Origin of the sequence: Granulicatella seriolae (assembly GCF_024543085.1) — a bacterium.
Taxonomy (GTDB): Bacteria; Bacillota; Bacilli; order Lactobacillales; family Aerococcaceae; genus Granulicatella; species Granulicatella seriolae.
In genome coordinates this window covers 115,343-173,013 of the sequence record NZ_JANHNZ010000002.1, presented here as the reverse complement: position 1 = coordinate 173,013, position 57,671 = coordinate 115,343, and the positions used below count along the sequence as shown (strand labels likewise).

The window sequence follows — 57,671 nt, the reverse complement described above, 5'->3', positions numbered from 1 at the left end:
CCAGATCCATCTCCAATTTCACAATCTGGAATTGTCTTCTTTAACACACTATTTGACGAAAATGCTTCAAACCACCTTGCGATTGGTTCTGCTTATGCTACCAGCGTTAAAGGTGGAGAGAAGTTTGAAACTGAAGAAGAACTAGCTGAAGCTGGACTAAACCGTTCCGATGTTCACGTTGACTTCATGATTGGGTCAAAAGAAATGGATATCGATGGCATTAGAGCTGACGGTAGCCGTGTAGCTATCTTTAGAGGCGGAAATTGGGCAATTTAGTCATTTCTAGCAAAGGAGAAGACCATGTCACAAAACCAAGATAGAAAACCAGAGAATAAGCAGGTAGAAAACAAGTTGGATATTCAGGATTTTGGGGATTCCCTAGGAAGATATATGATTAAACACAGTAGCTGGGTGTATATGTTTATTATCGTGGTTTTGTTGTTTGGCTCCATTTATTTGCTAGGCATTCTAAACCAAGAACCGGCTGTTGATTCTCCAACCAATATGTCTTCTTATATTGAAGAAATAAAAGAACTTCGTAAAGAAGTAAATAGTCAAGACCAACGAATCAAAAATTTAGAAGAACAAATCAAATTACTACAAACAAACCCATAAACCAAAACAACCCTTCCAAGTTCCTGATAAATGGAGCTTAGAAGGGTTGTTTTTTAACATCTAGAGTGTATAGAATTATTTATAGGTATCTTCTAGCTTACTCATCCAGCTACCTAATGCAATTCCTGAGAAGAGCAAGGCAGCACAACTTAGATAACCAACTAGTGTAAAGCCTGAATAATTGGTTGGAACAATCATGATGGTTGAAGCTAAGACAATTCCAAAGATAAAATGGAAGAGTTGAGGGTAGGCTACATTAAAAATGTGTTGGATAACTTTTGATAGGGTTAGGACAGTTAATAGTCCACCTATCGCAATAGGAATGAGAACGCTAAGGTCAAGGCTCTTGAAACCATCAGCCATAGCCTTGTACATGCCCATGTATACAATAAAGTTGGATGGGCTAAGCCCAGGAACGATAACTCCAAGAGCAATCAAAGCTCCAGCGATCATCCAAGTGAAGAAGTTTTGTGGTACGCTCCCGTTAACCGCACTTGAGCCGAGCGACAAGAGAATAATTCCGAAAACAAATGAAGCAACTAGGATGATAATATCACGTGTGTTACGTCCTTTCTTTCCAGCTTCACGCCAAAGTGCTGGTCCAGTACCAACAATACAGCCTACAAAGAACCAAAGAATAATCGTTTCATAATTGCCTAATAAAAAACTAACTCCGAATGATAGAATGACGATACCCGAAATGGCACCTAAGCCGACAGGTAAGAAAAATAGCACATTCTTTTTAAAATCCTTGGTAATATTAGCTAAAAAATTAATAATTCGTTCATAAATGCCGAATATGGCTGCTAGTGCACCACCACTGACACCGGGTAGAATAAACCCTGACCCGATAAACATTCCTTTAACAAAGCGTAAAATCCAATCCTTGCTTTCATTGTTTGGCTTAACGATTTGCGTTTTTCCATCTTCTTGATTTGTCATGTGTTCATTGCCTCCTACTAAAAAACTTAGTCTATGTTTTCCATCATACTATTAATGACCATCACTAGTATATAAAAAAGTAAGAAATTTTGCTAATCTTAAGAAGATTTTAGACAATGGCTTTTTAGATAGTTAAGAAATAGTTTTTGTTGCTAGACAAAAGTCCAGATGGTAACCAAATAAAATAGTTCCCCCAAAAATCTATCCGAAATAACGGTGTAAAGCATAACTGACGCACAGTGGATGTTTCGGCTTAAGCCGATTACAACCACGTAGACAGCTAAGCCATGAGACCAAGACTCAGGGCGGTGCCACCGTTCCCATTTCGGATAGATTTCTGGGGAACTCTTTTATGATTTAGAAAATTTTTTATTTTATTACAGACTTTTTGCCCAGTCCAACATAGGAATCCACAAAAGGACAATATTATCGGTATTTGCTAGAATTAAGGGTATGCATTTGATATAATTTTAACTATAAACTAGTGAAAAGGTGAGTGGAGATAATGGCGACAGCTTTAATTATATATGCAAGCTTAACCGGGAACACAGAAGAAATTGCGGATATTTTGGCAGAATCTTTGGAAGATAATGGTGTTGAAGTTGATGTTAAGGAGTGCACATCTGCAACAGCTAGCGATTTTTTAGACTATGACATTTGTGTTGTAGCAACCTATACCTATGGAACAGATGGCGACTTGCCAGATGAAATTGTGGACCTCTATGACGAGTTGGAAGAAGAGGATCTAACCGGAAAAGTTTATGGAGCTTTAGGGTCAGGAGATACTTTTTATGATAAATTCTGTCAGTCCGTCCTAGACTTTGACCAACAATTCGCTAAAACAGGTGCAACAAAAGGTGCAGAGAATGTCTTGGTTGATTTAAACGCAGAAGAAGAGGACGTTAAACATATTGAAGAATTTGCCAAGAGTCTGTCTGAAGCCGTAAAGTAAGATAGGGTAGGAAGGAGCAAGATTATGGATTGGATCATGGCGTATGAGACGGTTCTCTTACAATTGCATTCGCTAGTCAATAAAGAACGAACTGCTAGAGAAAGAGTGGAAAGAAATTACCGTGCCTATCAGTTGGCTAAAAAGCAGTTCGAAAAAGAGAGTGAAGATGTTGAGAAACTTTCTGAGGAATCGATTGCTACCTACCTAACAAAGCTGTTTGGTCAATATGATAACCGTATGAATAAAGAAGTTGCTGAACAGATTGCTTCGAAAATGGATTTGAGCAAAGCTAGGCGTATCTGGAAACAATCAAAAATTGAGCATAGTATTGCACTTGAGAATTTGGAAGAAAAACAAACGGAAGCAGATGATATTAAGCAACAAATCAAGCAATCCAACTGTGATGCCAGCATTAAACAATCAACAAAAACACTGCAATCTAGAGTGCTTTTGAGCCAAGAGTTAACAGAAACGACCGAAGCTATTGTTGCTGGAGAAGAATGTGTTGAACAAGTACAGATTATTATTGAACGGGTAAAAGAAGATATTAAAATAAGTAAAGGCGGCTCTTATCAAGAAGGTAGCGTGGCAATGGACGCAAGCCAGATTCGTAAGATTGAACAGGCAGAGGAAACTTTCAACCGATTGGACACCTTGCTTAGACGATTCGAAAAAGAGTTGTCTGATTTGGATCAAATTTATGATTTGAATTTGGAATCCATAGACTTTACGAGAAAAGCCTTTGACTCCTTCTTTGATAATATTTTTATGACACCAGATATCAAAAGTATTATGCAGCAATGCCTAGATGATCTTTTGAAATTAGAAAAGGAATTGGAAAAGATTATCTTAATGTTAGATATTAAAAGTAGTGATATTGAAAAAGTATTAGAAATGGATTTGTTGGACCATCACTAATCATTTGATAAAAGGAAGTGTGTGACATGGACTACCCAAGTGAAGACATTGCTTATCAGCTATTGAGTGAGTTGGATATCCCTTATGAACGATTGGACCATATCCCCATCACTTCTGTTCAGGGCTTAGACTTTCAACTACCAGGTCAACAGGTAAAAAACTTGGTCTTAAAAACAAAAAAATCTAGAGAAATCTATTTGGTTATTTTACGCGATGAAAAACAGGCGGATTTAAAACGTATGGCTGAGAGGTTGGAAAAGAATCGTTTGTCTTTTGCCAATCCCCAAGAAGTGGAGAACTTACTTCACGCCAAACCGGGTTTTATTACGCCGTTTGGTTTGCTTTTTGATAAGGAAAACAAGGTTCAAGTGGTGATTGATACAGAGGTTGACCGAACTTTGACGGTAGGGTTTCATCCATTTGTCAATACCACGACTCTAAATATTGCTTTCACAGATTTTTTACGTGTGTTAGACAAACTAAACCATCCACCAATTTATGTTGATTTGTAGAAATGAGGAAATCTGATGTACTTATCTGTTGAGGCAACTGCCGACTATCTGCAAGTGGACCAAGCAACCATATTAAGATTGATTCGTGAAAAGCAAATTCGTACAGTTCGTATTGATGATGAGCTTTTAATTAATGACCAGCAGTTTAAGCTTTTTCTTGAGCAGAGGGAAAAGGAGTTAGAAGCTTATCAGCGCTACTTAGAAGAGCCTATTCCTGAAGATATTGATATTAAGGATGAGGATTAGTTTGAGGAGCTGGGCAAAAAGTCCATAATGATTAATAGTTATTTTTAATCACAAAAGAGTTTTGCGAAAACCTTATCAGAAATGAGGACGGTGGCACCGCAGTGAGCCTTGGTCTCACTGGATTAGCTGTCTACGTGGCTGTAATTGGCGAAAGCGCCAAACATCCACTGTGCGCCAGCTATGCTTTACACCGTTATTTCTGATAAGGTTTTCGCAAAACTCTTTTGTTTGTATAGCATCCTGGACTTTTTGCCCAGCCCTTTTCGTCATTTAAAAAAGCTCAGAATTTAAAACTAGTCTACTTCAATCCCTACAGCAAGTCCCATTCCGCCGCCGACACATAGGGAGGCTACTCCTTGTTTTTTTCCAAGGCGATGTAGTTGGTGGACTAAGGTAACTAAAATACGAGTCCCCGAAGCGCCGATTGGATGGCCTAATGCGATAGCTCCACCGGTAATATTGACGGTTGCTGGATCCAAATGTAGGTCCTTGATGACCGCTAAACTTTGTGATGCAAATGCTTCGTTGATTTCCCATAAATCGATATCTGATTGGTCTTGTTGGGTTTTGGTAAGCAATGTTTGGATGGCTTTTACTGGTGCTACGCCCATGATGTCAGGTTCGATAGCTACTTCGGAATAGCCTGTGATTCGTGCTAAAACCTTTAAGCCTAGTTCTTCTGCTTTTTCACGGCTCATTAATAAGACTGCAGCTGCACCATCGTTGATAGTTGAGGAATTGCCCGCAGTAACAGAGCCATCTGTTTGAAAAACGGTTCGTAATTTGGCTAAGGATTCCAAGTTCGTATTGGAACGAATGCCTTCATCACTAGCAAAAAAGGTACTAGCTTGCCCACGTTTTCCGGGAATTTCAACGGGGACAATTTCATCTTCAAAATAGCCAGCTTCTTGAGCTTTAGTGGCTTTTGTTTGGGACGAGTTAGCAAACTCATCTTGTTCTTGTCGATTGATATGGTAGGCATTGGCGACATTCTCAGCTGTTACCCCCATTGCTTGGCCAGAAAAGGCATCGGTTAGTCCATCGTGGAAAAGGGAGTCAATCAATGTGATATTTCCTGCCTTATTGCCCCAACGTTGGTAACTGAGGTGAGGTGCTTGCGACATGCTTTCACTTCCACCAGCAACAACAACGTCAGCATCACCTAAAAGAATAGCTTGGCAAGCTAGTTGAATAGATTTCATACCTGAACCACAAACTTCATTGACGGTCATGGCAGGGCTTGTAACAGGAATTCCAGCACCTAAAGCAATCTGACGTGCGGGATTTTGGCCATTGCCAGCTTGCAAGACCATACCAAAAATAGTTTGGTTTACTTGGCTAGCATCAAGACCAGTTTTATCTAAAAGTGAACGAGTGACGGTACGCCCAAGTTCCACCGCTGAAATATCGTTTAAACTTCCTCCAAATTTTCCAATTGCTGTACGTGCTGCAGCAACAATAACAACTTCATTTTTCATAACAAGACTCCTTTTTTCTACTGGTTATGGTATATCAAAACAACTCATTAAAAATATTTTTCTACTTAGCACATTCTATTGTACTTTAGTTTAGGCTTGCTGGGTATTAATTAATGATTAAAAAGTTGATAAGAATCTTTATAAAAGCCTTAAACTTGGTGGAATTCATTTGAGGAAAGGCTAGTAATTTGCTACTATTAACATGCTAAACAAGATCTTATACGAATTGCTGTAATAGACAACATTGTTAAAAGGAGAAATCAATGATAATTGGGATTGATAAACTTGGATTTTACACACCGCCTTATGCTTTAGATATGGAAACCTTAGCTGAGGCAAGAGGCGTAGAACCAGCAAAATATACAATAGGGATTGGTCAAACGCAAATGGCGCTCGTACCAATCACGCAAGATATCGTTTCGATGGCAGCAAATGCTGCGCAGACCATGCTAACAGAGGAAGACAAGTCAGCTATTGATATGATTCTTTTCGGAACCGAAACAGGGATCGACCACTCAAAATCCGCTGCGGTTTACTTACAAAACCTATTAGGATTATCCAACCGAGTAAGAGCAGCCGAGATTAAGCACGCTTGTTACGGAGCGACAGCAGCCTTGCAGTTAGCCAAAGGACATATCATGCTCAATCCAGACTCAAAAGTTCTAGTGATTGCCAGTGATATTGCCAAATACGGACTCAATAGCGGTGGGGAGCCAACTCAAGGAGCGGGTGCCGTTGCCATTTTAGTTAGTGCAAATCCAAAACTAATCAGTTTGGACAATGCAACCAGCTTTTTCACAGATGATGTCATGGATTTTTGGAGACCGACTTATGCCGCTTACCCATACGTGGATGGCAAATACTCTAATGAGCAGTATATCCGTTTCTTTGAGCAAGTTTGGACGGACTACAAAGAGAAAACGGGATTGGATTTCAAGGACTATGCAGCTTTATGTTTCCATCTACCATACAGCAAGATGGGTTTAAAGGCATTAAAACCTCTCTTGGAAGAGGAAGACGCTGCCGTTCAAGACAGGTTATTGGCACGCTACCAAGAAGGAACAATCTACAACCGGCTTGTGGGAAACATCTATACAGGCTCACTCTTCCTAAGCTTAATCTCCCTCTTAGAAAATAGCCAAAGTCTAAGCGTCGGAGACCGGATTGGTTTCTTTAGCTATGGCTCAGGTGCTGTGGGAGAATTCTTTAGTGGGCAATTAGTGGAAGGGTTCCAGGAGCACTTGAATCAAGAAATGCATAAAGACTTGTTGGAACAACGACAAGCCCTAAGTGTAGAAGAATATGAAACCATGTTTGCAGACACCATTCAAGTTACCGACCAAGAACAAGATTTTACTGACCGACCAGATTCTAGCCACTTCCGTTTAGCCGGTATTAAAGACCATAAGAGGCTATATAGTGCTTCGGGGAATAAACTATTCAAATAAAATGATTTAAGGTAAGAACTATTACTGTTCCAATTAATTAGATGAAAATCAATTTGTTGGAGAAAGAGGAGTTCTTACTTTTTTTGCAACCAAAACAGGAATTAAATTCCAAAATCAACACAATAAATTTGAAACTTTATTCCAGAAAGCGTATACTTATATTAGATTAAGTATCGGAGGTGAAAATGTGCAAAATTTGATAACTGAACAACGACTTAAACGGAGTGCTTTTCTAGACCGTATGACCGTTGAGGAAATTACTGCTTTGATGAATGAAGAGGATGCAACAGTTGCTGAATCTATCAAAAAAGAGCTGCCAGACATCAATCGTTTGATCCATCAAGTGGTCCAACAATTAAAAGAAGAAGGGAGGATTATTTATATTGGTGCTGGAACTAGTGGACGCTTAGGGCTTCTGGATGCCGTTGAAGTTGTCCCAACGTTTGGTGTGTCCGACCAAGTGTTTCAAGGGATTATAGCTGGTGGTCGAGGAGCATTTGTTAAGGCACGTGAAGGAGCAGAGGACTCCTTTGAGTTGGCTGTGGAAGATTTGAAAGCTATTGAACTGACGGACAAAGACATGGTCATCGGCATTGCGGCAAGTGGTCGCACGCCATATGTCATCGGGGGATTGCGCTATGCCCAATCGATTGGTGCTAAAACAGGCTCCTTGTCCTGCAACAAGAACAGTTTAATCTCAAAAGAAGCCATGTATCCGATCGAGCTATCCCTAGGTCCAGAAGTGTTGAGCGGGTCTACCCGACTAAAAGCTGGAACAGGTCAGAAAATGGTGCTCAATATGATTTCCACAGCAAGCATGGTTCGAATGGGGAAAGCTTACGAAAACTTGATGGTTGATGTTACGGCGACCAATGAAAAATTATTGGCACGCGCTATTGGTATCATTCAAGCTGCCACCAACTGTAGTCAAGCTGTTGCACAAGAATATTTTGAGTCTTCAGGAAGAGAAACAAAGGTTGCTATTATACGAATTTTAACAGGCATGAGCTTAGAAGAGGCACGAGCACAATTACAAAAAAATCAAGGATTTATTAGACCAATAATAGAAGAAAATATGGAGGCGAAACAATGAAAGCATTAATGGTTTGTTCAGGTGGCATGTCATCCACCATTGTTGTTAAAGCACTTAGACAGGAAGCTGAAAAACAAGGATTTGACTTAGAGATTGATGCAGTTGGGACTGGTGAGGTTGAAGATGAATTAAGCAATGTTGACTATGATGTCTTATTGGTAGCCCCTCAAGTAAAACACCTAATCAAGCGTTTCGAAGAATATGCAAAGAACACTAATACCAAATTAATGTTGATTGAACCAACAGGCTACACACCTTTTGGCGCTGCAAAAACATTTGAAACTTTAAAGACTTACCAATAATTCAATAGAGGAGGGTAATAGAATGAAACGATTTTTAGATTGGATTGAAAATACGCTCATGCCACCCATGGCAAGTTTGGCGGAGCAAAAGCATTTAAAAGCGATTCGTGAAGGGGTAATCTCGACACTTTCCCTAATCTTGATTGGGAGCTTATTTTTAATTATCGCTCAACTGCCTATTCCGGGCTATGCTGAGTGGGTAGCTCCTTTAGTACCAAAATTAATGCTGCCATACCGTGTCACTATGGGGCTGATGACCATTTATGCTACCTATGGTATGGGTTATAGTTTGGCTAGATCTTATAAGTTAGATGGCATTACCGGTGGGGTACTTTCTCTTGCGGCTTTTCTTACCTTAACCATACCGATTAATGTAACACCTATGTTAGTGGAAGGGTCAACACCTTTAGGTTGGGTACTTCCAATGGGCTATCTCGGTGGACAAGGGATGTTCTCAGGGATTCTTTCCATGATCTTTGCAGTAGAAGTTCTTCGTCTGTTTAAATCCAAGAATTGGACCATTCGGATGCCAGAACAGGTGCCAGAATCTGTAGCTCGTAGTTTTGAAGCTTTAATTCCGGGAACCATTATTCTATCAGCTTTTTGGTTTATTCGTGTTATTTTAGAATTTGATATTAATCTGCTCTTGGTTTCCATCTTTACACCAATCACTAACCTACTGGGGAACAATGTTTTTGGAGCCATGATACCAGTTCTCTTTATCCATTTGTTATGGGCTGCCGGTGTTCACGGTATGAGCGTTATTGGTTCGATTGTTCGTCCAATGTGGCTCTTGATGCTGGATGAAAACGTTGCGGCACTAGCTTCTGGAACGCCAGCTACGCAACTACCTTATGTCACTCCAGAACAGTTTTATCAATGGTTTGTCTATATCGGTGGATCTGGTGCAACCTTGTCCCTTTGTTTACTTTTATTAATGTCAAAATCTTCCTACCTCAAACAAGTGGGACGCTTCTCCATTGTACCAGGTATCTTCAATATCAATGAGCCACTAATCTTCGGGATTCCATTGATCATGAACCCTGTTTTGGCTATTCCATTTATTTTGGTACCTCTTATTACAACTGCAACAGCCTACTTTGCGGTATCTCTTGGTTTGGTCAACGGACTGGTCGTCAATGCCACCTGGACCTTGCCTGCTCCAATTGGTGCATTTTTGGCAACTGGTAACGATTGGCGTGCCATTGTATTGGTCTTGGTCAATGTTCTGATTGGTGGATTAATCTACTATCCATTTATTAAGGTATATGACAAGAAGATGCTTGAGGAAGAGACCACAGCTAGCCAAACGGCCTAAGCTTTTTCAAATTAACAGCATCTATCAGCTGGTTCATTAAAATGATATATAAATTGCTTGATAGGTGCTGTTTTTCTTAAGTTAAACTATAAAAGGAGGTCTTACCATGAGTATGGATTATATTGTAGGAATTGTGATATGTATAGTTGCCTTGGTATTAGGTCTACTTGCTAATAACTGGATGAATAAAAGGCAAATACAGATTTCAAGATGGATCTTTGGTTTCGCAGCCTTTTTAATTATTTTTATTCCAGTAGCTCTTTTTGATGAGATTAGTTTACCAATTTTGTATAGCCTATTCATCATTGGGGGCGCTAGTGCAGTAGTTTTCTTTGACAAATCCAGACAGTTATTAGAAAAGAATCAGTATCCCGGTATGGTGAGCCTGAAACATAAGAAGAGTGATAAAAAATGAACTACTTATTAGGAATTGATGCAGGAGGAACCAAAACTATAGTGAGCCTTTATAAGGTGGATGGGCATCTTTTAGAGCAGATAATTGTAGGGCCTGCCAATGTCTATGTTGATTATGAAAATGGTATGCAAACTATTAAAGCAGCCTTGGCTACTATCTTTCAAAAGTATCCAGCAGAGAATTGTAGTCTGATCCTGATAGGAATTGCGGGCTTAAGAGCTAGTCAAAAACGTCAAGAAATTGAAGACTATTTATCGCAGTTTGCTATTCCGTTTGACTTGGTTAGTGATATTGAACTGGCTTATTACGCTATTTTAGACGGTGTTAGTGAGGGTGTTTTGACTCTGGCTGGGACGGGGTCAGTAACTTTGCTTAAAACAGAGAGAGCTTTTTCTTATTTTGGAGGTTGGGGACAGATTCTTTGCGATGATGGTTCTGCCTACCACATTGGTTTAGAAGCTCTTAAAACATTGGCAAAGCATGAGGAATGTAGCAATGTGAAGGATGTCATGTTAGAAACATTAAGCAAGCATCTGAAGAGTCATTCTGTAGCGGATATCATAAAACAGGTACAGATGATGAACAAAAGGCAAATTGCCAGTTTGGCCCAATTGGTTGATAGTTATGCAGATCAATCGTTATTAGCACAAGAAATTCTAGTGAAAGCAGGCCGTGCTCTAGCAAAACAAACTAGTCGAGCCATTGATTTTGCGGCAAAATCACAGGACACAGAAATCAGTCTTGTTGGCTTAACCGGTTCGGTTTTGATTCACTCACAAACAGTAAGAGAAACACTTAAGCAAGACTTACTTCATACATATCCACAGCTAAGGTTTAAGCTTTCGGATATTTCTGACCACACAAAAGCTGTTGTCAATCTCTACCAAGAAAGGACAAAATAAATGAGAAAATTAGGTATTTCAGTTTATCCCAATCATAGTGATGTGGATGACATAAAAAACTACATTAAAACTGCTGCAACATATGGATTCTCAAGAATCTTCACCTGCTTGTTATCGGTTGAAGGGGACAAAGAAAAGATTCTGGATGAATTTACTCAAGTCATTGAAATGGCCAAGGAACACAAGATGGAGGTTATTGCAGATGTAAGCCCTAAGGTATTTGGAGAGCTAGGTGTTAGTTACCAAGACTTGTCTTTCTTTAAAGAGCTTGGGGCAGATGGTATTCGTTTGGATATGGGTTTCACTGGAAGCGAAGAGTCTATCATGACTTTTAATCCTCAAGGTCTTTTAATTGAACTTAATATTAGTTCGGGGACTAGGTATTTAGACAATATTCTTTCTTACCAAGCCAATAAGGATCTTTTAATTGGTTGCCATAATTTTTACCCACATCGTTATAGTGGGTTAAGTGAGAAACATTTTGTAGAAACTTCAAAGAATTTTAAGGACAAGGGTATCCGAACCGCAGCTTTTATCAATTCGCCATCTGCTTCTATTGGCCCTTGGAAAGTCGAAGAAGGGCTTTGTACCTTAGAAATCCATCGTCAGTGGGATATCGTAACACAAGCTAAAGATTTATGGGCTAGTGAGCTCATCGATGATGTTATCATTGCCAACTCATTTGCCAGTGAAGAAGAATTGAAAGCGTTAAGTCAAATTGACCCTTACTGTTTAAGTTTGGAATGTTCATTAGTAGATGGCATTCCTGATTTGGAGAAGAAGATTGTTCTAGAAGAATTTCATTTTAACCGTGGGGATGTTTCCGACTATATGATTCGTTCGACACAAAGTCGGGTTAAATACAGGGGAGAGGACTTTAACCCTTTCAATACTCCTGCTATTAAACGGGGAGATATCTTGATTGAAACCTCTCTCTATGAACATTACGCTGGTGAATTACAAATCGCTCTAAAGGACATGGAAAATTCTGGTAGAACCAATGTCGTTGGTCATATTAGACCGGAAGAATTGGTCTTGCTAGATAAGATTAAACCTTGGCAAAAATTCAAATTTATTGAAGGGAATGAGAAGTAGGATGAACCTTGAACAATTAATCTTTGAAATCATTAGTTACGGTGGCGAGGCACGTGCTAAGGCCTATCAAGCTCTTGAATCCGTGAGAGCCCAAGCGCCTAAAGAGGAAGTGACTGCCTTGTTGCAAGAGAGTCATGACTCAATGACCAAAGCTCATAACATCCAGACAAAATTGGTTCAAGCTGAGCTTCAAGGAGAAGAAGGTATCCAACCAACACTCTTATTGATTCATGCGCAAGACCAATTGATGACTGCCATGGCGGAAAAGGCCTTAATCGAGCAGTTGATTGATATGCAAAATGAAATTAATGAATTAAAGAAAATACAAAACAAGTAGTGTTTAGGAGGAGTTGAGATGGTCTTAGCTGCAGGAATCATGTCGGGGACATCTCTTGATGGCATTGATGTCGCCATCCTTGATATTGTGGGGAGTGGCTTGGAGACAGAAATAAAGCTTTTACGTTTTTTGTCTCAACTCATGCCAATTGACATGAAAGCAAAGATTATGAAGCAATGCGATCCAAGAAGTTCTAGAGTGGATGAAATTTGTAGTTTATCGGTTGAGCTAGCTGAATTGTTTGCCCAAGTGGTGCAAGATGCGTGTCAATTGGAAGAGATAAAAAGCCAAGACTTAACCTTTGTAGCTTCACACGGGCAAACTATTTACCACCAGCCATTTGCCTCCGATCATCTGGTGGCTTCTACCTTGCAGATAGGCAATCCAGCTGTGCTAGCGGAACGTTTGGGCACAATTATTGTTTCTGATTTTCGTTCCAGAGATATGGCAGTAGGTGGTCAAGGGGCTCCAATTGTTCCCTACAGTGAGTACTTGCTCTATCGACAAGCGAATCGCATGGTATGTTTGCAAAACATCGGTGGCATTGGCAATGTGACTATTTTGCCAGCTGGCGGGGAAATGGATGCTATTCAAGCTTTTGATACCGGTCCAGGAAATATGATGATAGATAGTTTGTGCCAGCATTTTTATCAGGAAGCTTATGACAAAGGTGGTGCTTACGCCGCTAAGGGAACTATCAATCAAGAATTGCTAGAGCGATTGAAGGCCCATCCTTATCTGAAAAAAGCTTTACCCAAAACGACAGGTCGAGAAGAGTTTGGGCAGGCTTATGTTGAAGAGCTGTTGTTCGAATTTCCTTTTCTTAAGGCAAATGACTTTATTGCAACGGTCACTTATTTTACGGCTTATTGTATTGGCTACCATTTACAAGGAATAGTTGAGGAGGGAGCTAGTCTGGTAGTGGGTGGTGGTGGTTCTTATAATGAAACTTTGTTAAATTATCTACAACAAGAGCTTCCTAATGTGGTAGTATGTAAACAAGAGGATATTGGTTATTCATCCGATGCGAAAGAAGCGATTGCCATGGCTGTTTTGGGCAATCAAACCTTGCAGGGGCTTGCTGGTAATGTGCCGAGTGCAACAGGAGCCAACAAGTTTGTTCCTCTAGGCAGTATTACCTATTAGTAAAGGTGAGGGATCAGATGTATGAATAGTGATATGTTAAGAAGAATTAGAAGTCTATTGGATGAATTACCCAATTCTCAGCGAGTGATTGCCCAATATATTTTGGATAATCCAGTTGAAGTAACAGGTATGACCGTTCAAGAACTAGCAAAAAGTGCCAATTCTAGCTCGACATCCGTCATGCGGTTTTTGCAGTCTTTACAAGTTTCAAGTTTCCCACAACTGAAAGTGCAGTTGGCATCTTCTTTGTCAAAAGAGGAGTTAGCCACTACCGATATTCTTCCAAATGAGTCTCTAGGCAGTATCAAAGAAAAGCTTTTGCTCAGTGCTAGTCAATTGATGAATGATACCATTAATTTTTTGTCAGACCAAATTATTGAAGAAGTAGTCAACTTAATTGAGAGGGCTTCAATTATTTATGTGTTTGGTGTGGGAGCGTCTTATTTAGTAGCTGAGAATATTGCTCAAAAATGGAACCGGGTTGGGAAGATTACCATTTGCCTACAGGATACGCATGTTTTAGCTACAACTTTGGCTAGCAAATCAGACCAAGCTATCTTTATTGGTATTTCTAATTCGGGCAATACCAAAGAAGTTGTTCAAGTGTTGAAGTTAGCTAAGAGCAGGGGGCTCAAAACGGTTGCCATTACGCAGTTTGGGCATAATGCCTTGTCCAATGAGGCAGACTATAGTCTACAAACGGTCAAGTCCAACGAGAGTGTCATCCGAAGTGCGGCAACCAGTTCACTGCACTCGCAATTTATTACCATTGATGTGCTTTTTTATTACTATATGTCCAAGCACTATAAGGAATCCGTTGCTTATGTTAAGGATACGCATCGGGTGATTAGGGAGTTGGAGAATGGGTAGGACTTTCTAAAAAATTTCAAAATGATAGAGAAGTTAAAAAGAGTTTCTAGCCCTTCTGTCGGAAATGAGGACGGTGGTGCCGGGGCTGAGCAGAAAGTCCATAATGATTAATATCTATTTTTTTAAATCACAAAAGAGTTTGGCGAAAAAGGTTATCAGAAATGAGAACGGTGGCACCGCCGTGAGCCAAGGTCTCACTGGCTTAGCTGTCTACGTGGCTGTAATCGGCTGAAGCCGAAACATCCACTGTGCGTCAGCTATGCTTTGCACCGTTATTTCTGATAACCTTTTTCGCCAAACTCTTTTGTTTAAATGGCAGCTGGGACTTTTTGCTCAGCTCTTGAGTTAGTCCTTTTAATCATAAAATTTATCTTGTGATTATTAGATAAAAACAAAAAATATACTCAATCACGTTATGTCATTTATTTAAATAGGAAGTCTTAACCAAATTAGATTTTGAACTTTTTAAAAAGAGAGTATCTAAAACCTTGAATTCTTTTGTTTTTTCCATATCGATACAGGACACACCAATATTGTCTTCATAAATGCCAGAATGACTATGATAAAATTCTTGTTTAAATATTGGGAGGCTACGGAGATACTCTAGAAGATTGGTACCATCAATGTATGTAAAGGATCTTGGAACAGTAAATGGTATCCCGTGATGTTTTAAATCTTCAGCTCTTATGGTTTCTTTAAATAAGCTAAAACTATGGATGGGGATAATAGATCTTTCATTATTGTCAATAGCTGTGTCCATTCTTTTACAGATTTCTTCATCGTTATCGTAAAGGGATTTAACCATTTCTGGAGAAATACGTTTGCCAAGTTCTAGAACACCAATAAACTGACTAATTGGTTTTGTTAGATATAAATAAGCTGTAACGGGTTCGTCGCAAAATAGTCGTCGATACTCGTATTTTTTTATTCCATAAAGTATAGGCCTAAAGTAATCTGGGCGAAAAGACAAGATAATATTTTTTTCATAGTTTCCTCCATATGTTTCGTGTGACAATGACTTGCAATTAGTATTAAAGCAATATCTACTATACTAATAATACAGGATAAGTAAACGTAGGGCAAAAATTAGTCTGGCTATGCCCCTCATAGCCGCTTATGCTATACTAAACATGAAGATTAGTGCATAGAAGTTTGTGGTAAAGGAGGGAGAGTATGAATAACTTGGGGTCTGTTTTATTGATTATCCTAGGTAGTTATCTTCTAGGGTGTTTGCAATGGTCTTACTTATTAGTCAGGTATATCAAAAAACAAGACATTCGGAAACTAGGCCATGGTAATGCTGGTGCTAGCAATACGGTTATTAATTTTGGCTGGAAGTTTGGTGCTTTAGTGGCATTGTTGGATGTGGCTAAGGCAGTATGTGCAGTTATTTTGGCTAGGGCTGTTATGACTATAGTTGGGCTTGAGGCTCTGGACACAACCTTAATTCTGGCATCGGCAGGTGTAGCGGTTGTGCTCGGTCATGTATTTCCATTTTTTATGAATTTCAAGGGCGGTAAGGGAACGGCATCGGCTGTGGGGATGATGCTCGCTATTGATTGGCGTATTGGTCTATTGGGGATTGCTGCTCTGCTTATCTTAACGCTTATCTCCAACTACATAGCCATTGGTGCTATTGGTATGTGGGCAACCTACATTGCAGGAGCCATTTTCTGGTTAGAGTCTGACCTTACTGTCGCCTTGCTGACTATCATTCTTGTCTTAAGTATCTGGTTGCACCGTGAAAATATATCTCGTATCCTTCAAGGAACAGAGACTGGCTTGCGTAAAACAATGAAGAAACACCATTAATTCTACCATAATAGTTAAGGAGCAAACGATGACGAAATTACTCGTTTTAAATACCGGGGGAACTATAGCCATGAATGAGAACCATTCGACGGGTACTGTCTCTCCGACTAACACCAATCCCTTGAAAGAAGTTGTAGGATTGTTTGATTATATCGGGCAGGTTGCTATTGAGGATGTCTTTTCTTTACCATCACCCCATATAACCGAAGTGCATATGCTTCGTTTGCAAGAGAGGGTTATAGAAGCTTGTGATCAAGGTTATGACGGTGTGGTTATCACGCATGGGACGGATACCTTAGAAGAAACAGCCTATTTTCTTGATTTGACTTTGGATTTACCTATCCCACTAGTTATCACAGGCGCCATGCGTTCTAGTAATGAGATTGGTTCGGATGGTTTGGCTAATTTACGGGCAGCGTTAATTGTGGCAGCTAGTCCCAACTCTATTGGCAAAGGTGTACTGGTCGTGATGAATGATGAGGTTCATACTGCAGCCTATGTTACGAAAACGCACACGACTAATGTCGCAACTTTTCAAACCCCAACCTTTGGACCAATTGGCTTGGTTTCCAAAAGTCAGGTTCTTTATTTTCAAAACCATTTGCACCAAGAGCATTACAAGCTTGACCATGTGGGCAAATCGGTTTGTTTACTCAAGTCTTATGCGGGAATGGATGGTCGTTTGATTGATGCAGTGCGTATGAGCGGAGCAGATGGACTGGTTATAGAGGCTTTGGGTGCTGGGAACTTACCTCCTCAAACGGTCGAGGCAATCAATCGTTGTTTGGCAGACAAACTACCAGTTGTCTTTGTTTCCCGTGCTTTTAATGGAGTTACGCAAGATGTATATGACTATGATGGAGGTGGCAAACGATTCAGGCAAGCCGGAGTTATTTTTACAACAGGCCTCAGCGGTCAAAAGGCTCGAATGAAGCTATCCGTTTTGCTCAATGCTGGGGTTGAAGCTGAGAACCTGTCCTCTTATTTTGAACTATAAGCAATAACAATATAAAACTTAAAAACAACTAAAAAAGGAGCATACTTATGAAAAAATTTGAAGTTAGTGAAGAATTCTGGACACTATTCCCACAGGGCGAGATTTTTCTGCTTGTTGCCAAGGGGATAAACAATCATGTTGCCCCTGACAAAGAGAAATACTTTGCCGATTTGTTAAAACAGGCGGCGGTATCAGCTCAAAAGCATATTGAGGAAATTACCTTTACAGAGAATATCGTCATTAAGGAATGGCGCCAAGCGTTTACCCTATTTAAAACAAAAAAAGGAGCACGGTCTTCTATTGAAGCGCTACTCAAACGTGTAAGTCAGGACCGTGAGTTTTCTCCAATTAGTCCTTTAGTTGACATTTATAATTGTATTTCTTTACGTTATGGGGTTCCTTGTGGTGGAGAAGATTTAGACCAAATTCAAGGGGACTTGCGTTTAGGCCTAGCTAAGGGGGGAGAAAGTTTCCGTCCTTTAGGAGCTGAGGAAGATGCACCTGCTTTACCAGGTGAAGTGGTTTATTTTGATGACCAAGGAGCCATTTGTCGTTGTTTCAACTGGCGTGAGGCGCAACGAACCATGTTGCGTGAAGATACTAAAAATGCCGTTTTGGTGATTGAAGCTGTTAATGCCAGACAAGCATTAGTGGCTAAAGAAGCAGCAGAAGAATTGAAAAAACTCATTGAAAAAGAATTTGATGTGAAAGTAGAAAGCTTACATGCTAATAAAGAGCAATCAAGTGTAGTGGTTGGGTAGCAGGAATGTCAAGAATTGAAAGGGTGAACTCTTTGCATAAACAGTTATACTATAGCCTAATGAACATTGATGATAAAGATATAGTCTTAGCATATACAAACCAAGGACTTAGTTTTATTGGTTCTTTTGATGCTGGGTTGCAAGAATTACAAGAATTCTATCCACAGGTGCAATTAGAAGAAGTTTTAGAAGTTGATAACCCTTATGCTCAACAAGTAAGAGAATATTTTGAAGGTAGTCGGCAAGTTTTTCAAGTCGAAAAAGATGTGGTTGGAACTGACTTTCAGCGTCAAGTATGGCAAGCCTTGGAAACCATACCATTTGGGCAAACATCTACCTATGGAGAAATCGCTCAATTGATTGGGCGTCCAAAAGCTGTAAGGGCAGTCGGAGCTGCTATAGGAAAAAATCCTATCTCCATCATCGTACCTTGCCACCGCGTTCTGGGGAAAAATGGTGCCTTGACTGGTTTTCGTGGGGGAATACCCATGAAAGTCTGGTTACTAGACCATGAAGCTAAGTATAGAAAAGAGTAAGCTTAAGTAAAGGGAAAAGAGGGATATGTTGAAAACTGCAAAAGAGTGGATTCAATCGTTGGGATTATTAGCACATGCGGAAGGTGGGTATTACAAGGAAGTTCTTAAAGCTCAGACCAATATTATCAATGATTCTGGGGATTCAAGACCTTTATATACCAGTATTTATTTTTTATTAGAACATAATAATCCTTCTCATTTTCACAGATTGCAATCTGATGAGGTGTGGTATTTTCATGATGGGGCGCCATTGACCGTGCACATGATTGATGCAGAGGGAACTTACCATAGCATTCATCTAGGCCTCGATAGTGATCAGGGGCAAGTATTACAAGCAGTAGTCCCTAAAGGTGTCATTTTTGGTTCTAGCGTAGAAGATAAGGATACGTATTCTTTGGTTAGTTGCATGGTAGCACCTGGGTTTGATTACCGAGATTTCGAACTCTTTGATCGAGAAACTCTCATTCAGCAGTATCCTCAGCATCAAGAGATTATTATGCAATTGGCTTTTGAAACTCTAGATTAATGACAGATACAATAAATTTTTAAATCCATAGGGGGAAAATATGACAAGTTTCGGTAGTGATTATTTAGAAGGGTGTCATCCAGCTATTATGGAGGCACTCATTGAAACGAACTTTGAACAGACGGCTGGTTATGGAATGGATCCATATTCTAAACGAGCTAGTCAACGAATAATGGCAGCTGTTGGACAAGAAAAGGCTCAGGTTCATTTTTTTGTTGGCGGTACTCAGGTGAATAAAACGGTGATTGCTTCAGTTTTGCGCCCTTATCAGGGAGTTGTCTCTGCTAAGACAGGCCATATCGCTGAACACGAGACAGGTGCAATCGAGGCAAGTGGACATAAAGTATTGGAATTACCAAGTTTAGATGGGAAAATCACAGCCAATCAACTAGAAACGGTCTATCAAAACTATAAAAATAGTCCGGTTCAGGAACATATTGTGCAACCTGGGATGGTATATCTTTCACACCCAACGGAATTGGGCACGGTCTATCAAAAAAAAGAGCTAGAAGAAATCGCTCAAGTTTGCCAAAAGGCTGGTTGGCCACTGTTTTTAGATGGGGCACGTTTGGCGTATGCTTTAGATGATGGGGTATCAGATTTAACCTTATCAGACATCGCTCAATTGTGTGACCTCTTTTATATTGGCGGTACCAAATGTGGTGCCTTATTTGGTGAGGCGCTTGTCATTGTCAATCCAAGCCTACAAGGTCATTTCCGGGCAATGATGAAGCAGGGAGGTGGTTTACTGGCTAAAGGAAGACTTTTAGGTATCCAGTTTGACCAACTCTTTAAAGACGACTTGTATTACCAAGTTGGGAAAAAAGCACTATTTTATTCACGAGACATTCGTAGAGCCTTTGAAAATAGAGGCATTGAATTCTACGGTGAATCTACTACCAATCAACAATTTCCTATTTTGAATGCTAACCAAGCTGACTATTTTATCAATGAATTTGGATTCGCTCTATGGGAGGTGCTGGAGGATGGACGAGTAGTGACGCGCTATTGTACCAGCTGGGCCACCAAGCCTCATGATGTGAAAGCATTGATTGAGAGTATTGAGGGAATGGATTTTTTGCCAACTTCTACCATATCATAAGGAAAAGGAATAACTTAAAAGACTACACTCAAGGTTCATCAATTGAACCTTAAGTGTAGTCTTCTTTGGAGTCTTTGGTGTTTTGGAAATTTTCAAAATTATTTCATATAACCTTATTCTGTATCAGAGTTCTTATTATCAAATGGAGAGACATAATCATCACTAGCATTATCAGCATCTTCTTCTACATAGTTAGTCTCTAAAACTTCTTCCTCTACATAAGCGTCTTCTTGAACGGGCTCTGTTTCTTCAACCTCCTGTGACACAACGAGGGGTTCTGCTGGTGCAGGTTTCTCACCTGAAGCTGGATAACCAATGGCGACTAAAACTTCGTCTGGCAACACAATATTTGGGAAGTGAGTTACAATGTATCTGTAAAAATCAGGCAGAGAGGCTTGGATATCTTTTTTCTTACCTCGAATCGTCATTTCAGTTCTACCATCTGTACCAATGGCATCAATGAAGGATACATAATTATAGCGTCCTCTTCTGACCATTAGTTGATGGCCTAAAGAATGGATTTTATTTAAATCAACACTTTGATATATATCTCCACTAGTTACCATTGTAGAATCTTTGATATAAATGCCAATGGTGCCATTTCGATAATCGGCTTTATCCATAAAATCTTGGATACTGTTAACAGATTGGAATTGGTTGACTAACTCACTTTCTAGCTTTTTATTGGCCCTACGAGTAGTGAAGGCCCCTAATAGCAATAAGAATCCCGTAATTCCTAAAAAGATAATAGGAATCCAATTAGGGGATGTATAACGCTCAAACTCAACTTTTGAAATAAAATAATCTAGCGTATTGTCCCAGATTGGACCATCATCTTCCAATCGGTAGTGAGTAATAGCATCGCTAAGAATATCCGCCATACCTACCTCACTGGAGTTTACAGGCATTCCCACAAAATCTTGTGGGGGGGTTAAGTTGTTGAACTTTTCGGCATCTGCCTTAGAAACTTCTATAATGGCTACGTCATAGTTAGGAACTTGAGCAAAATAATAAACATACTCTTCGCCTTTATCATCTGTACTAGTTGCAATATAATCTGAAATATAGGTGATTTCAACTAATACAGGCTTATCTTTTTTATAATTTGGGAAAACACTTTGTTGTGCTCTCAATGTTGAGGGTGAATATAAAAAATATTTTGGCACAAAATATAAAGATAAACTAAATAAAATAAATATTATTCCAGAAATAAATTGTATTAATGGCGCTCTTTTGGTACGTTTAATCGCTTTAGTTGACATAAGATCCCTCCCGAGGTATTTGTTCTTATCACGACAATCCTTTGTTTAGTATTAATGTACATGGATTGTGAAGAAAAATCAAGAAAAGTGGGTAGAAAAACATAAGAATGTGAACTTAATACGTCTTAGTTTTGAAAATAATTCGACACTTTTTGAGTGCGGTTTTCATCACTAGGCGAAATACTTAAGTTCGCCACGAAAATCATCAATGCTTTCATAACCTTTTTGAACCATAATCTCCCTTAATTCTTGGCTCAATCTTTGAAATGCAGGAATCCCTTCTTTATGGAGCGTGGTGCCGATTTGAACCATACTAGCACCACAAAGGATATGTTCAAAGGCGTCACGACCATTTATAACACCGCCTGTTCCAATAATTTGAATGGAAGGATTGAGTCGTTGATAGAAGGCGTGAACATTTGCTAGGGCGGTTGGTTTAACATACTGGCCACCTAAACCACCAAAGCCATGTTTAGGTCTAATAAGAACAGACTCATCCTCAATCACTAAACCATTCCCAATACTGTTGATGCAGTTGACGAATACAAGGGGATATTGATTGAAGATAGCGGCTGCTTGGTCAAAATGGACGATATCAAAGTAAGGTGGTAATTTAATACCAAGCGGCTTGGTAAAGTAAGTAAACACTTCAGCCAATAAATGATTCGTCGTTTCAAAATCATAGGCAACCTGTGGCTTTCCAGGTACATTTGGGCAAGACAAGTTCAATTCGATAAGACCTTGGAAAGAGGATTGATTGACAATGTTCAGTAATTGATGGGTTTCTTGACTAGATAAGCCAGTTAAGGATAAAAAAGTTGGCTTTGTCGTAGATGATTGTTCAAGTTCTTCTAAGAAAGTCAAATAATAATCTAGGCCAAGATTGGGTAAGCCCATAGAATTAATACTTCCTAAACTTGTATCCGCATAGCGTGGCAAAGGGTTCCCTTCTCTAGGTTCGAGTGTTGCTGTTTTGGTGACAAATGAACCAGCATTTGACTGATAGATGTCCAATAGCTCCTCCTTACTATAGCAATGAACTCCGGCAGCATTCATAAAGCAATTGTCAAAGGTGAAATTTCCGATTGTCGTTGATAAAGAAACAGTCATGATCAGCCTCCTAAAATGGATGTCTAGCGCTTCAATCAAGTGAAGGTGCTAGCAAGAATTAGATTTCTTATAGTATATCATGATTTGACCTGGGATACTCGATAAAGGTGGAGAGCCAGTTTATCTATTTGTAAGGAAAAATTGAGCAGATATAAAGACATCTGCCTATTTTTAAGCTATGATAAAAATATTAGAAAAGCTGATGATGAAGGAGACTAGACATGATGAGAGAGTTTGATGCGATTGCTATTGGTGGCGGAAGTGGTGGGATTGCCAGTATGAACCGTGCCGGAGAACATGGGGCCAAGGCTGCTGTAATTGAAGAAAATCTACTTGGAGGAACCTGTGTCAACGTTGGTTGTGTTCCTAAAAAGATTATGTGGTATGGCGCTCAACTAGCAGATGCTATCTATAAGTATGCACCTTCTTATGGTTACACGGCCGAACAGGTGGCTTTTGATTATAAAACTTTGCGAAAGAGTCGTGAAGCTTATATTGAACGAGCTAGAAATTCTTATCAAGGCTCTTTTGTGCGAAATGGTGTCGAAAATATTAAAGGACATGCTACCTTTGTGGATACCAATACCGTTCAAGTCAATGGAGAATTGATTAAGGCAAAGCATATTGTCATTGCAACTGGTGCTAAACCATTTGTTCCTGAGATTCCAGGAGCTGAATTAGGCTTAACATCAGATGATGTTTTTGCATGGCAAGAGTTGCCAGAATCTGTCTTGGTTGTTGGAGCGGGCTATATTGCTGTCGAATTGGCCGGTGTTCTACATGCCTTAGGAGTTAAAACAGACCTGTTTGTTCGTCAACATGCTCCTCTTCGTAATTTTGACACCTATATCTATGAAAGTTTAGTGGAAGCGATGGCAACAGATGGCCCAACCTTACACACTCATAAAATTCCAAGCAAGTTAGTTAAAGAAGATGATGGTTTGTTGAGCCTCCATTTTGAAGATGGGTCTGTTAACCAAGCGCAAGCAGTCATCTGGGCAGTTGGACGTGTGGCCAATACAGATGGACTAAACCTACAAGCTGCTGGTGTCAAAACCACTTCTCGTGGCTTTATCGAAGTAGATGAGTACCAAAACACAAGTGTCCCTGGAATTTATGCGATTGGGGATGTATCGGGTGAAAAAGAACTGACTCCTGTTGCTATTAAGGCAGGGAGAACGTTATCCGAACGTCTTTTCAACAATAAACCACAAGCAAAAATGGATTATTCCACCATCCCAACAGTTGTCTTTTCACATCCACCAATTGGCACAGTTGGTTTGACAGAGGCTCAAGCTAACGAAAAATACGGAAAAGAAGCTGTAAAAACCTATACCTCCAACTTCACTTCTATGTATACAGCTGTGACAGACCACCGCGAACTCTGCCGCATGAAACTTATCACTGCAGGTCCAGAAGAAAAAGTTGTAGGCTTACATGGTATTGGTTTTGGTGTTGACGAAATGATTCAAGGCTTCGCCGTAGCTATTAAAATGGGGGCTACCAAAGAAGATTTTGACAATACCGTAGCCATCCATCCAACAGGCTCAGAAGAATTCGTGACTATGAGATAGATGGCTTTAAAAAAGAGGAGGCTTTCTTTATGTCAACCTATAAATATCTTTTATTTGATTTAGATGATACCTTACTAGATTTTAAGCGCTCAGAACGTTGGGCTTTGGAACAATTATTTCAACAAAACGGCTTGGAATTTAATCCCCAAACCTTATCTACTTATATGAGCATCAATCATGACTTGTGGAGTCGGTATGAAAAAGGAGAAATTTCTTCTCAAGACATCACCGATACACGCTTTACCAGTTTGTTTGAGCAGTACCAAATCAAAAAAGACGGTCTAAAAGCTGAGCAAGATTTTCGTAATTATCTAGCTGAAGCAAACTTTCTAATGCCACAAGCCAAGGAAGTATTAGAAAATTTGGCCAATGACTACCAACTCTTTGCTTTGACCAATGGTATTGCCCAAACCCAAGCTAATCGCTTAAAAGCAGCTGATATTGATAAATATTTCCAAGAAGTTTATGTCTCTGGAGCAATAGGCTCACGCAAACCGGAAGCAGCCTTTTTCGACTTTGTTTTTGAAGATGCAAAAGAACTTAAAGCGGATCAATCCTTGATGATAGGGGATAATCTAGCTACTGATATTATTGGAGCAGCCAATTATGGTCTAGACACTTGCTGGATGAACCCATATGCCAAAGCCATAAGTGGCAATGTTCAACCAACCTATCAAATCCAACAACTAGACCAACTCTATCCAATTATTGGTAGATAAGGCAATTACTTTTTAAATCATAAAATAGTTCCCCAGAAATCTATCCGACATGGGAACGGTGGCACCGCCGTGAGCCTTGGTCTCACTGGCTTAGCTGTCTACGTGGCTGTAATCGGCTGAAGCCGAAACATCCACTGTGCGTCAGCTATGCTTTACACCGTTCTGTACGGATAGATTTCTGGGGAACTATTTTATTTGGTTACCGTTTGGACTTTTTGACAAGTACCCGGTGTCATCGTTTCTATTAATTAATGTATATTGAAAAAATCAACTTTTTTGCAATAATGCTGAAATTCTCTATATATGGATTTAATGAAGGAAATGAATGTTTGAGTGATTTTAATATGTCATTAAGATTTCCTAGAGTATTTCTGAGGGGAACTATGTTATAATCAAGAAAAATTGATTAGGAGGAGAATGAGAATGGAAAAAAAATCATCAAAAATGTCCGTTTTTCAACTTGTTCTTATTGCTACATTTCTATCTATCATTATATTGCAAAGTTTTATTCCTTTTTTAGGGAATATTCCTTTGTTTGTACTTGATATTACCATAATTCATATAACCGTTATCCTTGGCGCCATCATTTTAGGTCCTAGAGCAGGCTTAATTTTAGGGACAGCATGGGGTATTTGTTCCTTTATCCGCGCCTTTACATCCGGTTCGGCCATTAGCTTACTAGTTTTTACCAATCCAGTCATTGCTATCCTACCTCGAATGGCAGTTGGTTTCTTATCTGGATTAGTCTATCAAGCTCTTGCCAAAACTAAAATCCGTCCTAGCCTTAGCATGGCTCTTGTGGGGGCTTTTGGTAGCTTGTTCAATACCATCACCGTTCTTAGCTTAATCTATTTCATCGTTGGCCCACAATATGCCCAACAAATCGGTTCATCTATTGATATGTTGCCAGGAATTTTGATGACCTTAGTAGGAACCAACGGGGTGCCAGAAGCTATCGCAGCCTTTATCATTGTACCAATTATCGGGAATGTACTTATGCAATTGATGAAGAATCGTACTAGAAAATAGGAGGCAGGCTATATGTCTTTTCAAGATAAAAAGATAGTTATCTATGTAACGGGCGGAATTGCTGTTTATAAGGCGGCAGAATTGGTACGCTTATTTATCAAAGATGGTGCCCAAGTCATTGTTGCCATGACAGAATCAGCTACTAAATTTGTCACGCCACTAACCTTTCAAATTCTAACCAAGCATGATGTTTACTTAGATTCATTTGATGAGAAAGACCCTGAAAAAATCAATCATATTCACCTAGCAGATTGGGCAGACCTTGCCATTGTAGTGCCGGCAACCGCCAATACAATTGGAAAACTGGCAAATGGTATAGCCGATAATCTGGTAACCAGTGCTCTAATCGCCACTAATGTTACCAGAGTTGTAGTACCAGCTATGAATGAAAAGATGCTTTATAATCCGGCAAGCCAGCGTAATTTACAACAACTTGAAAAGGATGGCTATCATATTATTGAGCCAGAAGAAGGCTTCTTAGCAGAAGGGTATAGCGGTAAGGGGCGTCTTCCAGACATCCATTCAATGTTTACCCAAGTCGCCCAAATTTATGCTCAAGCTACCTTGCCCCAAGTGTTAAAAGGCAAATCAATCCTCATCACGGCTGGTGGCACCAGAGAAAAATTAGACCCAGTTCGCTACCTGACCAATGAGTCCTCGGGGAAAATGGGATACGCCCTAGCGAAGATGGCTAGCCATCTAGGGGCACAAGTCCATCTGGTTTCAACCAAAAAAGAACTAGCTGTTCCTATAGGAGTTTCTCCTACTTATGTAGCTGACGCTAAAGAGATGGCGCAGGTCGTTACAGACGCATTTCCAGAGCAGGACGTAGTCATCATGGCGGCAGCAGTTGCTGATTTTCGGTTTAAAGAAGTCCATGATAAGAAAATTAAAAAGAAGGATAATGAAAAAGAAGGCCTGACTTTGGAACTAGAGAGAAATCCAGATATTCTGGCAAGTCTGGGTAAGCAGAAATCAGTCAAGCAATTTTTAGTTGGATTTGCTGCCGAAACCAACGATGTGAAACAATATGCCTTGAAAAAATTAGAAAAGAAAAAAGCGGACCTGATTATTGCTAATGATGTTTCTGATCAGACCATTGGGTTTAATAGTTCAGACAATGAGGTGACTCTTTATTTCAAAGATGGAGCCATTAAACATCTGGAAAAAGCTGATAAAGAGACCATAGCACAAGAAATTTTGCAAGAGATTGCAAAACATCTGGATTAATGTAATAATAAATCGAACACTATATATTGACGATAATATGTCGAAAGACATTTTTAAATCAATATATAGTGTTTTTTCTATTGAAGAAGATTCTTTTTTGAGGTAAAATGATTAGTGAACACGTTAAGGAGGTTTTTCACATGCAAAAAGTAGAAGATATTAAATTGTTCAAAATCAAGCGTCAACCTAAGGAGAGAAAAGGGCAGTTACAGGTCATCAAAAGAGATGGCAGAAGGACTTTTTTTGATGAGGATAAAATTTTTCAAGCCTTAGTGAAAGCAGAAGTAGAGGTCAATGGTGAAATCGATCAAATCCGCCTCACTCAATTGTTACAACTTCTTTTTCAAATCAATGAAGAAATTGATTCTCGGTTTCAAACAGATATTAAAATCTACGAAATTCAAAACATTGTTGAGCATTTCTTGATTGAAAACCAGGAAGATACTTTGGCTCAAGCCTACATTCAATACCGTACACAAAGGGATATCAAACGTTCTAAAGCAACCGATATCAACTATACTATTCAACAACTCCTCCAACGTGAAGCAAGTGTGGTTAACGAAAATGCCAATAAGGATAGCGAAGTTTTTAACACGCAAAGAGATTTGACAGCTGGCATTGTGGCCAAAGCAATGGGCTTAAAGATGATGCCCCAACATGTGGCTAATGCCCATTTAAAAGGGGATATCCATTACCATGACTTGGATTACCATCCGTATTCACCAATGAGTAACTGTAGCTTGATTGATTTTGCAGGTATGTTTAAAGAGGGCTTTAAGATTGGTAATGCTGATGTCGCAAGTCCACGTTCTATTCAAACTGCGACTGCTCAAATGGCACAAATTATTGCCAATGTGGCTTCAAGTCAATACGGTGGTTGTTCTGCTAACCGAGTGGATGAAGTGCTAGCACCATATGCAAAAATTAATTTTGAAAAGCACATGAAAGATGCTCTTGAATGGATTGATGGTACAGAAAAACAAGAGGCATATGCTCGTGCTAAGACAGAAAAAGATATTTATGACGCTATGCAATCCTTAGAATATGAGATTAACACTCTATATTCCTCTCAAGGTCAAACGCCATTTACTACATTAGGGTTTGGTTTGGGGCAAGACTGGTTTGAACGCCAAATTCAAAAGGCCATCCTAAAGGTTCGGATTAAAGGGATTGGTAAAGAGGCTCGTACAGCCATTTTCCCTAAATTAATCTTTACCCTTAAACGTGGTGTTAACCTAGAGCCAAGTGACCCTAATTATGATATTAAAGAATTGGCACTAGAATGCTCTACTAAGAGAATGTATCCTGATATTTTAAACTACGAAAAAATTATTGATATTACTGGCTCCTTTAAAGTTCCAATGGGCTGCCGTTCATTCTTGCAAGGTTGGAAGGATGAAAATGGTCAAGAAGTCAATGATGGTCGTATGAATTTAGGTGTTGTTACGCTGAATTTGCCTAGAATCGCTTTGGAAGCCAACCAAAATCCAGAAAACTTTTGGGCCTTACTGGAAGAACGTCTACAAATCTGTCGAGACGCTCTTGTCTTTAGAATTGAACGCGTCAAACAAGCCCAACCATCCAATGCTCCAGTTCTCTATATGTATGGTGCATTTGGCAAACGATTAAGAAGAGACCAAGCTGTAGACGAGCTTTTCAAAAATAGAAGAGCAACCGTATCCTTAGGCTATATTGGTTTGTATGAAGTGGCTACTGCCTTTTTCGGTGGAGACTGGGAAGGGAATCCTGAAGCCAAAGAATTTACCTTAAATGTTTTAAAAGACTTGAAGCGCCATACTGATCAATGGAGCCAAGAATTTGGCTATCATTTTAGTGTTTATTCTACACCAAGTGAAAGTTTAACTGACCGTTTCTGCCGTCTGGACACAGAAAAATTTGGACTGGTAGAGGACATCACAGATAAGGACTACTATACCAATAGTTTCCACTATGATGTTCGCAAGAATCCAACCCCATTTGAAAAAATAAATTTTGAAAAAGACTATCCAGCCTATACGTCAGGTGGCTTTATCCACTATTGCGAGTACCCAGTAATGCGCCAAAACCCTAAGGCACTGGAAGCTGTTTGGGACTTTGCCTATGATAAAGTTGGCTACTTAGGAACTAATACACCGATTGACCACTGTTACAAATGTGGTTTTGACGGTGATTTCCATCCTACTGAACATGGTTTTGAGTGCCCAAGCTGTGGTAACCGAGACCCTAAAACCTGTGATGTGGTCAAACGTACTTGTGGCTACCTAGGAAACCCTCAAGCACGTCCTATGGTACATGGCAGACATGTTGAAATCTCCTCCAGAGTTAAACACGTGCGCTTGAACGACAAACGTACTATTGAACAAGAAAACTAATATTCCTTGAAAATGGTGCTTTCAGTATGAAGCACCATTTATCATATGTATTCCTTCATTAAGAAAGTGGTGAGACCTTGAGAAATCCCCAACCTAAGGAATGGCTATCACAAGAGTGGAGCCAAGAGAAAATTGCTTCCTATAAGCCCTATAATTTTGTTGATGGGCAAGGGGTTCGTTGCTCTCTTTATGTCAGTGGTTGTCTTTTTGCCTGTAAGGGCTGTTATAATAAAATTGCTCAAAACTTCAATTACGGTAGTCCCTACACCAAAGAATTAGAAGAAACTATCTTGACTGATTTGTCTGCTAACTACTGTCAAGGCTTGACCTTGCTAGGTGGCGAACCATTTTTAAACACCAAAGTTTGCTTGTCCTTGGTTAAGGCTATAAGAGAACGGTTTGGGCATAGTAAAGATATCTGGTCATGGACGGGTTATACTTGGGAAGAGTTGATGCTCGAATCTAATGACAAATTGGAACTGCTATCCCATATTGATATCTTGGTGGACGGACGGTTTGATATTAGTAAAAAAGACCTGACTCTACAATTCAGAGGTAGCTCTAATCAGCGCATCATAGATGTTCAAGAGTCGCTGGCTCAAGGACAAGTGGTCATCTGGAAAGACTTGAAGGACCCAGTTAGTGAATGATATGACTAGGAAAGAAGGTTTTTTCAGACCAATATTCAGTATATCATCCTTGCACCTAGCATCATCTATGATAAAATAGGGCTATTGACACAAAGAGAAGAGGTAGACTACTTGGATAAAAAACAAGAAGAGTTATTAATCAATCTGACATCGGCAAATGGAATTGCTGGTAACGAAGGGCAAGTTCGCCAAGTTTTTAAAGACTATAGTGCTGACTATGTAGATGAATTTGTTGAAGATGGCTTAGGTGGCTTGTTTGGTAAAAAAACTGGTGATGCCAATGGCCCAACCATTATGTTGGCAGGTCATTTGGATGAAGTAGGCTTTATGGTCACTCAGATTACTGAAAAAGGTTTTATTAAGTTCCAACCAATTGGTGGTTGGTGGAGTCAGGTGCTTTTGGCACAAGAAGTGACTATTACAACTGGCCAAGGAACAACCGTTGATGGAGTTATTGGTTCTAAGCCACCACATATTTTGCCAGCAGAGGTTCGGAATAAAACGGTTGATATCAAAGATATGTATATTGACGTTGCCGCAACTAGCAAGGAAGAAGTGGAATCTTGGGGTGTTCGCCCAGGTGACATGATTACACCAAGTATCGAATTCAAACGTATGAACAAGAGCAAATACTTGATGGCAAAAGCTTGGGACAATCGGATTGGTACGGCCGTAGCTGCGCAATTGCTAAAAGAGTTAAAAGGCAAAAAGCATCCTAATATCATTTATTCTGGGGCTAATGTTCAAGAAGAAGTTGGTCTAAGAGGGGCTCGTGTAGCGGCTCATATGTTAAAGCCAGACCTGTCATTTGCCTTGGATACAGGGATTCCTGGGGATACTCCAGGGATCGCGCCTCATGAAGCAGATTCTGTTTTAGGCAAGGGACCGCAAATTCTAGTATATGATGCATCTATGATTCCTCATCGTGGCTTGAGAGATTATGTAATTGACCTAGCTGAGGAATTGGAGATTCCTTTCCAATATGCTACGGTTGCTGGTGGTGGAACGGATGCTGGAGGACAACACATTTCCCTAAATGGCATTCCGTCACTGGCAATCTGTATTCCTGTCCGCTATTTACATTCCCATGCCAGTATTATCCATGAAGATGATTACCACAACACAGTTCGTTTGGTGACAGCATTAGTGGAGCGGCTAGATGCAAAAGCTTTAGAAACAATAAAAGCTAATGTGTAAAAGTTAGGACTGTGGAAAAACTCTACTTTTTAAGTAGAGTTTTTTTCTATGGAAAGGTATACTAGAAGGGACTTGTGTGAAATGGAGGATGAATAAATGATACCTGCAAAAAATCGAATTGTTATTATTGGCGGCGGTATAGCTGGACTAGTGGCGGCAAATGAAATTGAGTCCCGTATCCAAGAAGAAAATCTTCCTTACACCTATGTTGTTCTTGAGACTCATAATAAAGTCGGTGGCCATTTTGAAACCATAAAGATGGACGCCTATTACTTGGACTTGTCGACTTCTTATTTGGATATCAGGGATAGGTCAGTGGTAGACTACATCAAAAAACTGAATTTAGAGCAGGATGTAGAGGGAACAGATTCAAGCAAACCAGATATCTTTCTCTATAATAAATTTTATCCTATTTCATATCCAAGTTTTGCTGGAGTACCAATGAGAGCAATAGATATTTTCAAACAGAAAGTGTTAACGCCAGAGAGACGGCTAGGAAGTTATTTTCGCATGCTCTTTGCCTTTGTGGCCAAGTCAAGTGACGCTGAACGAAGTGCCATTGACTACTTGTATGAAAAATATGGGGAGTATGTGACGGAATATCTGATCAAACCAATTCTTTGGGAAGAGGGGTATGGGGATTTTTCTTATTTGACAGTAAAAGACATCCAACCTGTACTTTTGGAACTTGGCAATCCATTTTTGCCTTGTTATTTAAACAAAGATTTGTTTGAAAAGCTAGATGACAAAGAGAATTTGGTTAGTTTTACTAAGGGAATGCAGTATTTTGTGGAGGCTCTTAGTAAGCCTATTGTTGAAAATATTCGAGTCAATAAGTCTGTTTCTGGTATTTCGGTTTATGAAGATCTCTTGCTGTTAGATTTTCAACAAAAAGAGATGATGAGGGCTGGCGGTGTGATTGTGTCTGTTTCGGCAGACCATCTATCCACTCTTTTTGATGATTCGGTGCCTAACAACCGGCTTCAGTCCGTTCGCTGTGTCGCTTTAGGAACTGCCATTTTTAAGTTTCATAAGGAAGATATCATCAAATACCCATCTTCTTATGGATTTGTCATCCCTCAACGGAGTGAGTATTTCATTAGCAAGGTAACCATCTTGAATCGCATTTGGAAATCTATGAATGATGCGCCATATATTTATTTACAAGTTCAATTTGGTCGTAAGGGGGAAGACCGATTTATAGATTTAAACGAAGATGTTATCTATGACTTTTTACTGGAAGAGTTGAAGGATATTATGGGGATCACTTCTAAGCCACTAGACCAGAAAATGAAACGTTGGACTAGTAGTATTCCACACGATCCAATTCATTACTATAGTGAGGTTGGTAGTTTGGAAAAAGTCTTGTTAGAAAAGATGCCTACAGTTTTGTTAAGCCACAATGGAATAGATGGCTATGGGGTTATGCATTCCATTCAAGAGGGACTTCGTATGGCAGAAGAGATTATTGACCGTATGAAACAAAGAGATAAAAGAGAAGCAAGCAAGACCACAACTACTATTTAAGCAAGGGGAGATAAGGATGTACTATGTAAAAAATCAAAAGAACGGCCAAGAAATCTATGATGCAACAACCAATTTAGCCATAGAGTATTTCTTATTAAATGAAAAAAAATTAGACGAGGCAATCTTGTTATTTTATATTAATGAAAATGCCATTATTATTGGAAAAAACCAAAACACCTATGAAGAGATCAATCAAGATGCTATTGATGAATTGGGTGTACAGGTAGTTAGACGTTTTTCGGGTGGTGGTGCTGTTTATCAAGATATGGGGAATATCTGTTTTTGCTTTATTACTGAGGATGATGGCAATAGTTTCCGTGATTTCGGTAAGTTTACTCAACCAGTGATTGAGGCCCTTCATAAGATGGGAGCAAGCGGTGCGCAACTGCAAGGCCGCAATGACCTCTTGATTGATGGTAAAAAATTCTCTGGAAATGCTATGTATTCCAATAATGGACGCTTAACAGCTCATGGTACGCTTATGTTGGATTTAGATGTTGAAAAAGTACCTTTGTTGTTACGGCCTAAAGAAGAAAAAATTACCTCAAAAGGTATCAAGTCGGTTCGATCTAGAGTTACTAATATCATGCCTTATTTGAATGAGGACTACCAAGGAATGGATATCTTGAGCTTTAGACAAGTTTTATTGATGAATATCTTCCAAGTGGAGGACCTTGAGGATATTAAGGAATATGTCTTAACCGAAGAAGATTGGAACCGAATCGAAGAATTACGAACCAACTACTTTAATAACCCAAACTGGAATTACGGAAAAAATCCAAAATTCCAAATCAAACAATCCAAACGTACAGTTGCTGGACAAATTGAGTTCAGCCTTAACATTGAAAACAATAAAATTTCTGATATCAAAGTTAATGGAGATTTTTTTGGATTAGGTGATATTGCCGATGTTGAAAAAGCATTAACTGGTGTGGCCTATGACCGTCAAAGTCTTGAAGTAGTATTGAATAGTCTTAACTTGAAACGCTATTTCGGAAATGTTGATACAGAAGAGTTAGTTGATTTGTTGCTTAAGTAAATGATTTAGATTAGGTTTTTAGGTAAAAAGTCCAGAAAGAATAAATCTACTTTTAGAGCACAAAAGAGTTTCCGGGAAAAGAATCAGAAATGAGAACGGTGGCACCGCCGAAAGCCTTAGTCTTTCGGCTTAGCTGTCTACGTGGCTGTAATCGGCTAAAGCCGAAACATCCACTGTGCGTCAGCTATGCTTTGCACCGTCATTTCTGATTCTTTTCCCGGAAACTCTTTTGTTTTGTGTTGAAATACGGACTTTTAACGAATTCTCTACTGATTTCTAACTTACAGCCATTTACCGACTAAAATGCGACCAAATGGTATCAATAATAAAGGTCATGCCATAGGTGTACGCAGCTAGGGTAACTGGTTTACACAAGAGAATGATGATAATAAATTTCTTATAGGTCATTTTGGTTAAAGCTGCTAACATACATAGAAAATCATCTGGTGAGACGGGGAAGAGCATCATGAAAATAAAGAAATAATCAAAACGGTTTTCTTTGTCTAACCAACCGATGTACCTATCATAGGTTCGTTTGCTGACGATGGATTTAACAAACAATTGTCCATATTTTCTTGCTAATGCAAAGGCGATAATCGAACCAATAATGATTCCAATATAGTTATAGATATTTCCAACCCATTCTCCATAGATATAAACCCCAGCAATACTGGTTAAAGCACCTGGTATAATCGGCACGACAGTTTGAAGAATTTGTAGGAGAATAAAAAGTGGTGGACCCCAAAAACCGGCTCTTTGCATATATTCAGAAAGCACTTCTTTAGAAGTAAATAATCCTTTTTTATAGGCCCAAATGATGAAAACAACAGTTAAGACAGCTCCAACAATGGAAGCTGCATGAATCAGTTTCTGAGTCCTACTTGATAGAGGTTTTCCTTGGTTTCGTTGTGGGCTAGTCATTGATCCTCTCCAATAATCCATTTTCAATAGCAACTTTATCGTAGAAAGCTTGCCACTGAGATAATACACTCTCTTTCGAGTAATACTCTTCGCCACGTTTAGACATAGCACAGGCTTCCTTGTAATAAGATGAATCGTTTTTTAATTTGGTCAACTCTTGGATGAAATCAGTTTGGTTATTGCCTTTAAGGTAGAAATCAAACAAGATTGGTTTGTACTCTCTTAAATCACGTAATAACAGTGGGATGTTGGCATTCATAGATTCCAAGATGGTCATAGGGAATAATTCCTCGAAAGAGAGCTGTAACATCACATCTCCCATATTAAAGAAATCATTCATTCGTTCACGGTCTACCAGTCCAAGGAAATGAATATTTTTAGGTAGAGATTTCAGGTGCTCTGTAATTTCTTTACGCCCTTCTGAGATACCTTTAAAGGCAAAATCTCCAGCCCAGACAAATTGAATATCAGGTATTTGAGAAGCTAGATCGATGAACTCCAAGACACCTTTGCGCATTTGCAATTGCCCTGCTGAAACAACGGTAAACATATCGGGGTCAATGCCAAATGAATTCCGCAAATCACGTTTGGCAGTATCTGGAATTTTGTAGAAAGTGTCTCTTGACACAAAGTTGGGAATGTAAGTCACCTTACTTGGGTCAACACCATAGCCACTTAAATCTTCAATAAAACGAGGATTAACTGTCACTAAGTAGTCTGCTTGTTTATAGAAGGACAAAACATACTTATAAAAAATTTCTTTAATAGGTTTTGGCAATGAAATACTATTTTCCAAAGTCTCAGGTAAAAAATGAACTGAGGCAATAATGGGATGTTTCTTTCCTGAACTGACGGATTTGAAATAAAATTCAGGATTAATGGTGTGTAAATGAGTTAAATCGTGCATCTTAGAATCGTTGATTACTACTTCATAGCCCTCTAATCCCTCAGTGACTAAGGCAATTTGTTCTTCTGTTGCAGAAAAGACGCCTTGGCCTTTGACTGTATCTGCTTTTGTTAACATATTTATGCTTAACATAGGTACTCCTTTGGGTATGATTTATTGGTACTTAATTTATTGTATCATGTTTTTTCGAAAAATATGCTCAAAAACTATAAATTATATCTTAAGACTAGTCTAATGAAACTTAAGAAGACTGATTTCTGCAGAAATTTTCAGCGTGTAAATCGTCATTATTTGAGGCTAACAGCTAGCTATGATACACTTAAATCAAGAGAAAATATGGTACAAGATTAAACGTAGAAGGGACTAAAGAAATGTCGAAACCATTTGCTGGTTGGATAGAATATAAATCAAAAGAAGAGCGAGAAAAAGAGTTGGACGCCTATCGCCAAAAACTCTTTCCCGATGATGGTCAGGGTCAAGAAACTACTCAGAAACTTCTAGCTGAGCATTTCCCTAAAGAGGATGACAAGGTCAGATTCATGGTATACCTACAAGTAAAAGAAGCACTCATGGAGGATCCAGACCTAAGCCTAGAGCAAATAGGTCGGCGACACCCACTGGTTAAGCTCTTAAAAAAAAGCTCTGACTTAGACCTAATGCGGATGTTGGTTAAGCAATCCTTGGAAACCTCAAAGGAAAATGAGTAAAAACATAAATAAATCTAGGAGTTACACATGGCGAAAAAATTAAAGAAACAAAAGAGAGAACAAGATGCAATGGAATTAGTAGATATTTATTGGGTTCCAGCAGAAATAGCAGGGCACTTTAAGTTACTTAGGGAGCATTGTGCACAAGAGGTAGAAAAATTATTTCTTGAAAACTACACTACTGTAATTAGAACAACCTTAGATGAAGAAGTTGGGCAAGTAGTAGCCGCTTATGATGAACATGGAACTCTTCAAGATAGCATTTCACTTAGTCCTATCTCAATTTCTAAATTGGAAAAGGAGATTTCTGCCGATAGATTGGGAAAATATTTATTTGAAAATAAGGGGAAAATTAGAAATTAAGTTTTCAGGGTGTCATTTTAATATTAGTAAAAAAGACTCATGTTTCTAGGAGGGATTTGAATGAAATTTAAAGGGCAAAGGAAGAGTTCCAATGTAGAAGACCGTCGTTCTACGTCATCTTCCAATCGCACAGGATTGCCAATATCACTTGCTGGGGGCGGTGGGATTGGTGTAGTGATTATTTTTGTACTCTTTATGTTTATGAGCGGTGGCGACCTCGGAAGTGTTTTAGAAGTACTTGGCGGAACAACTGGTGGTATGCCAACAAGTTCGCAAAATACAAGTGTCGGAACCAGTCCAAAAGAAGAGGAGGCTAAAGAGTTTCTGGGGGTTGTGTTGGCACACTCAGAGGATGTTTGGATAGAGAAATTTAAGGAAATTAATCGAACGTATACAGAGCCAACACTAGTGCTTTACCGAAATAGCATTTCTTCTGGCTGTGGTATTTCTGGATCGTCAGTTGGACCATTTTATTGTCCGGGAGATCAAAAAATTTATATTGATCTTTCTTTTTATGATGAGTTAAGCGAAAAATATAAGGCACCAGGAGATTTTGCCATGGCTTATGTCTTAGCTCATGAGGTAGGGCATCATGTACAAGAGCAATTAGGGATTATGAACCAGATGAATCGGATTCGCCAACAAGTTTCTGAAACAGAGTATAAGAAATATCAAGTTCGGCTAGAATTACAGGCTGATTATTTTGCTGGCGTCTTCGCTAAGTACATTCAAGACTTAGGTTATTTAGAAGAAGGAGATTTTGACGAAGCCTTACAAGCTGCTTTTGCTGTAGGGGATGATACCCTACAAAAAGAATATCAAGGGTATGTCGTCCCAGACAGCTTTACACACGGGACTTCCGCTCAGCGGATGGAATGGTTTAAACGCGGCTTTAAATATGGTGATTTTGAACACTCAGATACATTTAATACAGACTTATAAGCAATGAAATGGAGGAAACCGTTTTGGAAATGGGAATCAGAAATTTTACCTTTAGAAATCCAACTAAGATTTTATTTGGAAAGAAACGCATTGAAGACATTGGTGCGGAAATTCCAGAAGATGCAAAGGTGTTGATTATTTTTGGTGGGGGCAGTGTTAAACGCAATGGCGCTTTTGACCGAACTGTTGCCGCTTTGGGGAATCGTCAATGGGACGCTTTTGGAGGAATTGAAGCCAATCCAACCTTTGAAACAGCAATGAAAGCTGTTGAGAAAGTGAAAGACCAAGGATTTACCTTTTTAATGGCAGTCGGTGGTGGTTCAGTGATTGATGCTACTAAATTTATTGCTGCAGCATCTGTTTTTGAAGGAAACCCTATTGATATGTTTACAGGGGGCATTGGTAAAGGCTTGCCTATTACTCATGCTTTGCCATTCGGAACGGTATTGACCTTGCCAGCTACAGCTTCAGAGATGAATAGCGGTGCAGTTATTACTTTTGTCGAGTTACAAGCCAAGATTTCTTTTGGTTCTCCAGTAACCTTCCCACAGTTTTCCGTTCTTGAACCAGAACTAACCTATACCTTGCCTAAACGCCAATTAGTCAATGGGGTTATTGATACCTTTGTTCATACCATGGAAAATTATTTAACCTATCCAGTAGACGCTAAATTACAGGACCACTATGCTGAAAGTATTTTGCAAACTATTATTGAAATTGCACCACAAGTGATTGATGAAGAGCATTTGGACTATGCTGCTAGGGCCAACTTTATGTGGGCGGCAACTAACGCTTTAAATGGTACCATTTCAGCAGGTGTGCCAACTGACTGGGCTACGCACGCTCTAGGACATGAGATCACCTTAAACCATGGCATTGACCATGGCAGAACCCTATCTATCGTGCTTCCAGCCATGATGAAAATACGAAAAAAAGAGAAATGGGATAAGTTGCTGCAATATGGCAAACGTGTGTGGAATCTAAGTGGAGATGATGCAACCATTGTTGACCAAGCCATTGAACAAACAGAAAACTTTTTCCAAAGCCTAGACGCACCAGTTCGTTTTTCTGATGTTGATTTAGACGCTTCGGTGGTTGATGCATTGCTAGCTGGTTTAGAGCGCCACAAAAAAACGCAGCTATCTGAACGTGGGGATTTGACTTTGGAGATTGCTAAAGAAATCTATTTTGAAGCTTTATAAGTGAATAGTCTAGAGCTTTGCCAAGGACTTCATTTTACTATAGCGCTTAACTTTACTATAATGAAGATAAGGGAGTGAGTTCGATTCATGAACTGCTCCCTTGTTTTCATTAGTAGAATTTATTCTTGTTTTTACTAAGGTAAGGAGGTGTAAGATGCCAAAAAAGCTATCAATCTTTCATAGAATTCAAGAAGAACGGGCACAGGATGCTGTACTTCCTTATCGTTTTCAAGATGTCTATAAGGATGGTCAAGAAGAATTTCAATTTCTGGACAGTAGGAGATTGTTGCTGACGCCAATTTTGATAGAAAGTCTAGCAAAGGAGTTTTTGCTTCTTTTGGATCAGCAGGTGTTGTTACAAACTGATAGGAGTTTGCTAGAGGTCACTGCTTATTTGCGAAAGAATTCTTTTTATACGTATTCGCAAGTGTTTATAGATTATTTTTCGGATTATTTAAAGACATTAGAACTCAAGCAGAAAGAAAAATGGAATCATTGGTTAATTGATACCATTACGAAAACAGAGGATTGTCACCTAGTAAATGTTTGTTTGACCATTCTTCCTTTTTTTAAAGATGATCTTAGCCAAAAAATTCATCGCATCTTCACCCTACATAGTCGTTATACGTTTTATGCCTTACAAGGGATGAAAAAAACGATGACTAAAAGTGATTTTCTTACTTTTTTGAAGTGGACGAATCAGTATACAACGGCGTTTGGCCATCTAATTACCTTTGCTTTTTTAGATTTGGATAGTCCAGAAGAGTTAGAATGGTTTCTGACCAAAGGGAGCTTTAACCATACCTATCCCAGCTTGGCTGCTCAAAAATGTTTAACGAAGGAACAGGTCTTAAATTATTTAGATCAGGCTGATGTTGTCCCAAAACTGATGGATAGTTTGTCTTATTTACTAGTCTATGCTTTTGAACAGGAAGAATTTGCTAAAAAATATATTCGACAAGCTTGGTTATTGAACTACATTAAACATAGCGAGAAACTTAACTCCTTTCTTGGTGTGGCAGCTATGGCTATACTTTATGCAGAATTTGGCACTAGATTCATCACATTGCGGATGAACATGGATGACTCATATATTGCACCTAGAGAAAGTCTTCAATTTGGGTCTTGGCAAAATATTAAAGAAGCAATGGATAAACTAGCTAAGCAATTATCGACAAACAAAAAAATCTACCAGCAGTGGCTCTATAAAGAAATGCTAGCTCCTAAATGGAATCTTTTATCAGCCATTGCCATTTGCCGTTATTATCATTTAAGACCTAATTTTATCTATTTTCAGTCTTACTTAATTATGGACCCCTTGGAAATGGTGGCTTGTTCATTCTTAGTTGAAGAACATTTGCCTACTTATCTTGGAGACGTGGTCCAATACGTGATGGCGGTGGTAAGACCAAGTGTTTATAATTACCTAGAAGATGGGCCTAGAAGGCGGGTTCCGCAAAGTTTTTTACTGGTTGACCGTTGGCAGTTATCCATTTTAACGGGTATGACTAAATTCGGGCTATATCATGAAGATTATTTATTGTTGCTTGCTAAGTACCCTAATATCGAGGTTAGAAAACTGGCACTATCCTTATTAAAAGAACATCGAGACCAATGGGGGCCAACAGTTAGAACCGTGTTGCACTATTACCACTCATTTGAACCTAATCGACTGCTTCAACATCGACTGTCAACGCTAATCTGGCAAGGTTTTGAGCAAACAAATGTCCGACAGGTCAGTCTGGACTCAGAAAAAATAATACTGTTCCCTCAAAAAACAGGGAATCAAACAAAGGAATGACATCAGTGGCTAGTTCACTCATTGAAGAAAAATTAAAGGTACTACCCGACTTACCGGGGTGCTATATCATGAAAAATGAAGAAGATCAGATTATTTATATTGGTAAGGCTAAAAACCTTAAGAATCGGGTTCGCTCCTATTTCAGGGGAGCCCATGATACGAAAACAGAAAAGCTAGTTAGTGAGATACACCATTTTGAGACGATTGTTACCAAAACCAATAAAGAGTCACTCTTATTAGAGATTAATCTGATTAAAAAATACCAACCCTATTACAATATCAAGTTGAAACAAGGGACCATGTACCCTTACTTGAAGATTACTAAGGAAAAGGACCCACAATTAATTATTGCCAACCAAGTCAAAAAAGATGGAGGCAAGTACTTTGGGCCTTACCCCAATGTGGGGGCAGCTACCCAAACACAACAGTTTATCCAAAAAATATTCCCCTTAAGGAAGTGCAATAAAAACGAACCAAGAGCCTGCTTTTATTATCATCTAGGGCAATGTATCGGTTGCTGTGACCACGCTATCTCAAAAGAAGAGTATGATCAACAAATAAAGAAAATTCAAAACTTTTTAAATGGAGATGTCAAAGAAGTTAAAGCCACTCTAATTGACAAGATGACTAAGGCTGCTGAAAATTTAGATTTTGAAGCAGCACGTGACTATCGCAACCAAATTCAATATATCGAAACGACAGTTGAAAAACAGCATATTATGTCAACCGATTTTGTTAATCGAGATGTTTTTTCTTATTACATGGATAGAGGCTGGATATCAATACAAGTCTTCTTCTTAAGACAATCGACCATTATCAAAAGAGAGGCAGCTCTATTTCCAATTTTCGCAGATGTTGAAGAAGAAATGGCTTCTTTTATCGTTCAATTCTACCAAGAAAAAAATCATATATTGCCTAAAGAGTTGATTGTACCTCAAGGTGTTGATGCAGCATTACTGGAGGAGGTTTTAGGGATTAAGGTTCATATTCCACAACGGGGCAATATGCGTCGCATGCTTGACTTGGCTCGTCAGAATAGTGAGATTGCCTTGAAAGAAAAATTCCGTATAGAAGAATCTAGTGATAAGAAAACTAAGGGTGCCTTGGAGGAGTTACAGGAAGCATTAGGGTTAGATAGTCTGGAAGTGATTGAGTCGTTTGACCATTCTAATATTCAAGGAACTAATCCAGTATCCGCTATGGTGGTTTATCGCAATGGGAAACCAGATCGCAAGAATTACCGCAAGTTTAAAGTGAAGACAATTGTCGGCAGCAATGAGTTTGCTACTACTCAAGAGGTCATTCGCAGACGCTATTCACGGCTCTTAAAGGAGGGGGCAGCCATGCCTAATCTCATTTTAATGGATGGGGGCAAGGTACAAGTCGGTGCGGCTAAAGAAGTGTTAGAGGATGAGTTAGGTTTAGAAATTCCAATTGCGGGTATGGTGAAAAACAATAAGCACAAAACAGCAGCTTTAATCTTTGGAGACAATCTGGAACAAATTGAGCTAAAACCAACTAGCCAGGCGTTTCATCTCCTGCAACGGATTCAAGAAGAAGTACACCGTTTCGCCATTACCTTCCACAGACAAGTTCGCAGTAAAAATTCTTTTGCCTCTAAGTTAGATGAGATTGAAGGGGTGGGACCAAAAACAAGAACCAAACTCTTGAAAAAATTTAAAACATTAAAGGCTTTGTCTGCAGCTACTATAGATGACTTTAAAGAGTTAGGGATTTCTCAAACGACTGCTCAACGAATTGTCGATACCTTTTCTGACCAAGAAGCAGTTAGCAAAAATGATTAGATAAAAGCCATTAGCAAGTTTTTATGAAGTAGGAGCATTGAAAGGAAGTGATTGATTTTGAAGATTTTGATTGAAAAATTACAAGAGGTATTCCAATCTGTAGCACCAGTATCCCTATTGGTTTTGATATTGCACTTAACGATAGTACCATTGCCAGGACTTATGTTAGGAAGATTCTTTATTGGAGCCATACTTATTATGGTAGGGTTAGCATTGTTTTTATTTGGTGTTGAACTAGGGATTACCCCTGTTGGACACTATTTAGGAAAAACCTTAGCCAGTAAAAATAAACTCATTCTTATTGTCATAGGAGGGTCTGTTCTAGGCTTTTTGATTTCTATAGCCGAACCAGACTTACAAATTTTAGCCAAACAAATTGATGAGGTGACCAGTGGCGTCATTAATAGTGCAACCTTAATTGTGGCAGTCTCAATAGGAATTGGGATTATGATTACAGTTGGTCTACTTCGAATTGTGTTCAATTGGGCTTTGAATCGAATCCTAACCTTTTCTTATGGGCTAATCCTAGTCTTAAGTTTTTTTGCATCAAATGATATGTTTGCCATTTCTTTTGATAGTTCTGGCGCAACAACTGGGGCACTAACGGTACCATTTATTCTGGCACTTGCCGGTGGTGTTGCATCTATGAAGAAAAATGGTAAATCATCTGAAGAAGACAACTTTGGTCTAGTTGGGATTGCCTCGGTTGGTGCTGTTATTGCTGTGTTGCTATTAGGGATAATGACTAAGCCACAAATTGTAGATGCTCAAGAGGAGATTTTACTTGTGGCAGAGGGTCATCTGTTGCAACCATTTCTTTATGAGTTTCCACATATTTTAAAAGAAGTTCTGATTGCTGTATCGCCAATCTTGGTTATTTTCCTAGTTTTTCATTTCTTTATTAAACCAGTCAAAAAAGACCAACTGCAAGATATTTTCAAAGGGCTTGCTTATCTATTGGTCGGTTTAATTCTATTTCTAGTGGGAGTTAACGCTGGGTTTATGGATGTTGGAAAACAGATTGGTTATGATCTTTATAGTGTTGGAAATGATGGCTTAATCATTGCCATCTCTCTTTTACTAGGCGTTCTGGTCATCTTAGCTGAGCCAGCGGTTTATGTCCTGACGCATCAAATCGAAGATGTAACAGGTGGTTCTATCAAACAAACTTGGGTCTTAGTAACCTTATGTGTCGGTGTGGGACTTGCCGTAGCTCTATCTACTCTTAGAATTTTGGTGCCAGACATTCAATTGTGGCATTATTTATTGCCGGGCTTTTTGATTAGTATTTTATTGTCCTATAAGGTTCCTTCCTTATTTGTCGGGATGGCTTTTGATGCTGGGGGCGTGGCTTCCGGTCCGATGACGGCGACCTTTATCTTGGCATTTATTCAAGGTTTGGCACACGGAGTACCAACAGCTAATGTTTTGACAGATGGATTTGGTATGATTGCTATGGTGGCTATGATGCCAATTCTTTCTCTACAGTTACTAGGTTTGGTTTATACAGCTAGGTCTAAACGTTCAATCACAGAAGTTGAAAGGAGATAGTGATGAATAATCGTGATTTAATCCTATTCGTTGTTTCTTATAATCAAGGATCTAAGGTCTTGAAGTATGCTCAAAAGGCCGGTGCAAGAGGTGGGACTATCTTGATGGGGCAAGCAGCTACAAGCAATCCAATCGTAAAAACTATTGGTTACCGAACAGAGAAAAAGGAGTTAGTCTTAATCGTTACACCACATGAAGATTCACAAACCATTTTTGACTATATTACTAAGACCTTTAAATTCCACGAGGCGAAACGCGGAGTGGGCATGATCCTACCTCTGGCGCTCTTATGGGGGACTAGATATTCCAAGGGATTGGTGGAAGATACAAGAGACTTAGAAGAAAAAGTTGAAATGGACTATAGATTGGTCATGGCCATTCTTGAAGAAGGGGCTGGTCAAGGAGCTTTAGAAGCGGTTGAAAAGACCTGTGTAACAGATGGGTTAATCTTAAAAGCACATGGAGCTAGTTCAGCTGAGGCTGTAGAAAAAGTTTTCGGTATGGAAATAGACCGTTCAAGAGAAGCTTTGTTGATATTGACCAAAAAAGACAGGGTCAATGAAGTAACTCAATTAATTAGGAAAGCTTGTCAATTGGATACTCCTGGTTCAGGGATTATCTTGTCCATGCATGTAAGTCAGGTTTCTGGACTCTTATTAACGTAACAACAAAAAAGAAACAGATAAATCTATCTGTTTCTTTTTTGTTGGTGAAAAACTCATCTCAAGTGTATTTTATCTTTTTAAATAAGTTTTTAGTGAGTGTAACAGATTTAAAAAAGTGTTACATAAACTTGTTATTTTTCACAAAGTATGTTAATTTATATTAAGTAAAGATAAAAACTACACTCTAGAGAGGTTGAGATTATAGATGAAGAAAAAGAAATGGTTTAGTATTGGGTTGGCAACAGTGGCGGCAGTATTTTTAATTGCATGTGGAAATAAAGCAAATTCGGCTAATGGACAAGATAAGTGGGATGCCATTGTTGAAAGAGGAACTTTGAAGTTTTCAACGTCAGGTACTTTGTTTCCTCAGTCTTTTCATCAGAAAGATGATAATGAATTGACGGGATACGATGTCGAGATTATTCGAGAAGTTGCTAAACGTTTGGGTTTAACAGTTAACTTTACGGAGATGAATATTGATGGCATGTTTGCAGCTGTAAACAGTGGTCAAATTGATATTGCGGGAATTTCAATCGATCGTAACGGAGAGAATGCTGATAAGTTTCTCTATACAACCCCACACAAGTATTCTTATGGCGCAATGATTGTTCGCCAATCGGATGATTCAGGCATTAAAACCTTAGAAGATTTGAAAGGGAAAAAAGCGGCTGGTGCAGCAACAACATCTTATATGAAAGTTGCAAAGAAATTTGGCGCTGAGCTAGTTGTATATGATAATGTGACCAACGACCAGTATTTAACAGATGTAGCTAACGGACGGACTGATGTTATTTTGAATGATTTTTATCTACAATCTATGGCCACAAAAGCTTTGCCAGAGATTCCTGTAAAAGTGCATAATATTTTTTATAATCCGTCTGAAGCCAACTTTGCTTTGCAATTAGGAAATGATGTTTTGGCCGAGAAAGTCAATCAAACATTAGAAGAAATGCGTAAAGATGGCACTTTGAAGAAGTTGTCAGAGCAATTCTTTAGTGGGCAAGATGTTTCTGTAGAAAAAGACTACGATTTCCAAGTGATTGATATTTCTGACGTAGAGTAGTGGGTTAAGCTCATGAGATTATTTGATAGTCAGTTAGCTATTGAAAATGTTTGGTTTGTGCTTAGCGGGTTGCGATATACTCTAGGGATTGCTTTGGTCAGTTTTATTTTGGGACTTTGTTTAGGCGTTTTGGTTGCACTAATGCGACTTTCTTCTATTCGAATCTTTCAAATGGCTGCCAAATTACATGTTTCCTTTATGCGTGGCACCCCAACCATTGTTTTCTTATTTTTGCTTTATTTTGGTTTGCCTTATTTAGGAATTCAATTATCGGCCATTGTTTGTTCTATTCTCTGTTTTTCCATAGCCAGTAGTGCCTATATTTCAGAAATTGTTCGTTCTTCTTTGTTGGCAGTTGATGGGGGGCAAGCAGAAGCGGCTATTTCTTTAGGTTTACCGTATCATCTCGTCTTAAGCAAAGTCCTACTTCCACAGGCTTTTCGAATTGCGGTCCCACCTTTGAGCAATGTTCTCTTGGATTTGATTAAAGGGACATCCCTAACAGCCATGATTACAGTGCCCGACATTTTTCAAAATGCTAAAATTGTGGGTGGTAGAGAGTTTGATTATATGACGATGTATATTCTAGTGGCTTTAATATATTGGGGTATCTGTATAGTCTTTGAAAAGTTTCAGGCTATTTTGGAAGGAAAGATGGTTTTAAAATAATCGTTTAAGTGAAGGTTGTTTGAAAAATTGATGGACAAATACTTTTGTTGTTATTGATCGATTCGAAGTTCTTGTTTTTTATCAGAAATTAAAGAGGCTGTGCAAAAACTCTGTAATAAGATAAAAATCATGTTAAAACATAAAATAGTTCCCCAGAAACCTATCAAAAATGAGAACGGTGGCACCGCCGTGAGCTGAGGTCTCACTGGCTTAGCTGTCTACGTGGCTGTAATCGGCTGAAGCCGAAACATCCACTGTGCGTCAGCTATGCTTTACACCGTTATTTTTGATAGGTTTCTGGGGAACTATTTTATTTGGTTACCATTTGGACTTTTTGCTCAGCCTCTGAGCTAGGTTCTCACCATGGTGCCACCGTTTCGATTTCTGATAGTAGGATTTGTATTCTCAATATCTGTTGCCTTAAAAAACGTGCTTCTATCTATTCTCAAGCTTTAAAATAAAGTATCAGAAAAAATTAACCAAAAAAGTAATAAATAAGGAGAAATCATTGCAGCCCCAATAATGCTAATAACAGAATGTAGTGGTGATACATATAAGATAAGAGCAGCCACTATAAACAATAGGATGTGTGTAGGACTAAAAATATAAAGATACCAAAAACCTGCGTTGAAGGTTAAAGCTGCCATGACACCTAGAATGAATATACTGATAATGAGCGAAGGAAGGCGTATCCCCTTTGCATACCAAGAAATAAAGGCTAAGATTGGTGAAGCAAGAGTGAAACTATACCAGATGGTCATGTTTTCTTGGGGATTAAAACTGGTAAAAGCTTGGGTGAATAGATGATAGGCGCAGATCATACCAAGAAAAAACAAAAAAACATTTAGGCTAGCACGCAGAGCTGTTCGGCTGTAAATGGAAATAGCTAGAGCGATGACCAGCAAGATAGGAAGGGCAGACAAGATATTTCCCAAATCAATACTGCCCAATACGTTTTGCCACCAAATGCCAGCACTAATTGAAGTTGTGTCTAGCCATTTGGAAAAAACACCTAAAGCAGCACCAAGCAATAAAATAAGGAAGCTATTTCTTACTTGCAGGATTGTAGATGACTTTGCTCCGGGTTTCCTAATTGTATTCAACCATTGTTTCATCTTGTTATCATCCTTTCTCGAATAGGTTCTAAGAGTTGCACTAATGTCAGTCTGTGTTCCAAGAGGGAGAAGTGCTTTTCACAATTGTTATTTTGATTATACGATATCAGTTAAGAACCGTATAGAGCTAAGCAGGTGAACTTTGTTTAAAATAAGAAATTTGGCACGGCTTAAACTGCTGAAATAGTTGCTAAAGCTTGTAAATAAAGGTAATCTTATAGAAAGGAACTCTGCTGATGTTAAGGTGGAGGACTAATCAAGTATTAAACTCTAAGCTAGTAAACTTAAGAGAAAAGCTTATCCATGAAGGGGTGGTTATGTGAATAGCAAGAAATTAGCGAGAAACGTAGTTATAGGGGCAGGTGTCGGTCTTTATCTGTATTTACAAAACACATGGCTTCAAGTTACTAAAGTCAATTTACCAGCAAGTGGATCGTTGGCAGGCTTGAAGGGATTAAGAATAGTCCAATTATCCGACCTACATTTTCCAAATCAGGGGGTCAAGATTAGTAGGTTAATCTCAAAGGTTGCTAAGGAAAAACCAGATTTGATAGTCATTTCAGGAGATATTATTGAGGGAAAAAAACCTTATCAAAGTCGTGACATGCATGAATTTGCCAAGGGGCTTGCTGCTATTGCGCCGACCTATGCAACTTTGGGCAATCATGATATTAAGTCTAACTTAAGGCAGTTTATGGTGGATACTTTGGAGGAAGAGGGTGTAACTTTCTTACAAGGCAAACCACAAGTTTTAAACTTCAAAGGACAAGATTACCTTTTGATGGGTGTGGACAGTGCACCAAGATTGTTCTATAAACAAATGGAAAATCTATCCAGTGTCTCCTTTAAAAATGAATGGTATGAGCTACCAAAATTATTGGTCAGCCATAGACCAGAAACTTTTGAGAATTTTATTGAAGATCCAAATAAAGCACCACAAATTACTTTTGCAGGTCACGCTCATGGTGGTCAGGTTCGTTTACCGTTTTTCGATGGACTATTCGCACCCGATCAAGGAATTCTACCAAGTTTAACGGCGGGAGTTTTTCGTGGCATTGCTAATCCAGAAAGTCTTTTGGTTATTAGTCGAGGCATAGGGGCAAGTTCTTTTCCGTTTAGGATCAATAATCGCCCCGAGTTGATTGTCGTTACTATTCATTAATTAGAATTGATTTGAATAAAAATAGGAGGTATGAACGTGATAAGATTAGGGATTATAGGTACAGGGCAAATTTCTAAGGATTTTGTTGAAGCTGCAAGGCTTTCGAATCGCTATGTTGTCACTGCCGTTTATGGTAGAAGTGCAGAATCGGCAGGAAAATTCGCAGCGGATATGGGGATTATTGGGATTTATACGAATATAGATCAGTTTTGTGAAAGTGATGTCTTTGATGTTGCTTATATTGGTACACCAAACAGTACACATTTTTTACATGCCTTAACCGTTATTCGTCATGGCAAACATGTTATCGTTGAAAAGCCATCATTTTCAACAACCAAAGAATGGGACCGAATTGACCGTGAAGCGGCTTTAAAGGGGTGCTTGGTTTTTGAAGCAGCTCGGCACCTTCATGAAAGGAACTTCCAGCTAGTGGAAGAGTGGATTTCTGAGCATAGACATGAATTGGATGGAGCGGTTCTTAGCTTTGCAAAATATTCGTCAAAATATGACAGTTACCTCGCAGGGAATAGACCTAATATCTTTACGACAGAGTTTGCTGGAGGAGCTATAGCGGATTTAGGTGTCTATCCTTTGTATGCGGCTGTTGATTGGTTTGGTATTCCTCATGATGTCGAGTATTTTGTTACAAAATTAGAAAGTGGTGTGGATGCCATAGGGGTAGCCATTTTGCATTACAATGGCTTTATGGTAACCATTCATGTTGGAAAGAATATAAATATGACCTTACCGAGTGAAATTTATTTTGGGCGTAAAACCCTAAGATTAGATAATATAAGCATGACGCAATCGATTGAACTATTGGAAAACGGGGAAGTAGTAGCCAACTTGGAGGATACTCCGGCAGCTCATTATATGCTGGGGGAAGTTAGTGCTTTCGCTGATGTGATAGAAAACCGTGAAGATGAACTACAAATAGCCAGATACACTTCTTGGAGAGTGTTGAGTAGACAGGTACTTTATGTCTTAAAGGAGTTAAGACATAAGGGTGGTATTCTGTTCCCAGCAGATGAAGTTGAAAATATGGACTCTTATTTGAAAGAACAGGGCTTTTAAGCATGACAGAGATAAGGGAAAACACATTTAAAACAACAGCTTTTGAACAACATTGGCAAGACAAAGGCTTTACTGAAACGACGCCTATTCAAGCAGCTACTTTTGCACCTTTACAAGCAGGAGAGGATTTGGTAGGCATCTCTCCAACTGGGACTGGAAAGACCTTGGCTTATCTCTTGCCTTTGTTAGATAAAGTCGAAGCTATACCTGAATTACAAGTCATGATTCTAGCTCCAAGCCAAGAGTTAGCACAACAAATTGGACAAGTTGCTAGTGAATGGGCGGCTCTCAAAGACCTAAGAGTGCAGGTGATTATTGGTGGTGCTAATCAGAAGCGCCAACTGGAACAGTTGAAGCAAAAACCTCAAATTCTGGTAGGAACAACGGGTAGGATTCTGGAACTAGGCAAGACCAAAAAAATTAAGTTCCATCAGATCCGTACGGTCGTCTTAGATGAAGCAGACCATCTTTTACAAGTTGATCAGCTTTCTACAACTAGAGAATTAATTAAAAAATGCCCATCCCAACGCCAATTGGCCTTCTTTTCTGCTACGGAAAATGAACCACTCAAAGACATTAATAAGTGGTTCAATACCGCTGCCAAATGGTTTGATATGACAGAGGAAGCCAAAAGGTCTATTGGCAATGTGAAACATACCTATTTAGTCGGACCTGTTCGTAAGAGAGATGACCTTTTAAGGCGTTTGGCTCATGTTGATGGTATGCAAGCCTTGGTCTTTGTTAACGCTATTGCAGATGCTGCCATTTTAGCTGACAAGTTAGACTATCACCATATTCCTGTTGCCTTGCTTCATAGTCAGGCCAATAAGGAACAACGTAGACAAGCCTTGAACGATTTTAAAACAGGAAAAGTTACCTATTTGTTAACGACAGATTTGGCTTCTAGAGGGTTGGATTTGGAAGACTTACCGGCAGTTATTCAATTTGATTTGCCAGAAAGCAAGGAAGTTTATACTCATAGGGCTGGTAGAACAGGTAGAATGGGTAAGTCTGGGCTAGTTTTATCGTTGATTGGTGAAAGAGATGCGCGTGACTTGAGAAAATTATTGCCAGATGGTGCCAGCTTAAAGGAAGTCTTCGTTTATGGTGGCAGTTTGGTTGAAGAGTTGCCTAAGGATGCAAAAATCAACTCGCTAAAAACAAAATCATCAAAAAGACCTGATAGCGGTAAAAAACAAGTTCAGGCAAAATCATCAAGAAAATCGTCAAGACCTAGTCCAAGGAATAGTAAGAGAAAAGGGTCAAATAGATAGTCATTGTAACAAAAGGACTAGTTTGATCAAAAGCTAGGAGAAAATCTATGAATCGTGAGATAGAGATTGAGAAAGAATTAGAAAATTTTAGGTTAAAAGATAAAGGGGAATATAGCAAGGTATTAGCACAGCTTACCAAAGAAGATTCGCAAGAGGATATTGTTTGCTACCTTCTTCTAGATGAGGGGTTTGTCTTTTTTCCACAAATGGACAAAGAATCATTAACTCCTAAAGTTCCTCAAGTAATCCCTTTCTTTTTTGTTAAGAATTTGACTTACAAGGATGGTTTCTTTAGTTTGAAGCTAGACTTTGTTCATGAAGAAAACACGTATCATTTGACTATTCCTCATAGAAAGATGAATGCCAAATGGCAATACGGTGAATATAAGAAGTTTCTATCACTGCTAGCACAGGCAAAAACAAAAAAAGTTTCAGTCTAGTTTGTGTAGGGATAGATTTTTTCTAAACGAAACTTAGTAATGACTCAGGAGGCAATATGAAGTTTAATAAAGTAGTAGTAGGATTAATAGTATTTGTTGTGGCTATAGCAGGGTATTTAACATTTTTTTCAAAAAGTAGTTATCAAGCTGCTATAGGGAATTTTAAGACGATCACAGTGGCTCAAATTGAAGAAAAAAATAAGGCTCAAGAAAAGTTTTTAGTTTATGTTGGACGGGAATCTTGTCCTCATTGTGCAAATTTTGCACCTTTAATGGCGCAAGCTGTTAAAGAAAAAGGTGTGGAAATCTATTACCTTAATTCAGAAGGCTCAGGTTCTAACCCTGTTTTAGGGAACTATATTACTTCAACAGGTATTAGTGGTGTACCAGCTCTGGTCATGTATAGCAATGGCGTATATTCGGTGACTGGTGGAACCCAAACTGTTGAACAAGCTCGAGCTATTTTAGATAATTTCTTTGGCCAGTAGGGCTGACTAAAAAATCCCTGCTGCTATTTAAACAAAAGAGTTTTGCGAAAATCTTACCAGAAATGAGAACGGTGGCACCGCCGTGAGCCTTGGTCTCACGGCTTAGCTGTCTACGTGGCTGTAATCGGCTAAAGCCGAAACGTCCACTGTACGCCAGCTATGCTTTACACCGTTATTTCTGGTAAGATTTTCGCAAAACTCTTTTGTGCTTTAATAAAATAGATATTAGTCATTATAGACTTTTTGCTTAACCCCTTACAGCCACGTAGACAGCTAAGCCGGCGAGACCAAGGGGCACCTTGGTTATAAGAAAGCCACCGTTCCCATTTCTGATAGATTTCTGGGGAACTCTTTTATTTGGTTACCATTGGACTTTTTGTCCAGATCCGGTACCACCATTTTTATTTCTAATATAGTTTACGGAAAGTCTTTTGTTTTATAATAATACAGACTTTTTGCCTTATACTATTTTTATCCTCGATAAGCCTTTAACAGCGTCATAGCTGTTTCTTGATTGAGGTGTGGTTCTTTGAGCAGAGCTTCGGTTAGTGGCTCGATTTCCTCATCAGTTGCACCACAAGCGATTAATAGGGATTTGGCTTGTAGACTCATATGCCCTTTTTGGATACCGACAGTTACCAGGGCTTTCAAAGCGGCTAAGTTTTGAGCCAATCCGAGTGCCCCAATGATTTGTGCTAGTTCTTTAGCTTGGGGGCTGCCCAACAGTTGATGACTTAGTTGGGCCATTGGGTGAATGGCAATAGAGCCGCCAACCGTTCCAACCGGCATAGGTAGAACAATCTCACCAACTAGATTACCATCTTCATCCTTGGACCAAGTAGCAAGAGGTTGGTAGCTGCCGCTTTGGCTGGCGTAGGCGTGGGCTCCTGCTTCGATGGCACGCCAATCGTTTCCACTAGCCAAAACCAGGGCATCGATGCCGTTCATGATGCCTTTATTGTGAGTCGTTGCCCGGTAAATATCCGCTCTAGCAAAATTGCTGGCACTAATAATCTTGTCACGGACCAATTCTCCGGAATAAGTAACACTTGCTAAGATTTGCGGCTTTACGACACAAGTCGCTCTAACTAAACTTTGACTAGCATAATTGGAAAGAATAGCCATTAGTCGTTGACCACCTATCAATGCTTCAAGAGGAGCAACTAGACTTTCTAGCATGGTATTGAGCATATTGGCTCCCATAGCTTCCTTGGTATCAACCGTAAGATAGACAACTAAAAATGAATCGGGATTACTTTCGTTTGCTGGAATCCATTTCACTTGGATAGATGTTGCACCACCACCACGTTTGACTATGGAGGGGTGGGCAAGGTTAGCTATGGTGAGGAGTTCTTCTTCTTTTTTCTGAACCTTTAGCATGGCTAGGTCGGGCTCAGTGACATTAGTTAGTGCAATTTGTCCAACCATTTGGCGGTCTAAGCTTTCTGTTACAAAACCATCTGGGTTAGAAAGCGATACTAGTTTTGCAGCATTGCTAGCGGCTGCTATAACAGAAGGTTCTTCTGTTGCCATGGGGATAAGATAGGGCTTTCCATTGATAACAAAGTTTAGGGCGATACCATAAGGAATTTGATAGAGACTGAGTTGGTTTTCTATCATGTGACTGGCTGTATTGTCGCTCAAACCTAGTGATTCTCTTAGGATACGAGCTTGAGCTTCACTAATCCATTCAGCCTGTTCAAGTGTGTCTATTCTTTCCTGTCTAGTTTTTTTATAGAATTTGGCTAACGGTGTCAAATCGGGCATGAGATAAGTCTTCCTTTCCTGTTTGTTTGAAGTAAGTGATGCCACTAGTTACATGGAGTATACCATATATAGAAAGAATTCAAAAAAAATCACTATTTTTTACCTTTTTGTGAGTAATCTCGTGATAAATAAGGTAAACTGTAAAGATAGAGAACTATATTTGAGATAAACACATATAGATAAAAAAGGAGCTGGACAAATGCTAAAAGTATATAAAAGGACCATTGGGGAGCAAGAAATATATTTACAAGCAGATCAAGCATTTGAAAAGGAAGCCAATACGGTTTTAGATTTTGTAGAAGATTCACTGGATACTATCACGGATAAGTCCATTGTAGAGTTCCACTATGCCTTTGTTGCATTTAAACCATTGGAGACTGGCTTTCAAGTTGTTGTTCCAGACCTCGCAGGCGAACCAGAGGAACACTTTACTGAGGATTTAACGTATTTTCTATCCATTATTGCACAAACTTTTGCCTTGGCTAAGCAGACAAAGACAATTGGTCAGTTATCAAACTTTACCTTTAAAGATAATGTTATCTTAACCAATAATGCCTTCACACAACCAGAGTTCTATGTGCATCGCTACCATGAGGATACTTGGTTTGTAGCGCCAGTGGATCAAACGGTTGAAACACAACCTTTAGAAGGATTTCAAGCCTATAAAGTTTTGCGAGATCATCCAGAAATTTATCCTATGATTCATCTGCCGTTGGATTATATTGGATTGTATTCTAATGGGCAGCTAGTTTCTGTCATGGATACGGATGGTCAAGAACGTTTATCAGGTCAATGATGGGGTAGAAATTGAATAAATTAGTGAGGTGAATTTTGGGATGTTTATGTTTGTTCTTTTAGAAGTCGTTTTCTTGCTAATAGGACTACTGCAATATGGGATTGATAAGAGACAAGTTGTCATCGGCCAATTATGGCTAGCTAGTGCCATAGCTGGGGCAGTATCACTATTAATGGTGTCTAATTTAAATTTTCAGCAAATAATCACAATTTTTGTTGGTATTTCCTATGCAATTGTATTTTGGATTGTCTTTTCAAATTTAATTTTTTCTTATATTAGAGGCTATGTTGTCAAAAATAATGCTACTGGATGGAATCGATTTACATCACAATTTTTGGCAATGGGGAGTTTGGCTTGTTTATTGATTATTTTCTTTATTACTTACTTCAGTCCTCTAGCCGCTAACCCACTCGTTGGAAAATTAAATTTCTTTTTATCGCTATTATTTATGTACCTAGCTTTTCAAGCAACTAGCTTCCTGCTCTATTCGCAACTCTATACAGCTTTGTTGCGGGTTGAGTACCCCAACTTTATTATCGTTCTAGGGGAGAAATTAGTAGATAATCAACTGAGCTTATCGTTGAGAAATCGATTAGATAGAGCTTTTGAAATTTTTGAGGATGCCAACCGTACCCCAATTATTATTGTTAGTGGAGGACAAACGGACCAAGCCTATAGTAGTGAGTCTTCTGTCATGAAAGCTTATCTGGTTGAAGGTGGGATACCGGCAGAATTAATCATTGAGGAAAACCAATCCTTAGATACTCGAGAGAATTTACGGTTTTCAAAAAATATTCTAGAAGACTTATCTGTTGATGGTTCTGGAGTGTTTGTTACTAGTGATTACCATATCTTCCGCTCTGCTTTGGTGGCTAAAGATATCCAGTTAGATGCTAATGGTGCTGGAGCCAAGTCGGATAACCATGGTATTTTTGGCTATATTTTTGCTAAGTATATTCGAGAGTTTTATGGCTACATGTCACTTCATCTATGGACGCATGTCGCAGTAGCAATCTTTTTTGCAATTCTAGCTTGGGTGGTATAATAAGAGAATAAGGCTGAAAATGGGACTGGGAAATAAGTCCCTTTTTAGTTTTCACAAGATTCTTTAAGAAAAGTAAAAAAACAATGGTAAGTAGGTGACTTAAGAATATGACAGAATTAATAAAAATTGACCAGATGTCATTTGAAGATGAAGGAAATCAAATTCTAAAAGAGATTAATCTTTCCATAGCAGAAGGAGAATTTCTTGCTGTAGCAGGGCCTTCTGGAAGTGGTAAAAGCACCTTATTAAAAGTGATTGCAAGTCTTTTGGAACCGACAAGTGGTACAATTTATTATAAACAAAAGCCACTTGACCAGTTAGACCCACCTGAGTACCGGAAAGAAGTTTCGTATTGTTTTCAAACGGCTCAGCTATTTGGGGAAACCGTGCGAGATAATCTAGCTTTTCCCTATGACATTCGTCAGCAAGCATTTGATGAAAAAAGAGCGATTGAGTTATTAGAGCTGGTTTCATTGCCAAAGAATTATCTGGATAAGTCGATTCAAACCTTGTCTGGTGGAGAGAAGCAACGTGTTGCCTTAATCCGTTCTATGATGATCCCGCCACAAGTCTTATTGTTGGATGAAATCACTAGTGCACTAGATCAAGAGTCAAGGCAGACCATTTGGGATTGGATTAAGTATATCCGTACCAATAGTTCAACAACTATCGTCATGGTCAGCCACAATCCCGAAGAGGTTAAGTTAGCCAACAAAGAAATCTATATTGATAAAGGTCAAATCAGTCAGGCAGGTGGTTTAGTATGAATTTAGCTATTTCTCCACAGACGCTAGTATTAACAGCAAGTATATTATTGATTGCTATCTGGATTTCTTATAAGGAGAAGTTAGGAACCAGCAAAGAAATTATTATTAGTATTGGTCGGGCAATTATTCAATTATTGGTTGTTGGTTATGTACTAACCTATATATTCGACCTCAATAATGCCATTGTCACATTGGCCTTGGTGCTTATTATTATCTTTAATGCATCATGGAATGCTGGTAAGCGTGGAAACGGGCTGAAAAATGCTTTTCGAAATGCCTTTATTTCTATTTTTACAGCAACAGCCATAACCCTAATTATCTTGTTGGCGACAGGCTCAATCGTCTTAACTCCAGGACAAGTTGTTCCAATTACTGGTATGATAGCTGGGAACGCCATGACCAATATTGGTTTGAACTATCGCAATCTAATGTCTTTGTTTAGAGACCAGTCTCAACAAGTTCAAGAGAAATTAGCTTTAGGGGCCAACAGTCGGCAAGCTTCTTTGAGCATTATGCAGGACGCCATAAAAGCAGGCATGCAGCCAACCCTAGATACTACAAAAACAGTTGGGCTAGTTTCATTGCCAGGTATGATGTCAGGCTTAATATTTGCTGGCATCGAACCAACAAAAGCGGTTATGTATCAGATTATGGTTATGATGATGCTGATTGGCACGACTGCTATTGCTTCTTACATTTCCACCTATCTAACCTACAAATCTTTCTATACGGATCGCCAACAATTGATCATCAATAAACCGAAATAAGGAGGGGTTATATGTCTAATGTTTTTCACATCACTCATAAAGTTCTAGCTTACGAATGTGATTTTTCAGGAAGGGCTAGTTTACCCATGTTAATTGCCATGACCATGATTGCTTCCAGAGAACAAGAACGCATTCTAGGAATTCCTAATGTCCATGAAACAAAAGGTCTGGCTTGGGTTATCATTCAAAACCAGATTGATATCATTCGCTTTCCTAAATACGAAGAGGTCATCACCATCGAAACAGAACCCTTGAGTTACAACAAGTTCTTTACCTATCGTAGATACACTATTTTTGATGAAAATGAAGAAAAGATTGCAGAAACTATTGCGACTTTTTCAATGATTG

60 protein-coding genes (2 of these 60 running past the window's edge) are annotated in these 57,671 nt (G+C 39.1%); 51 read left to right on the top strand and 9 right to left on the bottom strand.

Annotated elements, in window-relative coordinates; genetic code table 11:
* Positions 1-276 carry the 3' end of an aminopeptidase gene (locus NPA36_RS03070; RefSeq protein ID WP_256944638.1) on the top strand. It extends 969 nt beyond the left edge of the window, so 276 of the gene's 1,245 nt are visible here — the last part of the coding sequence; its start codon lies off the left edge, out of view; its stop codon occupies positions 274-276.
* Positions 277-300: 24 nt separating this feature from the next.
* A complete protein-coding gene (locus NPA36_RS03065; RefSeq protein WP_256944637.1) occupies positions 301-615 on the top strand; it encodes a hypothetical protein in 315 nt (104 codons plus the stop codon).
* 75 nt (positions 616-690) lie between these two features.
* Here NPA36_RS03065 and NPA36_RS03060 read toward each other — a convergent pair whose 3' ends face one another.
* Positions 691-1,557, bottom strand: a complete 867-nt coding sequence (locus NPA36_RS03060; RefSeq protein ID WP_256944636.1) for a DUF368 domain-containing protein — start codon at positions 1,555-1,557, stop codon at positions 691-693.
* Between the two features lie 505 nt (positions 1,558-2,062).
* Here NPA36_RS03060 and NPA36_RS03055 point away from each other — a divergent pair.
* The 4 genes from NPA36_RS03055 to NPA36_RS03040 are packed head-to-tail and all read left to right on the top strand — an operon-like array spanning position 2,063 to position 4,185.
* On the top strand, positions 2,063-2,509 hold the full coding sequence (locus NPA36_RS03055) for a flavodoxin (protein ID WP_256944635.1): 447 nt from the start codon (positions 2,063-2,065) through the stop codon (positions 2,507-2,509).
* Between the two features lie 24 nt (positions 2,510-2,533).
* The gene (locus NPA36_RS03050; protein ID WP_256944634.1) at positions 2,534-3,427 is read left to right on the top strand and encodes a hypothetical protein; all 894 of its coding nucleotides are present in this window, start codon (positions 2,534-2,536) and stop codon (positions 3,425-3,427) included.
* Positions 3,428-3,453: 26 nt separating this feature from the next.
* Positions 3,454-3,939 carry a YbaK/EbsC family protein gene (locus NPA36_RS03045; protein WP_256944633.1) on the top strand — a complete coding sequence of 162 codons (486 nt, stop codon included), beginning with the start codon at positions 3,454-3,456 and terminating at the stop codon, positions 3,937-3,939.
* Between the two features lie 15 nt (positions 3,940-3,954).
* Positions 3,955-4,185 carry a helix-turn-helix domain-containing protein gene (locus NPA36_RS03040; RefSeq protein ID WP_256944632.1) on the top strand — a complete coding sequence of 77 codons (231 nt, stop codon included), beginning with the start codon at positions 3,955-3,957 and terminating at the stop codon, positions 4,183-4,185.
* 293 nt (positions 4,186-4,478) lie between these two features.
* Here the strand turns inward: NPA36_RS03040 and NPA36_RS03035 are convergent, their stop codons facing one another.
* Positions 4,479-5,663 carry an acetyl-CoA C-acetyltransferase gene (locus NPA36_RS03035; protein ID WP_256944631.1) on the bottom strand — a complete coding sequence of 395 codons (1,185 nt, stop codon included), beginning with the start codon at positions 5,661-5,663 and terminating at the stop codon, positions 4,479-4,481.
* 263 nt (positions 5,664-5,926) lie between these two features.
* Between NPA36_RS03035 and NPA36_RS03030 the strand changes: the two genes are divergently transcribed.
* The 10 genes from NPA36_RS03030 to NPA36_RS02985 all read left to right on the top strand — a co-directional run bounded on the left by NPA36_RS03030 (position 5,927) and on the right by NPA36_RS02985 (position 14,589).
* Complete coding sequence (locus tag NPA36_RS03030; RefSeq protein ID WP_256944630.1) at positions 5,927-7,111, top strand: hydroxymethylglutaryl-CoA synthase; 1,185 nt, start codon at positions 5,927-5,929, stop codon at positions 7,109-7,111.
* 187 nt (positions 7,112-7,298) lie between these two features.
* Positions 7,299-8,204 carry an N-acetylmuramic acid 6-phosphate etherase gene (gene murQ, locus NPA36_RS03025; RefSeq protein ID WP_256944629.1) on the top strand — a complete coding sequence of 302 codons (906 nt, stop codon included), beginning with the start codon at positions 7,299-7,301 and terminating at the stop codon, positions 8,202-8,204.
* Positions 8,201-8,506, top strand: a complete 306-nt coding sequence (locus NPA36_RS03020; RefSeq protein WP_256944628.1) for a PTS sugar transporter subunit IIB — start codon at positions 8,201-8,203, stop codon at positions 8,504-8,506. The genes murQ and NPA36_RS03020 overlap by 4 nt, the downstream gene beginning before the upstream one ends.
* 22 nt (positions 8,507-8,528) lie before the next feature.
* Positions 8,529-9,824, top strand: coding sequence for a PTS sugar transporter subunit IIC (locus NPA36_RS03015; RefSeq protein WP_256944627.1), 1,296 nt, complete (start codon positions 8,529-8,531; stop codon positions 9,822-9,824).
* Between the two features lie 106 nt (positions 9,825-9,930).
* On the top strand, positions 9,931-10,239 hold the full coding sequence (locus NPA36_RS03010) for a hypothetical protein (RefSeq protein ID WP_256944626.1): 309 nt from the start codon (positions 9,931-9,933) through the stop codon (positions 10,237-10,239).
* Positions 10,236-11,141, top strand: a complete 906-nt coding sequence (locus NPA36_RS03005; protein WP_256944625.1) for a BadF/BadG/BcrA/BcrD ATPase family protein — start codon at positions 10,236-10,238, stop codon at positions 11,139-11,141. The genes NPA36_RS03010 and NPA36_RS03005 overlap by 4 nt, the downstream gene beginning before the upstream one ends.
* Positions 11,142-12,236 carry a DUF871 domain-containing protein gene (locus tag NPA36_RS03000; RefSeq protein ID WP_256944624.1) on the top strand — a complete coding sequence of 365 codons (1,095 nt, stop codon included), beginning with the start codon at positions 11,142-11,144 and terminating at the stop codon, positions 12,234-12,236.
* A 1-nt stretch (position 12,237) separates the two neighbouring features.
* Positions 12,238-12,573, top strand: coding sequence for a PTS lactose/cellobiose transporter subunit IIA (locus NPA36_RS02995; RefSeq protein ID WP_256944623.1), 336 nt, complete (start codon positions 12,238-12,240; stop codon positions 12,571-12,573).
* 18 nt (positions 12,574-12,591) lie between these two features.
* Positions 12,592-13,719, top strand: coding sequence for an anhydro-N-acetylmuramic acid kinase AnmK (gene anmK / locus NPA36_RS02990; protein ID WP_256944622.1), 1,128 nt, complete (start codon positions 12,592-12,594; stop codon positions 13,717-13,719).
* A gap of 21 nt (positions 13,720-13,740) precedes the next feature.
* Complete coding sequence (locus NPA36_RS02985; protein ID WP_256944621.1) at positions 13,741-14,589, top strand: MurR/RpiR family transcriptional regulator; 849 nt, start codon at positions 13,741-13,743, stop codon at positions 14,587-14,589.
* Positions 14,590-15,007: 418 nt separating this feature from the next.
* On the opposite strand, the gene NPA36_RS02980 is transcribed toward NPA36_RS02985, so the two are convergent.
* Positions 15,008-15,604, bottom strand: coding sequence for a hypothetical protein (locus NPA36_RS02980; RefSeq protein WP_256944620.1), 597 nt, complete (start codon positions 15,602-15,604; stop codon positions 15,008-15,010).
* 158 nt (positions 15,605-15,762) lie between these two features.
* Between NPA36_RS02980 and NPA36_RS02975 the strand changes: the two genes are divergently transcribed.
* Genes NPA36_RS02975 through NPA36_RS02950 form a run of 6 tightly spaced genes read left to right on the top strand, consistent with a single transcriptional unit; the run spans position 15,763 to position 20,323 of the window.
* On the top strand, positions 15,763-16,401 hold the full coding sequence (locus NPA36_RS02975; protein WP_256944619.1) for a glycerol-3-phosphate acyltransferase: 639 nt from the start codon (positions 15,763-15,765) through the stop codon (positions 16,399-16,401).
* Positions 16,402-16,429: 28 nt separating this feature from the next.
* Positions 16,430-17,398, top strand: a complete 969-nt coding sequence (locus NPA36_RS02970; RefSeq protein ID WP_256944618.1) for an asparaginase — start codon at positions 16,430-16,432, stop codon at positions 17,396-17,398.
* Between the two features lie 47 nt (positions 17,399-17,445).
* Positions 17,446-18,159 carry a B3/B4 domain-containing protein gene (locus NPA36_RS02965; RefSeq protein ID WP_256944617.1) on the top strand — a complete coding sequence of 238 codons (714 nt, stop codon included), beginning with the start codon at positions 17,446-17,448 and terminating at the stop codon, positions 18,157-18,159.
* A gap of 32 nt (positions 18,160-18,191) precedes the next feature.
* Positions 18,192-18,695, top strand: a complete 504-nt coding sequence (locus NPA36_RS02960) for a methylated-DNA--[protein]-cysteine S-methyltransferase (protein WP_256944616.1) — start codon at positions 18,192-18,194, stop codon at positions 18,693-18,695.
* Positions 18,696-18,720: 25 nt separating this feature from the next.
* Positions 18,721-19,221, top strand: a complete 501-nt coding sequence (locus tag NPA36_RS02955) for a cupin domain-containing protein (RefSeq protein WP_256944615.1) — start codon at positions 18,721-18,723, stop codon at positions 19,219-19,221.
* A gap of 40 nt (positions 19,222-19,261) precedes the next feature.
* Positions 19,262-20,323 (top strand): threonine aldolase family protein, encoded by a 1,062-nt coding sequence (locus NPA36_RS02950; RefSeq protein WP_256944614.1) that lies wholly within the window; start codon positions 19,262-19,264, stop codon positions 20,321-20,323.
* A 113-nt stretch (positions 20,324-20,436) separates the two neighbouring features.
* Here the strand turns inward: NPA36_RS02950 and NPA36_RS02945 are convergent, their stop codons facing one another.
* Both NPA36_RS02945 and NPA36_RS02940 read right to left on the bottom strand, forming a co-directional pair.
* Positions 20,437-21,585, bottom strand: a complete 1,149-nt coding sequence (locus tag NPA36_RS02945) for a hypothetical protein (RefSeq protein WP_256944613.1) — start codon at positions 21,583-21,585, stop codon at positions 20,437-20,439.
* 171 nt (positions 21,586-21,756) lie between these two features.
* A complete protein-coding gene (locus NPA36_RS02940; protein ID WP_256944612.1) occupies positions 21,757-22,695 on the bottom strand; it encodes a dihydroorotate oxidase in 939 nt (312 codons plus the stop codon).
* A 224-nt stretch (positions 22,696-22,919) separates the two neighbouring features.
* Here NPA36_RS02940 and gorA point away from each other — a divergent pair, with 224 nt between their 5' ends.
* The 9 genes from gorA (at position 22,920) to NPA36_RS02895 (ending at position 34,032) form a co-directional block, all read left to right on the top strand.
* On the top strand, positions 22,920-24,269 hold the full coding sequence (gene gorA / locus NPA36_RS02935) for a glutathione-disulfide reductase (protein WP_256944806.1): 1,350 nt from the start codon (positions 22,920-22,922) through the stop codon (positions 24,267-24,269).
* 29 nt (positions 24,270-24,298) lie between these two features.
* Positions 24,299-24,988, top strand: a complete 690-nt coding sequence (locus tag NPA36_RS02930) for a YjjG family noncanonical pyrimidine nucleotidase (RefSeq protein WP_256944611.1) — start codon at positions 24,299-24,301, stop codon at positions 24,986-24,988.
* Positions 24,989-25,411: 423 nt separating this feature from the next.
* Positions 25,412-26,017 carry an ECF transporter S component gene (locus NPA36_RS02925; RefSeq protein WP_256944610.1) on the top strand — a complete coding sequence of 202 codons (606 nt, stop codon included), beginning with the start codon at positions 25,412-25,414 and terminating at the stop codon, positions 26,015-26,017.
* 12 nt (positions 26,018-26,029) lie between these two features.
* Positions 26,030-27,247: a bifunctional phosphopantothenoylcysteine decarboxylase/phosphopantothenate--cysteine ligase CoaBC gene (gene coaBC, locus NPA36_RS02920; RefSeq protein ID WP_256944609.1), complete on the top strand. Its 1,218-nt coding sequence runs from the start codon at positions 26,030-26,032 to the stop codon at positions 27,245-27,247.
* Between the two features lie 140 nt (positions 27,248-27,387).
* On the top strand, positions 27,388-29,619 hold the full coding sequence (gene nrdD, locus NPA36_RS02915; RefSeq protein ID WP_256944608.1) for an anaerobic ribonucleoside-triphosphate reductase: 2,232 nt from the start codon (positions 27,388-27,390) through the stop codon (positions 29,617-29,619).
* Between the two features lie 77 nt (positions 29,620-29,696).
* Complete coding sequence (nrdG, locus tag NPA36_RS02910) at positions 29,697-30,269, top strand: anaerobic ribonucleoside-triphosphate reductase activating protein (RefSeq protein WP_256944607.1); 573 nt, start codon at positions 29,697-29,699, stop codon at positions 30,267-30,269.
* Positions 30,270-30,380: 111 nt separating this feature from the next.
* Positions 30,381-31,466 carry a M42 family metallopeptidase gene (locus tag NPA36_RS02905; protein WP_256944606.1) on the top strand — a complete coding sequence of 362 codons (1,086 nt, stop codon included), beginning with the start codon at positions 30,381-30,383 and terminating at the stop codon, positions 31,464-31,466.
* A gap of 96 nt (positions 31,467-31,562) precedes the next feature.
* Positions 31,563-32,993, top strand: a complete 1,431-nt coding sequence (locus NPA36_RS02900; RefSeq protein WP_256944605.1) for a protoporphyrinogen/coproporphyrinogen oxidase — start codon at positions 31,563-31,565, stop codon at positions 32,991-32,993.
* 16 nt (positions 32,994-33,009) lie between these two features.
* On the top strand, positions 33,010-34,032 hold the full coding sequence (locus NPA36_RS02895) for a lipoate--protein ligase (protein ID WP_256944604.1): 1,023 nt from the start codon (positions 33,010-33,012) through the stop codon (positions 34,030-34,032).
* A gap of 291 nt (positions 34,033-34,323) precedes the next feature.
* On the opposite strand, the gene NPA36_RS02890 is transcribed toward NPA36_RS02895, so the two are convergent.
* Entirely contained in the window at positions 34,324-34,953 is a 630-nt protein-coding gene (locus NPA36_RS02890) for a TVP38/TMEM64 family protein (RefSeq protein WP_256944603.1), read from the bottom strand.
* On the bottom strand, positions 34,946-35,992 hold the full coding sequence (locus tag NPA36_RS02885; RefSeq protein WP_256944602.1) for a glycosyltransferase family 4 protein: 1,047 nt from the start codon (positions 35,990-35,992) through the stop codon (positions 34,946-34,948). Before NPA36_RS02885 ends, NPA36_RS02890 begins: the two co-directional genes overlap by 8 nt.
* A 239-nt stretch (positions 35,993-36,231) precedes the next feature.
* Between NPA36_RS02885 and NPA36_RS02880 the strand changes: the two genes are divergently transcribed.
* The 10 genes from NPA36_RS02880 (at position 36,232) to NPA36_RS02835 (ending at position 46,628) form a co-directional block, all read left to right on the top strand.
* Complete coding sequence (locus NPA36_RS02880; protein WP_256944601.1) at positions 36,232-36,567, top strand: hypothetical protein; 336 nt, start codon at positions 36,232-36,234, stop codon at positions 36,565-36,567.
* Between the two features lie 27 nt (positions 36,568-36,594).
* Positions 36,595-36,930: a hypothetical protein gene (locus tag NPA36_RS02875; protein ID WP_256944600.1), complete on the top strand. Its 336-nt coding sequence runs from the start codon at positions 36,595-36,597 to the stop codon at positions 36,928-36,930.
* Between the two features lie 60 nt (positions 36,931-36,990).
* A complete protein-coding gene (gene ypfJ, locus NPA36_RS02870; RefSeq protein WP_256944599.1) occupies positions 36,991-37,872 on the top strand; it encodes a KPN_02809 family neutral zinc metallopeptidase in 882 nt (293 codons plus the stop codon).
* Between the two features lie 29 nt (positions 37,873-37,901).
* Positions 37,902-39,074 (top strand): iron-containing alcohol dehydrogenase, encoded by a 1,173-nt coding sequence (locus NPA36_RS02865; RefSeq protein ID WP_328516869.1) that lies wholly within the window; start codon positions 37,902-37,904, stop codon positions 39,072-39,074.
* 154 nt (positions 39,075-39,228) lie between these two features.
* Entirely contained in the window at positions 39,229-40,875 is a 1,647-nt protein-coding gene (locus NPA36_RS02860) for a hypothetical protein (RefSeq protein ID WP_256944597.1), read from the top strand.
* 5 nt (positions 40,876-40,880) lie between these two features.
* On the top strand, positions 40,881-42,680 hold the full coding sequence (gene uvrC, locus NPA36_RS02855) for an excinuclease ABC subunit UvrC (protein WP_256944596.1): 1,800 nt from the start codon (positions 40,881-40,883) through the stop codon (positions 42,678-42,680).
* Between the two features lie 57 nt (positions 42,681-42,737).
* A complete protein-coding gene (locus tag NPA36_RS02850; protein WP_256944595.1) occupies positions 42,738-44,231 on the top strand; it encodes a DUF1538 domain-containing protein in 1,494 nt (497 codons plus the stop codon).
* 2 nt (positions 44,232-44,233) lie between these two features.
* Positions 44,234-44,896, top strand: a complete 663-nt coding sequence (locus NPA36_RS02845) for a hypothetical protein (protein WP_256944594.1) — start codon at positions 44,234-44,236, stop codon at positions 44,894-44,896.
* A 205-nt stretch (positions 44,897-45,101) separates the two neighbouring features.
* Positions 45,102-45,959, top strand: coding sequence for a transporter substrate-binding domain-containing protein (locus tag NPA36_RS02840; protein ID WP_256944593.1), 858 nt, complete (start codon positions 45,102-45,104; stop codon positions 45,957-45,959).
* A gap of 12 nt (positions 45,960-45,971) precedes the next feature.
* Complete coding sequence (locus NPA36_RS02835) at positions 45,972-46,628, top strand: amino acid ABC transporter permease (protein ID WP_256944592.1); 657 nt, start codon at positions 45,972-45,974, stop codon at positions 46,626-46,628.
* A 452-nt stretch (positions 46,629-47,080) separates the two neighbouring features.
* Here the strand turns inward: NPA36_RS02835 and NPA36_RS02830 are convergent, their stop codons facing one another.
* Positions 47,081-47,743 (bottom strand): hypothetical protein, encoded by a 663-nt coding sequence (locus NPA36_RS02830; protein WP_256944591.1) that lies wholly within the window; start codon positions 47,741-47,743, stop codon positions 47,081-47,083.
* 319 nt (positions 47,744-48,062) lie between these two features.
* Between NPA36_RS02830 and NPA36_RS02825 the strand changes: the two genes are divergently transcribed.
* Genes NPA36_RS02825 through NPA36_RS02805 form a run of 5 tightly spaced genes read left to right on the top strand, consistent with a single transcriptional unit; the run spans position 48,063 to position 52,181 of the window.
* Positions 48,063-48,905, top strand: a complete 843-nt coding sequence (locus NPA36_RS02825; RefSeq protein WP_256944590.1) for a metallophosphoesterase — start codon at positions 48,063-48,065, stop codon at positions 48,903-48,905.
* Between the two features lie 36 nt (positions 48,906-48,941).
* On the top strand, positions 48,942-49,979 hold the full coding sequence (locus NPA36_RS02820) for a Gfo/Idh/MocA family protein (RefSeq protein WP_256944589.1): 1,038 nt from the start codon (positions 48,942-48,944) through the stop codon (positions 49,977-49,979).
* A 2-nt stretch (positions 49,980-49,981) separates the two neighbouring features.
* Positions 49,982-51,253 carry a DEAD/DEAH box helicase gene (locus NPA36_RS02815; protein ID WP_256944588.1) on the top strand — a complete coding sequence of 424 codons (1,272 nt, stop codon included), beginning with the start codon at positions 49,982-49,984 and terminating at the stop codon, positions 51,251-51,253.
* A 47-nt stretch (positions 51,254-51,300) separates the two neighbouring features.
* The gene (locus tag NPA36_RS02810) at positions 51,301-51,693 is read left to right on the top strand and encodes a hypothetical protein (RefSeq protein ID WP_256944587.1); all 393 of its coding nucleotides are present in this window, start codon (positions 51,301-51,303) and stop codon (positions 51,691-51,693) included.
* A 56-nt stretch (positions 51,694-51,749) separates the two neighbouring features.
* A complete protein-coding gene (locus tag NPA36_RS02805) occupies positions 51,750-52,181 on the top strand; it encodes a thioredoxin domain-containing protein (protein WP_256944586.1) in 432 nt (143 codons plus the stop codon).
* A gap of 471 nt (positions 52,182-52,652) precedes the next feature.
* On the opposite strand, the gene NPA36_RS02800 is transcribed toward NPA36_RS02805, so the two are convergent.
* Complete coding sequence (locus NPA36_RS02800) at positions 52,653-53,948, bottom strand: hydroxymethylglutaryl-CoA reductase, degradative (protein ID WP_256944585.1); 1,296 nt, start codon at positions 53,946-53,948, stop codon at positions 52,653-52,655.
* Positions 53,949-54,147: 199 nt separating this feature from the next.
* On the opposite strand from NPA36_RS02800, the gene NPA36_RS02795 reads away from it, so the two are divergent.
* The 5 genes from NPA36_RS02795 to NPA36_RS02775 form a co-directional block, all read left to right on the top strand.
* A complete protein-coding gene (locus NPA36_RS02795; protein WP_256944584.1) occupies positions 54,148-54,744 on the top strand; it encodes a hypothetical protein in 597 nt (198 codons plus the stop codon).
* Between the two features lie 40 nt (positions 54,745-54,784).
* A complete protein-coding gene (locus NPA36_RS02790) occupies positions 54,785-55,789 on the top strand; it encodes a YdcF family protein (protein WP_256944583.1) in 1,005 nt (334 codons plus the stop codon).
* A 107-nt stretch (positions 55,790-55,896) separates the two neighbouring features.
* Complete coding sequence (locus tag NPA36_RS02785; RefSeq protein ID WP_256944582.1) at positions 55,897-56,556, top strand: ABC transporter ATP-binding protein; 660 nt, start codon at positions 55,897-55,899, stop codon at positions 56,554-56,556.
* Positions 56,553-57,323, top strand: a complete 771-nt coding sequence (locus NPA36_RS02780) for an ABC transporter permease (protein ID WP_256944581.1) — start codon at positions 56,553-56,555, stop codon at positions 57,321-57,323. Before NPA36_RS02785 ends, NPA36_RS02780 begins: the two co-directional genes overlap by 4 nt.
* Positions 57,324-57,334: 11 nt before the next feature.
* Positions 57,335-57,671, top strand: partial view of an acyl-[acyl-carrier-protein] thioesterase gene (locus NPA36_RS02775; RefSeq protein WP_256944580.1) — the 5' end (the start) only. Its footprint extends 410 nt past the window's final position; only the first 337 of its 747 coding nucleotides appear in the window; the start codon lies at positions 57,335-57,337; its stop codon lies off the right edge, out of view.

Coding starts and splice junctions, on each gene's coding strand:
- NPA36_RS03045 (WP_256944633.1), top strand. CDS start 3,454: ATGGACTACCCAAGTGAAGACATTGCTTATCAGCTATTGAGTGAGTTG.
- NPA36_RS02845 (WP_256944594.1), top strand. CDS start 44,234: ATGAATAATCGTGATTTAATCCTATTCGTTGTTTCTTATAATCAAGGA.
- NPA36_RS02810 (WP_256944587.1), top strand. CDS start 51,301: ATGAATCGTGAGATAGAGATTGAGAAAGAATTAGAAAATTTTAGGTTA.
- NPA36_RS02975 (WP_256944619.1), top strand. CDS start 15,763: ATGAATAACTTGGGGTCTGTTTTATTGATTATCCTAGGTAGTTATCTT.
- NPA36_RS03020 (WP_256944628.1), top strand. CDS start 8,201: ATGAAAGCATTAATGGTTTGTTCAGGTGGCATGTCATCCACCATTGTT.
- gorA (WP_256944806.1), top strand. CDS start 22,920: ATGAGAGAGTTTGATGCGATTGCTATTGGTGGCGGAAGTGGTGGGATT.
- NPA36_RS02930 (WP_256944611.1), top strand. CDS start 24,299: ATGTCAACCTATAAATATCTTTTATTTGATTTAGATGATACCTTACTA.
- NPA36_RS02995 (WP_256944623.1), top strand. CDS start 12,238: ATGAACCTTGAACAATTAATCTTTGAAATCATTAGTTACGGTGGCGAG.
- NPA36_RS02985 (WP_256944621.1), top strand. CDS start 13,741: ATGAATAGTGATATGTTAAGAAGAATTAGAAGTCTATTGGATGAATTA.
- NPA36_RS03050 (WP_256944634.1), top strand. CDS start 2,534: ATGGATTGGATCATGGCGTATGAGACGGTTCTCTTACAATTGCATTCG.
- NPA36_RS02815 (WP_256944588.1), top strand. CDS start 49,982: ATGACAGAGATAAGGGAAAACACATTTAAAACAACAGCTTTTGAACAA.
- NPA36_RS02945 (WP_256944613.1), bottom strand. CDS start 21,585: ATGTCAACTAAAGCGATTAAACGTACCAAAAGAGCGCCATTAATACAA.
- NPA36_RS02805 (WP_256944586.1), top strand. CDS start 51,750: ATGAAGTTTAATAAAGTAGTAGTAGGATTAATAGTATTTGTTGTGGCT.
- NPA36_RS02895 (WP_256944604.1), top strand. CDS start 33,010: ATGTACTATGTAAAAAATCAAAAGAACGGCCAAGAAATCTATGATGCA.
- NPA36_RS03010 (WP_256944626.1), top strand. CDS start 9,931: ATGAGTATGGATTATATTGTAGGAATTGTGATATGTATAGTTGCCTTG.
- anmK (WP_256944622.1), top strand. CDS start 12,592: ATGGTCTTAGCTGCAGGAATCATGTCGGGGACATCTCTTGATGGCATT.
- NPA36_RS02940 (WP_256944612.1), bottom strand. CDS start 22,695: ATGACTGTTTCTTTATCAACGACAATCGGAAATTTCACCTTTGACAAT.
- nrdD (WP_256944608.1), top strand. CDS start 27,388: ATGCAAAAAGTAGAAGATATTAAATTGTTCAAAATCAAGCGTCAACCT.
- coaBC (WP_256944609.1), top strand. CDS start 26,030: ATGTCTTTTCAAGATAAAAAGATAGTTATCTATGTAACGGGCGGAATT.
- NPA36_RS02890 (WP_256944603.1), bottom strand. CDS start 34,953: ATGACTAGCCCACAACGAAACCAAGGAAAACCTCTATCAAGTAGGACT.
- NPA36_RS02885 (WP_256944602.1), bottom strand. CDS start 35,992: ATGTTAAGCATAAATATGTTAACAAAAGCAGATACAGTCAAAGGCCAA.
- NPA36_RS03040 (WP_256944632.1), top strand. CDS start 3,955: ATGTACTTATCTGTTGAGGCAACTGCCGACTATCTGCAAGTGGACCAA.
- NPA36_RS03055 (WP_256944635.1), top strand. CDS start 2,063: ATGGCGACAGCTTTAATTATATATGCAAGCTTAACCGGGAACACAGAA.
- NPA36_RS03005 (WP_256944625.1), top strand. CDS start 10,236: ATGAACTACTTATTAGGAATTGATGCAGGAGGAACCAAAACTATAGTG.
- NPA36_RS03030 (WP_256944630.1), top strand. CDS start 5,927: ATGATAATTGGGATTGATAAACTTGGATTTTACACACCGCCTTATGCT.
- NPA36_RS02795 (WP_256944584.1), top strand. CDS start 54,148: ATGCTAAAAGTATATAAAAGGACCATTGGGGAGCAAGAAATATATTTA.
- ypfJ (WP_256944599.1), top strand. CDS start 36,991: ATGAAATTTAAAGGGCAAAGGAAGAGTTCCAATGTAGAAGACCGTCGT.
- NPA36_RS02925 (WP_256944610.1), top strand. CDS start 25,412: ATGGAAAAAAAATCATCAAAAATGTCCGTTTTTCAACTTGTTCTTATT.
- NPA36_RS02900 (WP_256944605.1), top strand. CDS start 31,563: ATGATACCTGCAAAAAATCGAATTGTTATTATTGGCGGCGGTATAGCT.
- NPA36_RS02970 (WP_256944618.1), top strand. CDS start 16,430: ATGACGAAATTACTCGTTTTAAATACCGGGGGAACTATAGCCATGAAT.
- NPA36_RS02955 (WP_256944615.1), top strand. CDS start 18,721: ATGTTGAAAACTGCAAAAGAGTGGATTCAATCGTTGGGATTATTAGCA.
- NPA36_RS03060 (WP_256944636.1), bottom strand. CDS start 1,557: ATGACAAATCAAGAAGATGGAAAAACGCAAATCGTTAAGCCAAACAAT.
- NPA36_RS02835 (WP_256944592.1), top strand. CDS start 45,972: ATGAGATTATTTGATAGTCAGTTAGCTATTGAAAATGTTTGGTTTGTG.
- NPA36_RS03065 (WP_256944637.1), top strand. CDS start 301: ATGTCACAAAACCAAGATAGAAAACCAGAGAATAAGCAGGTAGAAAAC.
- NPA36_RS03035 (WP_256944631.1), bottom strand. CDS start 5,663: ATGAAAAATGAAGTTGTTATTGTTGCTGCAGCACGTACAGCAATTGGA.
- NPA36_RS02830 (WP_256944591.1), bottom strand. CDS start 47,743: ATGAAACAATGGTTGAATACAATTAGGAAACCCGGAGCAAAGTCATCT.
- NPA36_RS02790 (WP_256944583.1), top strand. CDS start 54,785: ATGTTTATGTTTGTTCTTTTAGAAGTCGTTTTCTTGCTAATAGGACTA.
- NPA36_RS02965 (WP_256944617.1), top strand. CDS start 17,446: ATGAAAAAATTTGAAGTTAGTGAAGAATTCTGGACACTATTCCCACAG.
- NPA36_RS02880 (WP_256944601.1), top strand. CDS start 36,232: ATGTCGAAACCATTTGCTGGTTGGATAGAATATAAATCAAAAGAAGAG.
- NPA36_RS02785 (WP_256944582.1), top strand. CDS start 55,897: ATGACAGAATTAATAAAAATTGACCAGATGTCATTTGAAGATGAAGGA.
- NPA36_RS03015 (WP_256944627.1), top strand. CDS start 8,529: ATGAAACGATTTTTAGATTGGATTGAAAATACGCTCATGCCACCCATG.
- NPA36_RS02780 (WP_256944581.1), top strand. CDS start 56,553: ATGAATTTAGCTATTTCTCCACAGACGCTAGTATTAACAGCAAGTATA.
- NPA36_RS02840 (WP_256944593.1), top strand. CDS start 45,102: ATGAAGAAAAAGAAATGGTTTAGTATTGGGTTGGCAACAGTGGCGGCA.
- NPA36_RS02950 (WP_256944614.1), top strand. CDS start 19,262: ATGACAAGTTTCGGTAGTGATTATTTAGAAGGGTGTCATCCAGCTATT.
- NPA36_RS02865 (WP_328516869.1), top strand. CDS start 37,902: ATGGGAATCAGAAATTTTACCTTTAGAAATCCAACTAAGATTTTATTT.
- NPA36_RS02875 (WP_256944600.1), top strand. CDS start 36,595: ATGGCGAAAAAATTAAAGAAACAAAAGAGAGAACAAGATGCAATGGAA.
- NPA36_RS03000 (WP_256944624.1), top strand. CDS start 11,142: ATGAGAAAATTAGGTATTTCAGTTTATCCCAATCATAGTGATGTGGAT.
- NPA36_RS02860 (WP_256944597.1), top strand. CDS start 39,229: ATGCCAAAAAAGCTATCAATCTTTCATAGAATTCAAGAAGAACGGGCA.
- NPA36_RS02800 (WP_256944585.1), bottom strand. CDS start 53,948: ATGCCCGATTTGACACCGTTAGCCAAATTCTATAAAAAAACTAGACAG.